Genomic DNA, 57,671 nt, shown 5'->3' with positions numbered 1-57,671 from the left:
TATCATTGTTTTGCATGTAAAGCTGGGGGCAATGTTTTTAAATTTGTAATGGATTATGAGAAATTAAACTTTGTTGAAGCGGTAGAAAAGGTTGCTTCGTGGAGTAATTTTTCACTTACTTACACCTCACAAAAACAGAACAATAAAAAATCTATCACTCACATCTTACCTACTCTTAATGCTTTTTATAAACAAAATTTAACAAAAAACAAAGAAGCTTTAACTTATCTTTATAAAAGAGGTTTAAATGATGAGGATATTAGAACCTTTGAGCTAGGCTTTGCGCCAAGTTCTAATGAAACACTAAGACTTTTACAAAATGAGCAAATCACTCAAGAAGAAGCCTTAGAGGTTGGCGCAATAAAACAAAATGAAAATGGTGCTTATGCAAGTTTTATCAACCGCATTACTTTTAGTATTTATGATCATAAAAATTTACTCATAGGCTTTGGTGGTAGAACTTTAGATGAAGCAAATATGGCAAAATATGTTAATTCACCTCAAAGCAAACTTTTTGATAAATCACGCGTTTTTTATGCACTCAATTTAGCAAAAGATACCATTTACAAACAAAAAGAAATGATAATTTGTGAAGGCTATATGGACGCCATAGCCTTTCATAAGGCAGGATTTAAAAATGCTGTAGCAGTTTTAGGAACAGCTTTAGGTGAAAATCACATACCTTTGATAAAAAGATTAGAGGCAAGAGTGATTTTGTGCTTTGATAATGATAATGCAGGACTTAATGCTGCCGTGCGTTCAGCACATTTACTAAGTTTAGCAAAAATTGATGGAAAAGTAGTTTTAATAGAAGGCGGGAAAGATCCGGCTGAACTAGTGGCCGCTCATCAAGAAAAATTGCTTTTTAATATTTTAGAAAAAGGTATAGAACTTGGAGAATTTTATATAAGAAATTTGATCACAAATTTTGATTTAAGCTCAGCACTTAGTAAGCAAAAGGCTTTAGAAGAGGTACAAAAATACACTTTTAACCTTGAACCTTTAATAGCAAATTCCTACACTACCTTAGTAGCAAATCTTTTGGGTGTAAATGTTAATGATATAAAACTTTCTAAAAATACTAGACAAAATATAAATTTTTTTACTCCTACAAAACAAAATAAAATCAACAACATAAGCGAGTTGGAGCTTTTGAAATTTTTATATGAAAATCAAAAAGCCATAGGACTTTTTAAACTTTTAAGTGCAAAAGAATATTTCTTACATCAAGATATTGCTAAGGCTATTTTAGAACAAAAAGACTTTAATGATCCTAGCATAAGAGAACTTTATGAGATCGAAAATATTAAAATTTTAAACAATTTAGAAGAATTTTTATATGCTATTTGCAAAATTAATTTTGCTCATTTTAACAAATTAAAAAACTTAAATTTAAAACAAGCCTTTAAAAAGCAAATTTATAATTTGCTCAATCAAAATTTAGAAAAAATCAAAAAAAACTATCAAAATGATGAAAATTTTTTTAATCATTTAATGGAAGTTTTAAAAAATGTCCAATTTTTAGATGATGAGGGAAGTTTAGAATTATTTTTAAGTAGATTACAAAAAAATATAAAAGATAAAAAAGCAATTCATTATAACTTTGAAGAAGAAGTTTTTTAAATAAAAACTTACATAAAAATTAAAAAATATTCACTACAATATGCCAAAAATTTCGAAAGGAAAAAATGAAAGCATTAGCACTTTTTAGTGGTGGCCTTGATTCTATGCTTGCTATAAAGCTTATAAGCTCTCAAGGCATAGAGGTAAAAGCTTTAAATATCAATATAGGCTTTGGTGGCACAAGCGATAAAAGCGAACTCATGGCAAAACGCGCTACTATGGCAGGGGCTAGTTTTGAAATGATAGATGTAAGAAATGCTTATTTGCAAGAAGTTTTATTTAATCCTCAATATGGTTATGGAAAACATTTTAACCCTTGTATAGATTGTCATGCTTTTATGTTTAAAACCGCTCTTTCTATGTTAAAAGATGAAAATGCAAGTTTTATCATCACAGGAGAAGTAGTTGGTCAACGCCCTATGAGTCAAAGAAATGATGCTATGGCTAAGGTAAAAAAATTAGCACTTGATGAAGAAGATTTAATCTTGCGTCCAATGTGCGCTAAAAATTTACCTTTAACTAAACCTGAGCGTGAGGGTTGGGTTGATAGAGAAAAGTTAGAAAACATAAGCGGAAGAAGCAGAAAAAGACAACTTGAATTAGCTGCCAAATTTGGTTTTGAAGATTTTGAAAGTCCAGGTGGTGGATGTTTGCTCACACTTGAGAGTTTTTCAAATAAAATCAAAGATTTTATTAAATTTGATAAAAATATGCAAGTTAATGATGCACAACTTTTAAAATATGGACGCCACTTAAGACTTCCAAATGGCTCTAAAATGATAGTAGGTAGAAATGAGCTAGAAAATCAATTTTTAAAAGAATTAAAAACTCAAAAATATGAAGAATTAAAACTCTTTGATTTAATCGGTGCTTATTCTTTGGTAGATGAAAATATCAATCCGCAAGATCTTGAACTTGCTCTAAGCATAGCACTAACTTATGCTAAAACTCAAAATAATACAAAATACAAAATAGGTTTTAAAGATAAAATTTTCCAAAGTATGGCTTTTGAAGATAAAAATAAAATTCAAGAGTATTTTATAAATTAAACTACCCTTAAAAAGGGTAGTTTTTTTAGAATTTCTTTCTTCTAACTTCTGCTACAATATCAGCCGACATAGAATCAACTTCATTTGCTACAGAATTAGTTGCATGTGCAATTTGTGAGTTTTCTTTAGTTAAACCATCTATTACTGAAACAGATTGATTAATTTGTGAAATTCCTAAAGCTTGTTCTTTAATACTCTCACCCATTTCATTAATAGATTGAACTAAGATATTAGTATTAGCTTCAATCTCACCTAAAGACTTTTGAGTTCTTTCTGCTAAGTTTCTAACTTCATCAGCAACAACAGCAAAGCCACGACCATGTTCTCCTGCACGAGCTGCTTCAATAGCAGCATTTAATGCAAGTAGGTTAATTTGATCAGCAATATCTCTAATAACATCAGTTACATCTTTAATATCGCTACTTTGTTTAATAACCTCTTCAGTTCTTGCTGCTACTGCGTTCATAGAAGCACTCATTTCTTCAACAGCAGCTGCGCTTTCTTGTAAAGAATCAGCTTGTTTTTGCGCGCCATCATTAAGCTTTAAAACACTCTCTTTTAAAGCATCAGCTTTAGTTTGAAGCATTTCCCCTTGTTTTAATGAAGCTTGAAGCATTTTTCTTATTTCTTCTCCGACTGCATTAAGCGATTTTTCTATCTCACCATCAGCATACTCAAGTTTATCTGAAAAATCAAGATTTTTAAAACTTTTAAAAACTCTTTCTATTTCATTTAAATCTTTACCAATTTTCATTTGCATATCATCAAGCATTTTATTTAATACTTCTTTTAATTCCGCAAGTTTTGGATTAACAGGATTTGCTTTTATTCTTTGAGTAAAATGTCCTTTTTCTATATCACAAGATACTTCTAAGATATTTTGCACAGTTATGTCATCTTTTTCTAAACAAGTATGTATATATTGAACATTATCATTAATCATTAATGCCATTTTTCCAAGTTCATCATTATATCTAGGAATTAAAACCTCAACGGTTGGAAGCTCATGATTTAAGTATCTAAAAAATTTCATTAAATGATCTTGAAGTCTTTGTACTCTTATAGAAACTATTCTTTTTACTGAAGTACCAATCACAACTACTATAACAATTATCGCTATAATAGAATTAATCAAAATAATATTTCTTAAATCCACAATAGAAGCATATACAGATTCATTTGGGACAATAGCCAACATAGCCCAATAAATTCCCGTATTTGGCCATATTTCAAATACTCTTATAGCACCATGATATTCACTACCATCATCTGCTTTATAATCAATAGCTCCTGCATGGATAGTTTTTTGTGCTTCTATTATATGAGCTGTATTTTTATTAACCTCTGTAATCTTTTTTGTAACAAATTCAGCATTTGGATGCGTAGCTATAACACCATTACTTGCTATTAAAATCCTTCTTGCTCCTTGATAAATAGATCTTGAAGAATCATTTAAAAAATCAGCCGTAGGTTTAAGATCAAAAAGCATACCAACAACACCTATAGCCTTTCCTTTTTTATCTGCAATAGGTGCGGCTACATGAACACCTAGAAATTTATTTCCATGTATGTTATACCATCTTGGTTCTCCAAAATATAACTTACCCCCCCCCATCAAATTTTTTATAGCATTAGTTTTAGCAATCTCTTCACTTGCTGCTAAAGTTTGCATACCGCCAGCATTGTTAATATCTACATCTCTCATTAACACCATAAATTCATTATTATTTGAAAAATATTTTACATCAACACCCAAATTTTTATATGCAGTTCCGTCTTTTAAATAATAATAACCATAAGCTATATCTCCATTTGCATCAATGGCTTCTCCGAGGATATTTTCTATCCTTTTTGGGTTTATAGCACCTTCTGAAATAAGATTGTTTAAAGTTCTTTGTGTACCAATAGTACTGACGAATAAAGACCTAATACTCGCTTCAGCTTGATTTCCATAACGATGCACAGAAGCTGTGAGTGTATTTTCTATTTGTGTATTTAAAATAGCTGTGGATCTGTTTATAATCAAAAAAGATAAAATACTTAAGATTAAAACAACCGTTATAATAGCTATTGCAACTATTTTAGCACCAAGACTCCAATTACGCATTTTTTCTCCTTTAGTTAATAAATTATAAATTTTTATAATTATAAAAACTTTTCATTAAATAAAAATTAAAATTTATTAAAATATTAAATATTTTATAAACAATAAAAATTATCAAGTTAAAGCTAAAGAATTGAGTAGTTTTTACAAAGAAAAGAAGTTGAAGATTTATTTAAATGGATGAATGAAAATACCAAATCACCTCGTTGGCTGAGCGTAAATGGAATAGATTATGATGAAGCTTATGTTAAAATTTTTCACACAAGCAAAAGCATAGATGAGTTTAAAGAAAAATACCTTGAGCTTCAAAATACATACTTTGTTGATTTTAGTAAAAAGATTAATGAACCTCAGGAAACTTTAGAAAAAGACAAAGAAAAATCTTTCAAACCTATACAAGGTGAAAGTAAAAATAAAGAAACCTACAAAGATGATAATGCAAAAAATGAACTTATAAAAAACTTTTAAAAAATAAATTTAGTACAAGAGAAGAATTAGAAATTCTTTTTGGTATGAAATTTAATGACGATGTGGGAGAATTTAATCAATTTCTTTCTCAAAATATCACTCCAAAAATTATAGATATTAAAGTTTAAAAATATTTTTATAATATTAAAATATATTAAATTTTATAAAATCATTAGAACCATTTTCACTAATAACATTAATAACATATTTACCTTTTTTTAAATCTAAAGATAAACTTTCTTCTTTTCCTTCAAAAATCAATTCTTGATTTAAATACCAAAAAAGTTTTTCTTTTTTAGGGTTTATAAGTTTAATTAACAATTTTTGCTTACTTTTTAAATCTTTTGGCAAAATGATATTAAGATTATTTAGTGGATATATGATTTTTAAATTTTGATTAGAGCTTTGTAAATTTTGCTTTTCTTTTGCAAAAAATGCTTGTGCATTGGAAGGTAAATTTAATATAATCTTTTTCTTTGCATGGATGAAATTTTCATCTAAAGAATCAACTTCTTTATTTTTATACATAAAAACTTCTTTTAAAAATGGTGAAGTTCTTAAGACATTTGCACTTTGCGGGTAAAGCACTTCTTTAAAGTCAAATTTATAATCATATCTATATCCTGTTTGATTTTCAATTTTGATAGAAACTAAATCATTAGGTTTTTCAAATTCTAAATTAACTCTCTCAAGTAAGGCTAAAAGTTCAAAAAACAATTCCCCTGCTATGTTTACACCATATAAATTTGCATTTGCCTCGCCATTAAAATTTCCAACCCACACTCCTAAAGTGTATTTTGGAGAAGTTCCTATAGCCCAGGCATCTTTTCTACCATAACTTGTGCCTGTTTTCCAAGAAATAATAGTATTAAAATCATATTGTCTTAAACCTGCTCTATCTAAATCCTTTAAGGTTTGTAAGGTTAAAAAGCTTGCTCCATCACTAATAAGCTTTTTATTTTCTTTAGTAAATGCATTTTCTTCATATAAAAGCTCTTTAAAATTTCCATAATTTCCAAGTCCTAGATAGATTTTTACCATATCTTCTAAACTAAATTCTTTTGTGCCCAAAATCAAAGAAAGTCCGTATTTTTTAAAATTTTCATCTTCAAAATCTAAAATATCTTTGAGCTTATAAAAAAACTTCTCATACCCATATTCTGCAAGTAAGCTTACAAAAGGAACATTAAGTGATTTTTGCAAAGATTCTTTTGCGCTAATAAAACCATGGTATTTTTTATTTGCATTTTGTGGAGCAAAGTTAGAAAAAAATGTAGGTACATCAAGCATTAAAGATTCAGGCACTATAAGTCCCTCATCTATGGCAAAAGCAAAAAGCAAAGGTTTTAAGGTTGAACCCACACTACGCTTTGCTATCACCCCATCAACTTGACCAAAACTTGCAAAATCATAAAAATCATTAGAGCCTACATAAGCTAAAACTTTATTTGTTTTGGTATCTGCTAACAATATAGCTAGATTTTTTATGCCTTTTTGTTGTAGTTTATAAGAATATTCTTTAGCTTTTTCTTCAAATTTAATTTGAATTTTTTTATCTATACTAGAAACGATTTTTTCTTTATCCGCTAAAAGCCTACGCGCTAAATGTGGAGCTAAGTTTTTCCTTGTTTTAAAGCTAGGAAGTTTTTCAGCCTTTGCAAGAGTTAAAATATCTTTAGAAAAATATCCCTTTTCAAAAAGCCTATCAAGCAAAGCATTGCGTTTTTTTAAAAGTCTATCTTTGTTTTTTTCAAGATTAATTAAACCTGGATTATTAGGAAGCACAGCAAGCAAGGCTGCTTCACTCCAAGTAAGATCTTTTAAATCTTTTTCAAAATAAAATAAACCCGCACTTGCAACACCTACTAAATTTCCTCCATAAGGAGCATTATTTAAATAAAGTCTTAAAATTTCTTCCTTATCATAAGCGTTTTCTAAAGCAAAAGCTTTGATGATTTCATTAAATTTATTAAAATATGTGCGTTTGTTTTGCTCTAGAAGTTTGATTGTTTGCATAGAAATTGTACTTGCGCCACTTCTTTTACTTGAAAAAATATTATTTTTAAAAGCCCTTATAATCGCTAAAAAATCTACTCCATAATGAGAATAAAAATTTTTATCTTCATATAAAAGAACTGCACTTTTTAATTTTTGCGGTATAAACCCACTCTCTAAATGCCATTGTTCGTTAGAATCTAAAAATACACTAAGAATTTCTTTATTTTTATCAAACAAAACCTTACTATAAGTGCATTTAAATAAATCCTTACTATCAAAGCTAAAATAAATTAAGCCTATGTAAAAACATAGACTTAAAAAGCATATTGCAAGGCTTATTTTGATTTTCACTGCACTACTTTGACTCTTTTACTCTCACTTAAAGCTCTATAAGCATTATCATACATTGCTTCAGCATAAGCTCCACTCAAAGTATAAACACCTGGAGTAACAGCACTTAATTTCACAAAAAATTCTCTTGACTCATCAGAGTATAAAGGAAAGAAATACATGATTTTATCATCTCTTATATCTACAAAATCATAATAAGAATTTTTCACAAAATCAGGAGTTTCATCATCTAAAAGATCATGCACTATCTCCCATCCACTTGGTAAAATTTGAGTTAAAGCTATATTAGAAGTGCCCGGATAATTTTTATTTGATATTTTTAATTTCATATAAAAAATTTGAGAGCTTTTTATAGCACTTTCATCTATTTCATTTCCATTTTCATCATAAAAACTTCTTTCTATATACATACGCTGCGCAAAAGGTTCGACAATGCCTTTTTTAATTCCCTCTACTCCAAAATGCACATAAGTATCTTCTTTAGCTTCTATCAAAGCGCTGCCTTGATTAAACTCAAATTTAGAAAAACTTGCATTGAGCTTTTTACTCTCACCATTAATTTTTACACTTGCATTGATAGTTTTAGGATTTTCATCACTAAAGCTATTTGCCAAAGCATATAAAGCATAGCCTGTGCTTTGAGTGCTAAGCCAAGCTTGGCTTTCTAAAGTTTTTTTAATATCATCCAATAATTCATCATTATTTTTGCCATAGATTATTTTATACGCATTTGCAATAATAGCTTCATCTCTTAGAAAAGATCCATAAGTATGAGTATAATTAGCTTTTTCATCAGGCTTTGTGCTTAAATTTTTAGCTATATTTAAAGCTACCTCATCAAAACCTGCTAATTTATAAGCTGTACTAAGTTGCCAAAGACTTACATTGTTTAAGCTTTGCAAATAAGTACTATCTTCATAAATAGCATTCATTATGCTTAAATTTGGCTCTTTGGCTAAAGCTAAAAGATATAAAGAATTTATTCTAATTTCTTTATTTGTTTGAGCTTTTAAAACATAGTGTTTTTGATAATCAAGCCATGCTTTAAACATTCCCTCGCTCACATAATAGCCTCTTTCTTTGGCTAAAATCATAAACATACCCGCATAATTACTTCCCCAAGCATCAGAATCTTTAAGTCCTTGCCAATAAGCAAAACCACCATTGGCAGTTTGAAAATTTGCGTATTTGCTTAACAATGCATTGATATTGTTAATATTTTTTTGTTCATTTGCTCCTTGATCAAGTTTTTGCAAAAAGAGTTGCGGTAAAACTGCTGAAGTACTTTGCTCTATACATCCATAAGGATAATTTTGCAAGTATTTTAATCTATGATTTATATTTAAAATAGGCTTAGAACTCACACTTAAAAACGCCACTGGGTTGATATAATCTTGTGTGATTTTAAACTCCATAGAAGTATTTGCAGGAATTTTAAAAGATTTTCCCTCATAAGTAATCGTATTTAGTGCTTTTATGTCAATTTGAGTATTTTGAGTATAGGTGTAATCTTTTGCATTTAAACTTAACTCTATTTCTTCCACCCCAAGCTTGCTTGAATTTACTCTTGTGTTAATATAAATATCTTTTGTTTTTTCATTACCAAAATCAATTAAAATTTCATCTTTTTCAAAATTTATGAGTGAATTTTTTGTTTTTAGTTTAAGTTTTGCATTTTTTACATCATCATCTACTTTAAATACCTGCACCAAAAGCTTAAACTCATCATCAAGTCTTAAAACCCTTGGCAAAGTTTCAAGCATTACAGCAGGTGCGCTAACTTGGATATCTTTAGAAGCACTGCCAAAACCTGCTAAGTTGTTCGCCACTACCATAACTCTAACCGAACCTAGATACGAAGGCATATTAAATTTTAATTTTGCATAACCATTTTCATCACTTTGTACTGGCTCTTGAAACAACACAACAGGTTTAAATCGTCTTGCTTTTTCATCGTTTTTACTTTTATTTGCCCTACTTTCTAAGAAAACATCACCGCCTGTAGTTAATACCTTGGAAGCATTAGAAATATTTTTAGCAATGATTTTATCATAGGTATCATATATGCTCATGTTAAAGCGAATTTTTTGATAAAAATATCCCCAAATATCTGGAGTTTTAAAAGCATTCACATCAAGCAAACCCTCATCTACAATAGCTATGGTATAAGTATAACTTTGCTTGTTTTTACTTTGAATTTCTACTTCAAAATCTTGTTTTGGCATGATTTTATCCGGTACTTTTAAATCAAGCTCGATTTTACTTTGTTCATCTACTACATTCAAAGGCACTACACCAAAAAGTCTTAAGGCTCTATCGTTAGTGTATTGATTATAATCTTGAAGCAAAATCACACTCACATACACATTTGGCTTATATTCTTTAAGAATAGGAATTTCAACCTTTGTAATATCTTCATGCGTATCTATCACAAAGCGTTTTAAAACCTTTACATTATCATTTAAAGTAACGATGGCTTTTGCACCCTTAACACTTTCAAATTCAATAAAAGCTGTTTCGTTTGGTTTGTATTCTTTTTTATCGCTTTTTATTTTTAAAGAACTCACTATATCAGCATTACTTGGCGCACCAAAACTACTAATATAAAAAAACTCTCCTGCGCTTGTTTTACTTTGTGTATCTTCAAGCTCTATAAACATTTCACCATGGTATTCTTTGGGATCAAATTCTATTTTAACCGGTTTATCCTTACTTAAAATAGTTCCTTGGGTAATGATTTGTGTGTTTTTATCTTTTTTGAGTGATTTTAAAAAATCATCATAATTATCATAATCCCACCACCAAGAATAATCATTTGCATAAATAGTATATTTAATCTCCCTATTTGCTATCAAATTCTCATCTAAATCACTCACAATAGCTTCAAAATTAATTGTAGAACCCGAGCTTAAATAGTGATTTTTTAAACGCTTAATACCCACAAAATACTCATGTAATATCACTTGTGAATTCACAAGCGCTTCAACCGATCTTGAACCTTTTTCAAAAACCCTAGCCCTTATGTTAGCTTCAAGATTATATGGAGTATTTTTAAAAAAATCTTTTAAAGCAAATTCTTGCTTTACAAAGCCACTTTCATCTAAAATGCCTTTTAAATTATCTTGATATTTTTGCACTAAAACACTAGGATTTGAAAAAATATATTCTGGATATTTTGAATTTTTATATTCTTTTTTACTTACAAATAAATCAGCTTGATATTGCAAATTACTTGCTGGTGTTCCAAAAAGATATTTTGAGCTAATATTAAAATCTAATTTTTCATTTTCTTTTATACTTTTTGGAGCTTGTATAGATACTTTTATACGATTTGGCACTATATTTTGCACTAAAATTTCTTTATCAAAAATAGCATTTGCAAATTCTACTCTAGCTAAATACACTCCGCTTAAAGCTTGTTGATTAAGTGAAATCTTTTTATAAAAAGTTCCATTACTCAAAGGATCAAGTTTAATTTTATCTAAAAACTTTTTATTGCGTGGATCAAAAAAACTCAAAAATATAGGGTGATTAACAGCTCCTTTATCATTTCTTGCAACCATAGTTAAATGTATATCATCACCTGGTCTATAAACCCCTCTTTCTGTGTAAATAAACACTTTGTTTTGAGAATTTTGCTCTAAACCATCTACATCAAAACCATCATATAATAAAGGCGAACTTAAGCGTAAAATAGAAGCTTGCTTATCTTTTGAAGCAATGATAAATAAAGCTCTTGACTCATCAATATCATCAAAAACAGCCAAACCATTATCATCGCTTGTCTTAGAAGCTAAAATTTGATTGCTTTTGCTAATTATATCAACCCTAACCCCACCTAAAGCCTTTTGCGTGGTAAAATCTCTTACATCGACAAAAAGTTTTTTATTTAAATTTTGAGCAATTAAAGCTATATCTGAAAAAATCAAATTTTTACTAATCTTTGCTTTTTGATCAAAAAATCTTTGCTTTTTCCAACTCTCCATACCCTCATCAAAAACATAATCAATATCTTCTTCTTTAAAATAAAGCTTAACTATAAACACACCACTTAAATCTTTTAAACCATCTAAAGCTATCTCATTTTCTTGCCATTGATTTTTAACATTTTTAATATCAAAGTCTTTTTTTAATACTACTTCACTAGTATAATCACTCTCTGAAAAAATATCACTATCATAATCACTTAAATTTTTAGCACCTTGAAGATTTTTATATCTTAAATATTCACTTAAATTATTTGAAAATACCTGATGAACTTCTAAATGGATCTTTTTAATATTTAAACTTTTAAAAGCTATTTTTTTACTCGCTTTGCTAGATAAAAATACCCCTTGATTTGTAAAACTTATAGCAGGCTCATAGTCTTTTAAACTTACTTGAGTTTTATAGCTTTCTTTTGTACTAATTCCATCAGCGCTTTTAATCCCTTGAGCAAGTTGAATTTCATAAGTTTTATTTGGAGTAAAATTTCCTATGAGCTTGATTTTATTCCCAAATACCAATGCTTTAAAATCTACTTTGGGTGTAATAAAAATCAACTCTTTTAAATTTTGATCTTGCGAAATACTTTGAGAAAAAAGTAATTCTATGTTTTTATTGATTATATTTGCATTTTGAAATACAAATTCGTTCTTTGCAAGTAAAATATATTCTAAATCTATATTTTTCTCTAAACCTAAAATTTCTTTATCAAAAACTACTTTTATATTAGTGTTTGTATTTTTAATTTTTAATGGCTTAGAATACACACTTGCTATATCATCTTGGATGATAATTCTATCTATTTGAATTTCTTTTTCTTGTGCATTAATTTTTACAGCTTTTAACAACTCATCTTTATCAAAAGCATAAAAACTTTGAACATTTAAAATCAACACACTCTCATCATTTGATATATTTTGAAAATATCCTTTGACATCTAGTTTTTCAAAAGGAGTTTTTACTTTTAATTGTACTTTTTCATCAGCTACAATATCATTTAAGTCTATAAAAATATCATAATTTTGATTTGCTTTTAAAGAAGTGTATATGTTTAATCTTGTGGAAGTTTCAAGTTCATACTTTGCTTTTATTTTTTGATTATTAATAACAATTTCTCTTTCTTTTACAACACCTATGTTTTCTGTAATGATATTGGTATTAAATTCTATAAAAATACTATGCGTATTTTCATTAAAACCATAAGATCTTATAATAGAATTCTTATCTTCATTTTTAGAACATGCAAACAACAAGCTTGCAAGCAAAAAAATAAAAAAATAATGTAAAAATCCTTTCATGGGTATCCTCTTTTTGGTAAATTTTTCAAATTATATCTAAATTCACTCTTGCTTCACTCAAAAAATTATATAATTCTTACATAAAAATAAAGGAGAAAAAATGAAAAAGAAAATCGCTGCATTATTAACAACTTTAAGTCTTTCAAGTCTTGCTTATGCAGATGGAATTTATGGTGTTATAGTAGATGTAAATGATGGTGCAAAAACTATTTTAATCGATACCACCTATGGAGAAAAAACGAATATAAAAATTCTACCAAATACAGAAATTGACATGGATGATTGTGGTATTTTTGGTATGGATAAATATGGCACTTTTAGAGATTTAAAAGTAGGAACTTTTATAGAAGCTGAAGTTTTCCATGGCTATACTCAAACAACACCAAATCCACAAACGCCAAATCAAGTTCAAAATATAACCGCTAAAGAAATTAAAATAGAATGCAAAAAAAGAGCTTATTAAGCAAAATAACTCCTAAAAAGGAGTTATTTTGATGCGTTTTTTTCTTGTATTAATTTGCATTAGCACTTTTGCATTTGCTTATAAAATTCAAGGTATTTTAAAAAACACTACTACACATACAATAAGTATTCAAACAAGTTTTGATAATAACTTAATTATTACCATTTTACCCCAAACACATATAGATATTTATAACTGCGGAATTTTTGGTAGCAATAAAAAACAAGCCAATGTGCAAGATCTAAAAAAAGGAAGTCTTGTTAAAGTTAAAGGCAGTAAAAATGGAAGCATTATCATTGCTGAAAAAATTATAGTAGAGTGTGATGATCAAAGAAGAGCTTATTAAGATAATAACTCTTCTTTATCGTCTTTATTGATTTTTTCTATATAAAGACTTTGTGAAGGAAATGCAAAACTTAGTTTATTTCTTTCGACAATCTTCATTAATTCAAGTAAAATACTTTGTCTTGCTTCTCTAAAACCTGCAGCATCAACTGCTTTAGTATAAAAATATACTTCTATATCAATAGAACTTGCGCTAAAGCCACTCACAGCCACATAAGTATTATTTTTATATCCTTCTAAATCATTCACTGAAACTAAATTTTGTCTATATCTAGCGCGGGTTCCACCATGATTTAGCGCACTATCATCAACTTGAGCTATCAAAGGACTAGTAGCTAATAAATATCTTATATCTTCTACACATTGCTCAAGTTGTTCAGGTCTTGCATCATAAGTTACACCTATAAATAATTTTACATGGCGTCCTATTTTTCTTTTACTCCAATTTTTTATATTAGTTCCCATAATAGTTGAATTTGGTAAAAATACCAAAGAATTATCAAAAGTTCTAATAGTAGTTTTTCTAAGCCCAATTTCTACTATAGTTCCTTCTATACCTGAAATTTCAACCCAATCGCCTTGATTAAAGCTGTTATCAAAAAGCAAAAGCACAGAAGCAAAGAAATTTGCAATAATATCCTTAGCTGCCAATGCCACAGCCAAACCACCAATACCTAAAGATGCAATCAATGCTGAAATATTAAATCCTAAATGTGATAAAACAAATAAAACAGCTATTACTATAATAATAAAATATAAAATTTTAATAATTAAATTAACCACTTCGCGTTTGCCACTTTTTTCAGCAAGCTTTGCCACAATTACCATACCATAACTATCAAAAATATTTATCACAAGCCAAGCAGTTAAAATAACATAAACAATTGATAAAATATTACTAATTCTTATATCTACAGGTGCAGGATAGTAAAAAATAGTAAAACAAATTCCAATAGCATAAGCAAACAAAAACCAACCCACTGGTCCTTGGAGCTTTTCTAAAAAGTGAGTTTTTATTTCTACATTTTCTGAATTTTTTCCAAATAAATGTATCAATACAAAATACAAAATTTTTGCAAGATAAAATTTCAAAGAATAAAACAAAACAATGACAATAATAGAAATAACTATTTTTCCAACATTTACACTACTAATAGAGGTTTGTTTATTAATATAATTAATGGCATTTTGCAAGCCCAAGCCCGTAAATAAAAAATTAGTTTCAAGCAAATTTGCATTATTTCTTAGATATACCAAAATTTCATTATATGACTTGATGGTATTTCTTAAATTATTTTCACTAAGCTCTAAAGTTCTAAGTTGAGTAATATCATTAATTTTCTCTTTATCTAAAGCAAAATTAAAAACTATATCTTCTTTTAATGAGTCAATGCTTTCATCAATAATTTTTTTTATTTTTTGACTTTGAGCACCTTCTATAAAAACTTTTTCTAATTCAAATATACAAAGATAAAAATGTTCTGCAGAGGTTAAATTTAAAAGTTTGATTTTATTATCCACATAATCATAATATCTTTTTTTAGCTTGAGCATTTTCAACACTTTTTTGTAAAGCATTCTTAGTTTTTAAAAAATCTTTTGCTTCTTTATCATCAATCTTTTGAGATACCATTTTTAAAGGTAAAGTAGTCAAAAGAGCTGTTTTTTGTTTTTCTATTTCTTTGATATTATCTTGAAATTCGGTGCTATTTGTATCACCGGTTTTAAAACTTTCCAAAAGTAAATTAAGCTCTATATAATCTTGTACCAAAGCAAAAATACTGTTCTTATCTTCTAAAGCATTTTTTTCCTGTGCATTCAAAGTGCTAATAAATAAAAATAATAAAATAATATTAACAATCTTTTTCATACTTTTTTCACCCTCTCTTGTATTAAAACAAAATTTTCAAAATTAAAATCATACTCATAAATTTCACCCGTTTCTATGATGTAATACCAAGCATGAAGTTCTATTTCTTTTTTATTTAAAGCTTCTTCTATACCTGGATAGGTTAATAAATTTTGCAAAGAATTAACCAAGTTCATTTTTTCAGTCATCCAAGATCGCATGGCTAAATCACTGCCTGCAACTTTTAAAACCTTATTTTTAATAGGCTCGAGCAAGGTAAGCCATTTTCTCACATTCGGCATACTCTTTAGCTCATTTTCATTTGCATATAAAGCCGCACAGCCACCACAATTACTATGTCCGCAAACTATGATATTTTTTATATGTAAAGAACTAAAAGCATACTCAATAGCTGAAGTAGTTGCCAAAAAATCATCTCCTACTCTATAAGGTGGAACTATATTGCCTATATTTCTTACAACAAAAAGCTCTCCTGGACCTGTATTAGTAATTAAATTTGGTATAACTCTTGAATCAGCACATCCTATAAAAAGTGTGTGGGGATTTTGTTTATTTTTTAAACTTTCAAAAAGTTCTGCATGCTCTTTAAAATCTTCTTGCATAAATTTTAAAGCACCCTCGATCAAGTCTTTCAAAAAAAGTCCTTTTTTGCATTTTAATAAAGCATTATACTAAATTATTTTTACTTAAAACAAATCTATAAATTTATTTTTTGTTATATTTTTATACAATTTTAATCTTTTATTTATCTTTTTTTTGTAAATTTTAATTTTTAAAAATTATTGGAGGATTTTAATGAGTCTTTATGATAGAGATTATTCTAACTCTAAAACTCAAGAATTTGAAGGTTATGCTAGAAGTGATTTGAGCATTTTTATAAAACAAACTTATCAGCTTTTTGCTGCTTCATTATTAGCTGCAACAGCAGGTGCTTACATAGGAATTTTTGCCTTAGCACATTTATTTGCACAATCTCAAGCAACTTTTTGGATTTTATTTATCGTAGAAATTGGCTTGTTATTTGCATTACAATGGAAAAAAAGAGAAGCTCCGCTTAATTTAGTTTTACTTTTTGCCTTTACTTTTGTTTCAGGACTTACTTTAACACCACTTTTATATTCTGTTTTAGCACTTCCTGCAGGAGCTAGCATTATCGCTCAAGCTTTTGCTTTAACAACAGTGGCTTTTGGTGCTTTAAGCGTTTTTGCTATGAATACAAAAAAAGATTTTACTATGATGGGAAAAATGCTTTTTATAGCTTTAATTGTTATCGTAGTAGCTTCTTTAATTAATATCTTTTTTCAAAGTTCACTTTTAAGCTTAGCAATTTCTGGTATTGGTGCAATTTTATTTTCTTTTTACATTCTTTATGATACTCAAAACATCATTAGAGGAAATTATGAAACACCAATCGAAGGTGCAGTTGCACTTTATCTTGATTTTATCAATCTTTTCATCTCTCTTCTTAATATTTTAAGAAGCTTTAATAGCAGATAAAAATTTGCGAGAAAAATTCTCGCAAATTTTCTTTACCTCTTTCAAGTTTTTATCAAACTTTTTAAGTTAAAATACTCATTTTATTTTCAATAAGGAAAATTCATGACTACTCTTTTAATTATTTTGCAATTTGCAATTGTTGTGATTATTTGTATTGCTGTTTTATTACAAAAAAGCTCAAACATAGGACTTGGAGCATATAGCGGAAGTAATGAAAGCTTGTTTGGAGCAAAGGGTCCTGCAGGGTTTTTAGCTAAATTTACTTTTGTGATGGGTGTTTTACTTATCGCTAATACAATTGCTCTAAGTTATATGTATAATAATGCTAATTCTAACTCACTTGCTGAAAAAGCAGAACAAATTTTACCAAAGGCACCTGAAACAAACACAACTAGCATTCCAGTTGCACCAAGTGCTCCAATTAGCGAAAGTAATACTAGCAAATAAAAAAAGGAAATACCATGCTAAATGAAATTTATACCAAGCAAAAACAACAATCAGACAAAAGCTTAGAGGCCTTAAAAAAAGATTTTACTACCATAAGAACTGGCAAAGTAAATATAAATATACTTGATCATATTCATGTAGATTATTATGGTAGTGCAACTCCATTAAATCAAGTAGCAACAGTTTTAGCAACTGATGCTTCAACTATTAGCATTACTCCTTGGGAAAAATCAATGCTAAAAGCCATAGAAAGTGCCATAGCTGCGGCAAACATTGGAGTAAATCCGAACAATGATGGCGAAAGTGTTAAATTATTTTTTCCTCCTATGACAAGAGAACAAAGAGAAGAAAATGCTAAAAATGCTAAAGCTATGGGTGAAAAGGCTAAAGTTGCTATTAGAAATATTAGAAAAGATGCAAATGATGCGGTAAAAAAACTAGAAAAAGATAAAGCAATCTCAGAAGATGAAGCTAAAAAAGCTTATGATGAAGTACAAAAACAAACCGATAATTATACAGCAAAAGTAGATGAGTTAGTTAAAAACAAAGAAGCGGAACTTTTAAAGGTTTAAAAATGAACTTAGAACAAATTTATAAAGATTGTGGAGCATACCTACAAGGACATTTTTTACTTAGCTCAGGGAAACACTCTGAGTTTTACCTTCAAAGTGCTAAAGTTTTAGAAAATCCAAAACTAGCAGGTGAGCTTTGTGATGAGCTTGCGAAAGTTATTGCCAGTTTTAATATTGAATTTGATAGTATTTGCTCGCCTGCCTTGGGTGGAATTTTAGCAGGTTATGAACTTGCTAGAGCTTGCAACAAACGCTTTATTTTTACTGAACGCGTAGAAGGAGTGATGAGTCTTAGACGCGGTTTTGAAGTAAAAAAAGGTGAAAAATTTATCGTTTGTGAAGATATTATTACAACAGGTGGCTCAGCACTTGAGAGTGCAAAAATCATCGAGAATTTAGGTGGAGAGGTAGTAGGTTTTGCAGCTTTAGCAAATCGTGGTTTTTGTGCTGTAAAAAATTTAAACAATCCAAGAAAAGAAAATGCAAAATTACCACAAAATTTACCACTTTTTGCACTAGGAAATTTTGAATTTGATATTTATGATGCAAATACTTGCCCACTTTGTGAAAAAGGCACTAAAGCTATCAAACCTGGTAGTCGTGGTAACTAATGAAAACTAAAGCAAAAATAGCCACTCGCTTTTTAAGATTTAAAGCCTTTTTGATTGATCTATTTTTGCTTTATGTGCCCATTTTGTATTTGTTTTATTTTACTCTTGGCTCTAAAGAAGCTTTTTTAAACAATCAACTTATAATTTTTTTGTGCCCATTGCTTTTTGGATTTTTACAAGCATTATTTTTAGTAAAAAAAGCTCAAAGTCCTGGACTTAAAGCTTATGATTTATACTTGATTGATATTAAAAATGGACACAAACTTAATTTTTTTAGAATAATCCTACGCTATGTAATTTTCATTATAAGCTTTGGCTTGTTGATTGGCTTTTTGGTAAGCTTTTTAAGAAAGGATACCTTAGCCTTGCATGATATTTTAAGCCAAAGCGCTATTGTAACAAAGGTGGAAAAATGAATAGAAAAAGAATTTATAATCCAAAATCAAATGAAACTTTAAATGATAGAAAAGTATTTAACGGCAACCCACATGGTATTTTAAATTTTACTAAAGCAAAATACACATGGGCTTTAAAACTTTGGGATTTAATGGAAGCAAATACTTGGTTTCCAAAAGAAGTAGATACAACAAAAGATGCACTAGATTATCGTTGCAATCTAACCGTAGCAGAAAAAAGAATGTATGATCTAGTTTGGTCTCAACTTATCTCAATGGATAGTTTTCAAACAAACAATCTTGCTGATAATATCAACCCTTATATCACAGCACCTGAAATCAATGCGGTTTTAGCAAGACAAGCTTATGAAGAAGCAAATCACTCAAAATCTTATGCAGTGATGGTTGAAGCAATCTGTGAAAATACAGACTTAATTTATGAAATGGAAAAACACGATGAGACTTTAAGAGAAAAAAATGATTTCATTTCGAGTATTTATGAAGAATTAGCTGGCGAAGTAGATGATAATAAACTTTTACTTGCAATGGTAGCAAATCAAATTCTAGAAGGAGTGTATTTTTATAGTGGTTTTACTGCTATTTATGCTTTAGCGCGTGCAGGAAAAATGCTAGGTTCAGCACAAATGATACGCTTTATACAAAGAGATGAAATTACTCATTTATTATTATTTCAAAATATGATTAATTCTGTGCGTAAAGAAAGACCTGATTTGTTTAATGATATCAATATAAACAAAATTTATGATATGTTTAAAAAAGCAGGTGAACTTGAGATCAAATGGGGTAAATACATCACTCAAAATCAAATCATGGGTTTTACAGACGATATTATAGAAGAGTACATTCACTATCTTGTTGATCAAAGACTAATAGCTATTAATCTTGATAAAATTTATAATGCAAAACATCCTATTAAATGGGTGGATGATTTTTCTAAATTTAATGATCAAAAAAGCAATTTCTTTGAAAGCAAGGTTACAAACTATTCTAAAGGGAGTTTGAGTTTTGATGACTTTTAAGTCACAAAACTACCCATATTTTACATTTTTTTAAACTAAAATTCTCTTTTTATTTAATATTTTATTTTTATTTATTTCACTATTGTAAAATCCGCCATTTTATTTTATTAATAAAGGGGTAATTATGGAGTTTTTAGAACTTTTGCTAGTCTTTATTGCCATAGTTCTCATGATAATTAAGCCTGAAAAAGAAAAACTAGCTTTTTCTATACTTGTAATTTCATGGGCTATTATGGTATTTGACTATTTAGGTCGCAAATCAGGCGCAATCTTAGGCCTAATGAATCTATAAGGTGGCAAATATGTGTGATATTAACAAAACTAAATTTTTTTATTTTTTAATGTGCTTGGCAGGTTTTTTAATCATTTTAATGCCTGTTGGAATTGCAAATTTGATTTTTGGTTATATGCTAGGTGATAGCCCTTGTACTTCTTGTTGGGGCCAAAGAGAATCAATGATTTTCATTGGTGTTGCAGCTTTATTTATCGTGCGTTATGGTATGAAAGGTAAGTTCTTAGCTTTTCTTTTAATTGCAACTGCATTTGGTTTATGGCAATCATTTAATCATATAAGCGGACATGCGCATCGTGATCTTGATCAAGGTTTTGGTTTGCCTATTTTTGGTTTGCATACTTATTTTTGGGCTGAAGTAGTATTTTGGGCTGTAGTTTTATTACTTGGTGTAATTTTTGCTTTTGCTCCAAAATTTGGCTCCTTTGAAAAAGAAATGGAAGGAGTTAGTTTTAGAAAATTAACTAAATTTAACCTAGCTGCTATGGTTATTGTTGCTTTTATCGTAGCTTCAAATGTCTTCCAAGCTTTCGTAAGCACTGGTCCTATCCCATATAGCGGACAAGGTGATCCAGTTCGTTTTAGTTTAAATCCAAAATATATTATTTGGGATGATTCAGGCTGGAATAAAAGTTGGAAAAGCATTTCTTTCTTAGGAAAACGCGATGTTAAAGAACCTGATTTTGCTTTTGCTCCTGCTAATGAAAAACTAGGTATTGAATTTGATAATAATATCAGTAATGCTCCATTTACAAATATCGATGATAATCTAAAAATCGCAAATGAAACAAAAATTGATTTTCCTAAAGCTATCAATACACTTGATTATATCAATGGAGAATATGTCGCAAGTTCAAAATGGGAAGTATTTTTCCTAGATGATAATTTTAGCACTAAAACAGATTTTCTATTAGATCCATATTTTTCAGCTACAATCAACCCTATCGTAGGAATTATCCCTTATTTAGATAACAAATACATCTTAATGGGTTCTAATAAATCTTTCTTAAGATTTGCTCAAAATCCTAATGCAGATGAAGCTTTACAATATGCTGATTTTATTAGAGGGGCAAATAATTTTGAGGGACAAGGTGAAAACCTTGGTCGTGGTAGAATTGACACAGTTAGAGCTAAATTCCATCATGTTTTAAGCACAACTACTGATGGAAAATACATGTATCTTGCTACCGTTCCAAACAATAAGGATGCTAAAACTTTTGTAATTTCTAAAATTTCTTTAGCAGATAGAGTTCTTTCAGCTGAATTTACTCCTAAAGCTGAGTTAAAAGAAGGAAAAACTTTGGGCGATCTTTATATAACTTCAATGGCTTTTAAAAATGGTAAAATTTATGCATTAAGTAAAAAGCATAATGTTATTGCTGTAATTGATCTAGACAAAGAAGAAGTTGTAAAAACTATTTCGTATCCAGAAAATATAACTAACGCAAGAAGCTTATTCTTCAAAGATGGTAAAATGCACATCTTATCTTATCAAGATGGATCAAATATCCTTTATACACTTGATTAATCTTAAGGCGTTTTTACGCCTTAAGGATTTTAAAGCTAGATAAATAAAATTTAAGATAAAATAACACTTTTTATCAAGGAGTGCTTATTGATTCATATATTTGAACAAAAACAATGTCAAACTATGGCAGAAGAAATTCGCAAAAACACTTTCATTAATGAAGAATTATTTGAAGCTTTTTGTTCTACTCCAAGAGAAATTTTTTCACCTTTAAAAATGCATGCTTATAGACTTGATGCACTTCCTTTAATGGGTAATCAATGGATAAGCTCACCTTTAACTGTGGCCAAAATGACTATGGCGCTTGATTTTAAAGAAGCTGATAGTGTTTTAGAAATAGGTTGTGGTAGCGGGTATCAAGCTGCGATTTTAAGTAAGCTTATTAGAAGAGTTTTTACCATAGAACGCATCGAAAAACTTGCAATTAGTGCTATAGAAAAATTTAAAAAACTAAACTATGCTAATATTCATGTAAAATTTGATGATGGACAAAATGGTTGGAAAAATTATGCACCTTATGATAGAATTTTACTCTCAGCTTATATAGAGCATATTCCAAATGTATTATTTGATCAACTTGAAAACAATGGAATTTTAGTAGCTCCTTTACTCATAGGAAATCAACAATTCATCACTAAATTTACCAAAAAAGATGGTGAGATTAGCAAAGAAGTTTTAGATGAATGCCTTTTTGTACCTATCAAAGATGGCAAAGAATAGTTAAAATTTCATTTTTAAAACAATAAAACCATATTCATCTTTATATTCACTCTCTTGTAAAAAACCATTTTTCTGATAAAATTTATATGCCTTATAATTATCTTTATTTACTTCAACATATTTCAAATGATAATCATTTATGGCTTTAGATATTAAAGTAGTGTCTATACCTTTGTTAAAATATTTTGAACTTAAAAACAACATTTCAATTTTATCATCCACAAATGCTAAAAATCCAATCATTTTGTCTTTATCATAACAAATCAAATAATTTAAACTAAAGAATACTTGAGAATTTAAAAGATCATTTTTAATCTTTTCTCTATCAAAATCAGATAAAAAATCATGGGAATGTTTCACACTATCCTCCCATATATCGATCAATTTATCCTTAATATTATCTGTAATTTCTTTAAAATATTTAATTTTAATATAATTATTTTTAAACATAAGCTTCTTGTAGGATTTATTTTTTTATAATTATGCTAAAAAAGGAATATTATGAGTTTTAAAAAAATACTTTTTGGCTTATTTACTACTAGCATGCTTTTTGCCTATGAGCAAATGCCTCAAAATGCCTCACATGGAAATTTCATAGACAAAGACAAATGGAAAAATTTAGATAAAAACTGGATTTACTGTGAAAGTGGATTAAATCAAGATTTTATCAATATAAACAGTAAAAAGGTTACAAATAAAAATCACTCTTTAGAATTTAACTACTCAAATGATTCTTTTGGCTTAATAAATGATGGTTATACTATAAAAATGCATTTTGCAAGCAATGGAAGCCATATCGTGCTAGATAATACAGCTTATAATTTATCGCATTTTCACTTTCATAGCCCATCAAAAATTTCTATTGATAAAAAATCTTATCCTTTAGAAATTCATTTTAGTCATGTAAGGCAAAAAGGCGATATAGTAGTGGTTGTGCTGTTTTTACAAGAAGGCGCGGAAAATCCTTTTATTAAAAAAACCATCCGTGCTTTTCCTAAAAAAGAAGGCGATAAGCTTTATGTTCAAAGCTTAAGCGCTAATGAGTTATTACCAAATAATCTTCAATCTTTTTACATCTTTAAAAACAAACTCAACAAGCCTTGTAGTCAAAAAATCACTTGGATAGTTTTAAAAGATATGAGCTATGCCTCTAAAGAGCAAATTCAAATCATACAAAATTTAATGGGAAAAAATGAGAATTTGAAAATACAAGAAATTAATAATTTAGAACAAAATGATTAAGCATAGCTTGCTTAATCATGTATAAAAGTTTGAATTTTTTCTAAATTAGCTCTAAAAAGTTTAAAATTTAACTCACTTGAAATTTTTAAATCAGCAAAAAAAGGATTTTTCAAACTTGCTATGAGTAAATAATCATCTTTTTTCAAAACTCTTTGTGTAGAAAATTCTTTATCCTTTACTTTTTCAAAAATACTTTCACTTGAGCTAATATCTTCTTTTAATTTCTTACTATAAAGCAAAATTCCACAAAAGAAATTCCCAAATTCATCTTTAAATTTCACATCATAAAGAATAAAATCATCAAAAATAAAAGAATTTTGGGAATGATAAGTTTTTAAAGAAAAGTCAAAAGCAATTTTTTCAAAATCTTTCTGATAAAAGCCTTGTTTATCAAATTTAGCATTATTTTGTTTTAAAAATTCCTCACACATTTTAAATACAAGCTCATTGCGTCCCCACATAAGCTTTCTTCCTAAAATTCTAAAAAACAAAACTCCTGCTAAAACAGCAAAAAACAAAGCTATAATCACATCTTTGCTAAATTGAAAAGTAAGAAAAAATATAACCAAAGCTTCAACAAATGCTAAAATTTGTAAAGCTTTGAGTCTTTTATTTAAAGCTTGTCTTATGGCTTCAAAATCCATTAAGACTTAGCCTTTTCCATTCTTTTTCTTTGAGTAGGATCAAGATATCTTTTTCTAACTCTAATATTTTGTGGAGTAACCTCTACAAGCTCATCTTCTTCTATCCACTCTAATGCTCTTTCAAGGCTTAATTTTCTAGGTGGTACAAGCTTAATCGCATCATCACTGCCACTTGCTCTAACATTAGTTAAATTTTTACCTTTAATAGGATTAACATCTAAATCATTTGGGCGTGAATGCTCACCTATAATCATACCTGTATATACTTTTGTTTGAGGATCAATGAACAATATCCCTCTATCTTGTAAGTTAAATAAAGAATATCCTAGTGCAACACCATTTTCCATAGAAATTAACGCACCATTATTTCTTTTTTCAACTGCCCCGCTAAATGGACGAAACTCTAAAAAGCTATGGTTCATAACACCCTCGCCTTTAGTATCTGTTAAAAATTGTGATCTAAATCCTATAAGCCCACGCGCAGGAATTTCAAACTCAAGTCTTGTTTGACCATCTCCAGTTGGTGTCATAGTTTTCATTTCAGCTTTTCTTTTACCTAGTTTTTCAATCACTACTCCTGTAAAATCATCAGGCACATCAATTACTAAATGCTCAAATGGCTCTGTTTTTACCCCATCTTCTACCTTAACGATAACTTCAGGTCTACCCATACAAAACTCAAAACCTTCTCTACGCATGTTTTCGGCTAAAATAGTTATTTGAAGTTCACCTCTTCCACTTACTTTAAATTTACCCTCGCCTGTGCTTTCATATTTCATAGCAATATTAGTTTTCATTTCAGCTTCTAAGCGTTCTGCGATTTTATTTGAAGTTACATGCTTACCTTCAGTACCCGCTAAAGGACCATCATTTACTGAAAATACTATACTTAAAGTTGGCTCTTCTATATGTAAAGGATCAAGCGGCATAGGGTTATTTGGATCTACCACACTATCTCCTACATCTAAAGCTTCAAAACCTGCAATCGCTACAATATCGCCTGTCCCTGCTTCTTCAATGTCCATTTTTTCTAGACCCATAAAACCAATAAGCTTTGAAATTCTTCCATTGATTTTAGAGCCATCTGCTTTAGCAAGCATAACATTTTGATTTTTCTTTACTTTACCATTAAAAATTCTTGCAATCCCTATCTTACCAACGAAATTATCATAACCTAGAGTAAAAACTTGAAGCTGTAAAGGATTTTCATCACTACCACTTGGAGCAGGCACACGCTCAAGTATAGTCTTAAACAATGGTTCCATGTTAGTGCTTTCATCTTCAAGTGCAAGTTTTGCATAACCATTTTTAGCAGCTGCATAAACCACTGCAAAATCAAGTTGTTCATCATTTGCCTCTAAAGCCACAAAAAGATCAAAAATTTCATTGATTACTCTTTCAGGATCAGCAGCTGGCTTGTCGATTTTATTAATAACAACAATAGGTTTAAGCCCTAAAGATAAAGCCTTTTTTACCACAAATTTAGTTTGAGGCATAACCCCTTCTTGTGCATCAACTAAAAGCAAAACCCCATCAACCATTTTTAACACACGCTCAACTTCACCACCAAAATCAGCATGGCCTGGAGTGTCTATGATATTTATTTTTGTGCCTTTATAATTAATAGCGGTATTTTTAGAAAGTATAGTAATACCTCTTTCTTTTTCTATATCATTACTATCCATTACACGCTCTGCTATTTGTTCACGCTCATTAAAAGTTCCTGATTGTTTTAAAAGCTCATCTACCATTGTTGTTTTACCATGATCAACATGAGCTATAACAGCTATATTTCTAATATTATCCAAGTTTTTCTCCAAAGTCTTAAATTTAAAATCTAATATTATATAAAAAAAATGCTTAAAAATTAAGATTTAAAAATTGGAACACTTGTTGCTTTTGTCTTGAGTAAGAATTATTTTTAAGGAGAAAAATATGTCAAACCTAAATACTCAAATCTTTAACGCTAACTTAGAAAAACAAGGAACTTCAGTTTTAAATAGTAAGCATTTTATGGAACTTTTAAATTATTTAGAAGTTATAAATTCAAATAAAGAAAAAGAATTAAATTATGCAAAACTTTCAAGTAAAGTAAGTGAAATTTTAGATGATGCTCAAAATGAAAATGCGGTTTTAAATGCTAAAAACATAGAAGAATTATTAGTGATATTTAAAAATTTTAATCTTACTCATGAAAATTTAAAACTTGATTGTGCAGCACAATTACAAAATTTATTTCCAAATTTAGCAAAAAATAATTTTTTAGTAGGTTAATTAATGTCTAATATCCAAGCTAGTGATGCTTTAAACTTACTAAGCATCACTCCACAGAATGAAAACCCAAGTAAAGAAAACACTAGCTCACAAAGTGATGGCGAGGAATTTTTAAATTCCTTATTGCAAGCAATAAATGAAAAAGATGGAAGTTTACCAAAAGATTTCAAGACTCCACAAAAAGATGATAAAGTTAATGATAAAATTTTAAAAGATGATGTCAAAGATAAAATACCGCTGGATGAAAAAGATGCCTTGAAGCTTTTTGAGGGTGCAAATTTTATGCAAATTCTTTCTTTATTGGAGGTTTTACAAAGCGATAGCAAGGATATAAAACTAAACAAACTTGTCCAGGATAATACTGCTATTTTAGCTCTTGAAAAAAATCTACACAAGCTAAAAAATATAAAAAATATTAATGAGCTTTTTAATGTGGCAAAAGAGCTTGGATTAAACATCAAAAATATAAAATTTGAACAAATTAAAGATTTAAAAGAAGCCTTTCCAAATCTTGATAAAAAAGGTTTTTTTGAAATACCAAAACAAAATAATAATACTAATGTTTTTCAAGATTTAATCAATCAAAAAATTACCAAGCTTTTAAAAGAAGAACCAAATACAAGCAAAAATATAAAAAGCAAAGAAAACGAAGGTGTGTCTTTGCTTTCTTCTGCTTTAAAAAATATAGAACTTCCAAAAAAAGATATAAAAATACAAGCAAAAGAAAACATTCAAAACATAGATTTTAAAGAAAAACTAGTAGAAAAAATTCAAATTCAAGATGAAAAAGAAATAAAAAACGCAAAAAATATCCAAAATACAACAACAAAATTCAATGAAAAACTAAGTGATATTGAGTTAATTAATCTTACTCAAAACACAAACCTAAAAAAAGATATTAAAGAAAAAGAAAAGCTAGATTTTAAAGAAATATTAAAGAATGAAAAACTAACTACTAGCGAAGATAGCTTTAGTAAAAAAATAAGTTCTGTTTTAGAAAATTCAAAAGATTTAAAAACTGAATTAACAAATATAAAAAATACTCAAAATATACAAAATCAAAATCAAGATTTAAAAATTAACTTAGAAAATCTATTAGCCCCTCAAGATAAACATTTAAAAATAGATAAAAATAATCAAAATATAGATAATTTTAGTGATATTTTTAAACACACAAAAGAGTTTTCAAAAGATGAAAATGATCATAGTGAAGAAAATTTAAATTCTTATGTAAGGGAAATGAATAGGGTTTCTAATAATTTTATAAAAAATCAAAATATTCCTATGAAAGAAACTTTTAATGATTTTGCCCAAGAATTTAAAGAAAAACTAGAAAGCTACAAAGCACCTATAACTCGCTTTAGTATAACTCTTAATCCACATAATCTTGGAGAAGTAGAAGTAACTTTAGTCCAAAGGGGTTCAAATTTAAATATTAGCTTTAACTCTAATCAAAATACCCTAAATCTTTTTATACAACATCAAGCTGAATTTAAAAATGCTCTTGTAAATATGGGATTTACAAATTTAGAAATGAATTTTAGTAATCAAGAAAGAAAAGAACAAAGCAATCCGCAAAGACAAAAAAACAACAATAGTAAAGAAGATAAGGTGAATTTTGAAAAAGAAATTCAAGAAAAACCGAGCTTAGAAATGGTTTTAGCAAAATATTTTTAAATGGAATATTTTTTGCTTTGAGCTTTAAAAATATATAAAAAAGGATTTTTATGTCAAATATAAACACACAAACCCTTCAAGGTCCTTTAGCAACGCTTAATACTAAAGATATGCCAAATGCCAAAGGAAGTACTAGAGCCGGTGAAGGTGATAGCGGGTTGATTTACAACCCTGGGGCAGAACTTGACAAGGATGCGTTTTTAAAGCTTCTTTTAATAGAACTCCAACATCAAGATCCAACAGATCCTATGGATACTGAAAAAATGCTTACCCAAACAGCACAACTTTCAGCACTTGAAATGCAAGATAATACTAATAAAACCATGACTCAACTTGTAACTGCGATGACAAAACTACAAAATTCTATTGCAGCAAGCACAGGTATGAGCGCACTAGCTGCAGTTGGAAAGCTTGCAACAGTTAAAGATAATTACCTTGTAGTGGCAGATGATGATATACAATTTCAAATTAATATGTATTTACCACAAGAACCACAAAAAGGTAAAAAGACTGATATTGATATTGAAGGTTTTGAACTTAAGAAAAATGGCGAAGATAAACTAGATATAACAGGTAAAGTTGATAAAGAAATAGCTGAACCTGGAGAAACTATACATATAAAATTAAAAGATGACAAAGGTCAAGAAGAAACTGTTCAAGCAGTAGTTGGAGAAGATCAAACATTTAAAATAGTAGGACATACCCCAAGTGTTGATATCAAAACAGCAAAGATTGATTCAGCTTATAAATCAGACAGCACACCTGTAACATTTACTATTTATAATGAAGCAGGAGATCCTGTAAGAACAATGAGTGTTAAAGATATGAGTGCTGGTATGAAACAAATCGTTTGGGATAGAACAGATGATAGTGGAAGTCCTGTACCATCTGGAAAATACTATGTAAGAGCAAGCTATATAGGTGAAGATGGCACAACCGTTAATTCAACTTATGGTGCTTATCCTATCACTGGAGTTAAATTTGAAGAAGGTGAAGCTCTAGTTGGTATGGGCGGTAGCTGGGTTAAATGGGAAGATATTAAAGAGATTACAGGATAAAATCATGTTTACAGCATTTTACAATGGAGTAAATGGAGTAAAATCCCAAAGTTATGGTATAGACAATACCGCTCATAATATAAGCAATGTCAATACAGTCGGTTTTAAATACTCTGATGTGGCATTTAAAGATGTATTTTATAGCACCATAACAACACAATCATATAACAAAGGTCAAACTGGTTATGGTAGTGTAGCAGGAGCTACTAATGATATTTTTGAACAAGGTCCGTTAGTTTCTACTGATAATGAATTTGATGTAGCAATTGCTGGAAAAGGCTTTTTTGGTGTAAGTAATGCCAATGGGGTTTATTATACTAGAAATGGTGCTTTTAAACCTGATGCAAATGGATTTTTAGTAGATTCAAATGGAAATTATGTACTTGGAACTATGAATCCATCATTACAAGAAATTCAACTAAGCGATAGAGTTTCTAATATGTTTGGTCAGATTATGGGACAAAAAGTCACTACAGCTTGGAGTGGAACACCTGGACAGAATTTACAAATGGGCGGAGTTAATACTCAAGGACCTATTTCTGTACCTAAAAATCTTTACTTACCACCTCAACCAACGCAAAATATAACTTGGAGTGGAAATTTAGACACAAGCACCAAAACAGAAGCAGTAAATGTAGATGTAGATGCTTCTAAATTTGAATTTAGTAAAAATGAAGATGGTAGTGTAAAAATTTCAGGTAGTGTAAAAGATGAACAAATTTATGGTATAAAACCTGGCGATACTATATATTTTAAAATCACTGATGAAAAGGGTGCTAGTCAAACATTACAAGCTACTTTAGATGAAAATTTAGCTTTTAGTATCGACAATCAAAAACTAGATAAAGTCGATTTAGAAACAGCCAAATTAGAATCATCTCACTTAAGCGTTGAAAAAGAAGTAGCTGATAGCACAGAACTTTCTGCAAAATTAATAAATCCTGATGGATCTATTAGTTGGGTAAAAGTTAAATTAGATAGAGTTTTACCGCAAAATGGTACAGATTTAGAATACAAAGCCGTTGCACAAGTGTATGATAATGATGGCAATAAAATAGGTGGAACAACTGAAGGTTTAATCACTTTTAACGAATCTGGAGCTTTAGTATCTAACACCTTAAATTCGGTAGATAATAATGGCACAAGGGTTAATATAAATCTTGGTTCTTATTATGATCCAAATATACCAAATTCAGGCTATGATGGGCTTCATGCTTTACAAAACAAACAACCTTCAGTGCATACACAAACAGATGGTAAGGGCGAGGGGTTTTTAAATAATTATTCTATTAACACAGATGGTACTATCATCGCCACTTTTACCAATGGAGATCAAATAGCTATGGCAAAACTTGCTTTGTTTAATTTTACAAACGAACAAGGTTTAGAAAAGCTAGGGGAAAATCTTTATGGGCAAACAGGAAATAGCGGTAATCCAACTTTTTTACTTGATGCTAATGGAAATTTCAGCACAGCAACTTTTAAAGGTTCTTATTTAGAGCAATCTAATGTAGATTTATCGGTAGCTTTTACTAACTTAATCACTCTACAAAAAGCTTATGATTCAAGTAGTAAAAGTATCACAACAGCCGATCAAATGATACAAAAAGCAATCAACATGAAACGCTAATTTTAGCTTTTCATGTTTTATTTATATTTTTTTGCTCTAAGATATATTTTACCTCTTGCTCAAAAAATTCATACACCCTAAGCTGAACCAAAGATTCTTCTTCATTTTTATCTATTAAACGCTCAAGTTTATCAAATTTTATCTTTTGTATATATCTTGGATTTTTTTTCAAAAGCAAAGCAATATTTTTAAGTAAAGTATCCAAACTAAGCTCACTTTTTAAAACTCTATCTACATATTCTTTAGAAGTTTGCACCAAAATTGCTTGCCTGCTTTTATCTTTTGGATAAATTTCACTAGCAATATCAGCTAAAACTTGCCAAATTTCTGCTTTTATATTTTTATTTGCCACAATAATAGCCGCAAAAGATTTTGCTCTAAATTCTAAAGACAGATGACTAGGAACAAAAAATTCTCTAAATTTAGATAAAAAATTTGCAAATATACTCAACATACTTCACCTCAATGTTTTTTAAGATATTTTAAGATATTATTTCAACTGCCTTCTCTTAGACCTGTGCAATGCTATTTTTAAGCACCGCTTCAGGGTGGGAACACAGCAGAGCACTTAGACTTAGTGTGTGCCGCAGTCATCTGGGGGAGGGTTTTAAAGTTTAAAATACCCTTTAATATCCTCACAAATTCTAAAGAAATTTACCCCATTAATAGTCGGATTTGTTTTAAAATATTCATACATTCCCACAAAACCGCTTTCAAGCTCTTTAGACTTTACTCCATAGCTAATCGATAAAGCCGCTTCTATAAAAGCTGCTAGCTTATCACAATACTTCAAAGCCTTTCCATCAATAGCCTTAAAACGATCCTCATTGACCGCATCCAAACTACCGCTATAAACACTTGGCTTGTTATTAAAAATACGATTTTCAAATTCATTTTTTACAAAGGCACTTTCTTCATTTTGTCCTTCTCTAATACCAAGTATATAACTAAATTCTTCCCTGAAAGATAGTGGTATAAAAGGTAAAATTTTCTCATTAATAAGTTTCATTTCATACTCATTGATGATTTCATTTAAACCATCTATGCCATATTTTACCGGAGAGATAATATCTCTAGTTAAACTTTCGGGTAAATCATGAAACAAGGCACAATAAAAATTGCTTTCTATCCTACCATCGCATGCTTTTACTTCTAAAGAATAAAAATAAGACAAAATAGCTACCACAAGCATATGTCCTAAAACCGCAGTTTCTGGAATCCTTGGAGTTTGTGCCCATCTTTTTTGAAAACGCAAGCGTCCGCTTAGATCGATTATTTTAGAAATTTTTCGATTAAGGGCTATTTTTCTTGCGCCAATTAACTCATAATAATCTTCTAATTCTTCTTCAACCTTAGCCTTAATCTCATCAATATCACTTAAAAATGAACTAGTTTGATAAACTATATTAAACTCCCACCTTGTCGCAAAATACGAAGCAGCTTTTAAAACAAGCCTTTCTTTTGCACAATCTTTACCTTGCAAAAAAAGCTCATAGCGTTTTAAAAACTCACCATTTTCTATATCTTGAATCATTGGTGCGATTTTACTTAACACCCAAGCACTTACTTGCTCATTTTTTGCGCGCGTTATCTCATGATACACATCAGGGCGTATATCAGTCACTACCACCCTACTTAAAAACTCAAAAATTCCTGCTTCTATGATAAAACGCATATTGACATCTTTTTCCATTTTAGCAATGAAATAAGCAATGATAAATTTATGTGCTTGTTTATCAAGCTCAACTAAATTTGTCATTCTAGGATAATCATTCCACCTTGATATAGAAGCAGCTTTAAAAATATGCTCTATCAATTCTACACTAATCATTTATTTCCTTTTTTTGCTGTGATTTTACTTTATTTTATAATCTTTAGCAAATTTTAGATATATTTGAAAATGAATTAGAGTAATTAAAAGCTTTCTATATCACTTAACTTAAGATAAACCTCATCATTTTTACTAAGCTCTTTATGATGATAAATGCTAAAAATATGTCCTTCCAAACTCACGCCTAGCTCATAAAAATCCCCATAAAACACACATTCTAAAACGCTAGCCTTTAAAGGAGTTTGTGAGGTTGAAATTTGTATATCATTAGGGCGTAAAATGCCATTTTTACTTTGTAAATATGCTTTAAAATTCTCATCTAAAATTGTATTTGGATCTATAAAAAATGCTTCGCCCAAAAAACAAGCACTATCTATATTTTTAGGCTTATAAAAAAGCTCTTTAGCACTTCCATAGTCTAAAATTTTTCCATCCTTAATCAAAGCGATATTGTCTGATAAATAAAAAGCATCGTCTTTATCATGCGTAACAAAAATAGCACTAAGCTTATGCTCTTTTAAAATATTTTTGATTTCTTTGCGCATTTTAACGCTTAAAGTGTGATTTAAATTTGAAAAAGGTTCATCAAAAAGTATGATTTTTGGTCTTGCGACTATGGTTCTTGCTAGTGCTACTCTTTGAGCTTGCCCACCGCTTAGCTCATTTGGATAGCGTTTTAAAAGTGTATTTAAATTTAAAATTTCCAAAACCTCATCAAGCCTTTGTTTTTGCTCGTTTTTACCTAAAGAGCTTATACCAAAGCATATATTTTCTTCTACATTTAAGTGCGGAAACAAAGCATAATCTTGAAACAAAACCCCCACATCACGCTCTTGTGGGGCTAAATACATACTCTTAGAAGCAACTAGTTTATCCCCTATATAAATACTACCATCATTGATTTCAAAAAAACCCGCTATACAACCAAGCAAAGAACTCTTACCACAGCCACTTTCTCCCAAAATACTGACAATCTCGCCTTCTTTTAAGCTCAAAGAAATTCCCTTTAAGACCTCTATTTTTCCAAAAGATTTGTAAAGATTGTCAATTTTTAAGATTTCCATTATTGTCCTTTTTGGTTGTTTTTATTTTGCAAATAATGCATTAAAAATGTAGGGATAATCCCAAATAACACTATAATCAAAGATGGCAAAGAAACATTATAAATTAACTCATTTTCACTATAAGCAAATACAAGCGATGAAAGCGTTTGAAAACCTGAAGGTGAAAGTATAGTTGAAATAGGCAATTCTTTTAAAATATCCACACAAATAATCACCACAGCCAAAGCTAAATAATGCTTCATCAAAGGAAAATGAATTTGAGTGAAAATTTTAAGTGGTTTTGATTTTAAGGTTAAATTTGCATAGTCTATATTTTTAGAAATTCTCTCATAGCCTGATTGGGTTGCAAAAATTCCAGAAGCTAAAAATCTCACAAAGTATCCAAAAAACAGCACTAAAAATCCACCACCTATGGCATACTCAAAAGATAAAAGATCAAAAATATAATTTAACACACCCAAAATCACTAAAATTCCCACAGCTACCACAGCTCCAGGTAAAGAATACCCCAAAGTCGTAAGCCAAAGGATGATTTTAGAAGCTTTTGTATCATTTAAACGCACTATAAAACATAAATAAAATGCCACCCCTACAATAGCAAAAGAACTCACCAAAGCCACACTAAGACTATAAAATGCAGGTGTTAAGACATTGCTTAAATTTTGCATAAAATCAAACCCGGCCCAATAAACAAGCCACATAATAGGCACGACAAAGGCTAAAAATGCCACTAAAAAGCACCATAAAAAGGCTAAAAATGCCCTAAAGCCTTTTAACTCATCTTTTGGGGTAGGTAAAAACACATTTTGATTAAAGCATTTTTTACCTCTTTGAATTTTTTCTAAAAGCATTAAAAATGCGATAAATACAAGTAAAGCCACGCTTAAAGCCACAGCACTGACTTCATCGCCACCACTTCCCCATGTTCTAAAAATTCCTGCACTAAAAGTATCCACGCCAAAATACGCCACCAAACCATAATCACTCAAAACCTCCATAGCCACCAACAGCAAAGCACCCACTATACCCACACGGCAAAATGGCAAAATCACTTTAAAAAATGTTTTTAAATTAGAAGCCTTAAGTGTTTTGGCACTTAAAATGATATTTCCAAGTCCATAAGCAAAGGTATTTTTAGCAAAAAAATACACATAAGGATAAAGAGCAAAAGATAAAATCACAATCACGCCATATGCATTCATGATATCTATACGCCTATCAACACCTAAAAGCGTGGGAATTAAGCCTTGAAATTCAAACAAATCAATCCAAACAAAACCCATTACATAAGAAGGTATAGCCAAAGGTAAAATCAAAAACCATTCAAAAAATTTCGAGCCAAAAAATTTATAAAAAGCTATCAAATAAGCACTAATTAATCCTATAATCAAACACAACACTAAAGTCCCAAACAATATAAAAGCACTACCAAAAATATACCTTGGTAAGACATTTTTACTCAAATGTTTTAAGGTATTAATATCTATAAAAGGAAGGTGTAAGATAATAGCAAGTATAGGCAGTATGATTAAACTACAGAAAAAAAAGGTGGCAAAAGACCACCTTAAACTTAAAAATTTCAAATTTTATTTTTCCTTAAAATTATTTCCATTGAACTTCATCAAAAATCATTAAAGCTTCTTTAGCATTACCCCAATAAGCTTCGAAATTTGGCTTTTCTACTTTAAACTCGCCCCAAGATTGTAAAATTTTAGCAGGTTTTACTTCTTTATTTACTGGATACTCATAGTTTTGGTTTGTTAAAATTTCTTGTGCTTCTTTTGAAAGCATAAACTCGATAAATTTAACCGCAGCTTCTTTATTTTTAGAAGTTTTTAAAACACCTATACCACTTACATTGATATGTGTTCCTCTATCATCTTGGTTTGGAAAAATCACTTTTACTGAATTTGCAGCTTCAACATCTTTAGGATTTTTTGAATTTGCTAAATGTCCTAGATAATAACTATTTGATATAGCCACATCGCCTTCTTTTGCATAGATTGCACGAATTTGATCACGATCCCCACCTTTTGGAGTGCGTGCAAGATTATTTGCTATGCCTTGTGCCCATTCTTTTGCTTTTTCTTTGCCCAAAGTATCTATCATAGCACTTAACAAAGAAATATTATAAACATTATTTGAACTTCTTACTAAAACCTTACCTTTAAATTTAGGATCAGTTAAATCTTCATAAGTTTTAATCTCTCCATCTTTAATTCTATCTTTAGAAGCGATGATGATTCTTGCTCTTGTTGTAAAAGCATACCATTCGTTATTTTTGCCTCTTAGCTCTTTTGGAGAAAGTTTTTCTAGCTCAGGCGAGCTAACTGAAACAAAAAGATTATTTGTGCGAACTTGTTCTAAATTTCCCGCATCAGCAGTCATAAATAAATCTGCTTTTGAATTTTTACCTTCAACTTCTAATCTTTTAGCAAGCTCATTAGCCTTAGCTTGCACCACATTTACACTAATGCCTGTTTTTTCTTGAAATAATTTGAAAATTCCTTTATCAGAATCATAATGACGATGAGAATAAATCGTAAGCTCTTGAGCACTTAAGCTCATAGCAGCTAGTAAAGATAGTAAAACTACTTTTGCTTTCATTTTATAAATTTCCTTAATTTTAAATTTTGAAATTGATAAGGATTATTATATTAATAATTCACTTTATATTTACTTAAATTGATATACATAATCAATTTAAAATAAAATAATACAAAATTAACATAAATCAAGATATTTTTTCTCTTATTTTTATATAATCATCAAAAATACAATATACAAAGGAGATAAAATGACACAAGAGCAAATTCAAATCATCAAAGATTGTGTACCAATTTTACAAAAAAATGGTGAAGTTTTGACAAAAGAATTTTATAAAATCATGTTTGAAGAATATCCTGAAGTAAAACCTATGTTTAATATGGAAAAACAAGCTTCAGGCGAGCAACCAAAAGCTTTAGCGATGGCTATTTTAATGGCAGCAAAAAATGTAGAAAATTTAGAAAATATGAGAAGCTTTGTTGATAAAGTAGCTATCACTCATACAAAATTAAATGTCAAAGAAGAGCATTACCCTATAGTAGGTGCTTGTCTTTTAAAGGCTATCAAAGTAGTATTAAATGCAGATGAAACTATACTAAAAGCTTGGGAAGAAGCTTACAAAGCTATCGCACAATTTTACATAAACATTGAAAAAGAAATTTATGCAAAAGCTAAGTGACAATAGGCTTTGATTTTTCAAAGCCTATTTTAAAAACGCTATCCCCGCTTTTGCTATTTTTACATCCTCATCTAAGTGTGCTCCACCCACACCTATACCACCAACAACAACTCCATCTATAAAAATCGGTACCCCACCAGGCATAATAGAAAACTTATCATCTAAATAACGAATATCTTCAGGTATTTTACCCTCTTTTACACCTTTAAAAATAACTGCTGTTTCTCTTTTTTGCGAAGTGGCTGTGTAGGCTTTTTTATAACTAGCATTAATCGTATGCACACCTGCTTTATCATCTCTTAAAACTGCTAAAATTTGACCAGATTTATCTACTATGGTAATACTTACATGAAAGCCATTTTTTCTTGCTTCTTTCTTTGCAAGATCCAAAATCCCTTCAACCATTTGCGAAGTTAGAACAGGCTCTTTTACAAGCTCAAAAGATTTTGCCATCAAACTTACTCCTAAAAATAAACATAAAATAAATAATTTTTTCATTTTTATCCTTTAAAATTTTTCTACTGCATTTTTTGCTAGTTCTTTAATATCGCCTTTTAATTCACAAATTTGACCATTTTGTGCGAGTAAAATTCTATCAGCCATGTCAAAATATACTTCATCATGTGTTATAGCAAATATTGTAATGCCTTTTTGCTTTAAAAGTGGCAAAAGCTTAGTGTAAAAAAACTTTCTAAACATAGGATCTTGATCAGCTGCCCACTCATCTAATATTAAAATATCTCTTTTTTCAAGTAAAGCATTAAGCATAGCAAGGCGCTTTTTTTGTCCAGCCGAGAGCTTTATAGTGCTAAAATTATTTTCCACAAGCTCTACTTTTTCATTTAGTTCTAAAATTTCAAGCCAGTATACCAAGTCTTCTTTGTTAAATTTCTCATCTTCTAAAACATGCTCAAATAAATGAAAATCACTAAAAATCGCACTAATTAAACTTCTATATTCATAAATATTTTCTGAAGTTATTTTTTCATCATCTAAAAAAATATCCCCTTTAAAGTCTATAAAAAGTCCTGCTAAAATCATAGAAAAAGTAGATTTACCACTACCATTTTTACCTATTAAAAATACGCATTCACCCTTTTTAAGCTCAAAATTTACAGGTTTTAGTGCAAAATTTTCATTATAAGAAAAAGATACATCTTTAAAACAAAGTTTTTGCCAAGTTTTTTTATTTTGACTAATTTTAAACTCATGAGAATAATTTTCTAAATTTAAATTTGAAATTTTATCTAAAGCGATTTTTGCCATCATAAGCGTAGGAAAACTTCCTATCATAGCTCCAAGTGGTGATCTTAAAAAAAGCACACTTAAAGCAATAGTAGTAGCACTTTGCAAACTAGCAAGTTCATAGCTTAAAGCTATATAAAACTCCACTCCTACTAAAGCTAGCATGGCACTATTGCTCCAATTATTAGATAAGATATGTAAAATATTTCCTATAGTGGAGCTTTTTTTCTTTTTTAGAGCATTTTTTTCAAACTCGTTTTCATAATAATACTTTGCCCTTAAAGGATTTAAGGTTAATTCTTTATGCCCTTGTAAAATATTTTGATAGTTTTTTTGCAAAGCATCATCATTTTCCCTAGCATTTTTAAAATAAAAATACACCTTACTCATTAAAAAATTATCCACCAAAAAAACGCACACTATCCACACAAAACACAAAAAGAAAATTTCTAAAGAAAGATAAGCTATATAAGCACTTACACAAATAATCAAAACACTTGATTGTATGAATTCAGGAAGTCTTAAAAGTCCAAAAGAAATACTACGCACATCATTATTTAAAGAAGCCAAAATCTTTGCTTTAGTAGTATTTAAAATACTCAAAACACTTGTATCTAAAATTTGCTTTACAACCCTTCTTTGCATTTTAAAAATAAAACTTTGTCCAAACGAGCTTAAAGCAATTTCTACAAAAGAAGAACTCGCAAAAAATACAAGCAACAAAAGCACAAAATACACAATGATACTTGAGTTTTCAAGACTGGTTTTTAATAAAAACTCATTGATAAAAACTAAAGTCAATACACCTAATATACTCGTAAAAATACTAAAAAGCAAAAAAAGAATGATTTTTAATTTGCTTTCTTTAAATAAAAAAACTAAAAATTTCATTTAATCTAAACCTTAACTCTAAAAGCAAATTATATAACAAAAATATGCATAATAAATTATTTATATTGTTTATGTTTATTTATTTTTATTTAACTATAAATAAATTTTGTTATAATATATTTAAAAATTACATATTGATATTAATAATTATTTAAGGATAGCTGATGTCTAGTTTTTCTAACCATATTCTTTTATCTGGTATTGTTATTTCTATCTTATTTGATCAAAGTCTAGCGCTACCTAGTGGTGGTAAATTTACACATGGAACTAGTGGTTCTATTAGCATAAATGATAATCATATGAATATCCACGGAAATGGGCAAAATTCTGTAATACAATGGGGTGGTGGCTTTAGCATAGGCAAAGGTGAAAGTGTAAATTTTAATGGAAACAATAAAAACTACCTAAACATTGCTCATGGTACAAGTAAATCCACCATAGAAGGTTTATTAAATGCAAGTGGCAATAATGTCTTTTTAATCAATCCTAATGGAGTAATCATAACTAAAACAGGAACTATCAATGCCAATCGCTTTGTGGCTTCAACCTCATCAATAAGTTCTGATGAAATGCAAAAATTTGCAAATGGAAAAATAAACACCATACAATCACCCATTATAAAATTAGATAAAAACAATGGCAATGTAGTTAATATGGGAAATATTAACGCTGAAGAAGTTGTCTTTATAGGAAATAAAATTTTATTAAATTCAAATATTAAAAATTCAAATGATTTATTAACTAAAATCAACTCAAAAAACATCAAACTTATAGGAAACGAAATAGACATTGATACATCAAATATAAACGCAAATTCTTTATCAAAATTAGAAGTAAGCGCTAAAGAAAGAGGTTCTATATATTTAAATGCTAGTGGATATTACTACGATCCTAATTCTTTTGCAGTTTTTGATAAACTTAAACAAGCTGATTTTCAAAATATAAAACATAATAATAACTCTTTTAACATATATGATTTTGTAGGAATATCTTCAGATGTTGATTGGTGGCATTTTGCCAAAGGTTGGAATGAAAATAAAAAAGATTTTAGAAATACAGCTACCGAATACAGACTAACAAATGATATAGATTTTAAAGGAAAAAACTATGCAAATTACTGTATAGAAGGATATGGTTGCACCAATATGATAGTAGGATATAAAGATCCTATTTACAATGATAATTGGGAAATTATAGAAGATAATAGCTTTTATAATAAAATTTTTGACGGACAAAATTTTGCTTTAAAAAATATATTCATAGATACAAATGTATTATCAGATTCTTTAAGATATGTTGGTATATTTGGAAATGCTAATGGTTCTGAATTTAAAAATATAATAATTGATTATAACGATAATTCTATTCTATCAAACTCAATGTATACTGGAGGTTTTGTAGGACATGCAAGTGGTGGTAGTAAATTTGAAAATATAGAGTTAAAAAATATCTCTAAAATCTCTACACAAAATAAAAACAACCTCTACGCAGGAGGTTTTATAGGATATGTTAATGGTGCTAACTTTAACAAGATTGATATAAAATCAATAGGAGAAATCAGCGGTATTAGCCTTGAAAATAGATCACATATTGGAGGTTTTGTAGGTGGAATTAACAATGGAAAATTTGAAAATATAAACATATCACAAATAAATAAAATTATTAATGATAAAACAACAAAAGCAACATATACGGGTGGTTTTGCCGGAGAAGTATGGGGAGGAAAATTTAGCAATATCGATATAAGACAAATTGATGAAATTAATGGAGGCTTTGTTACAGGTGGTTTTTCAGGTAATATAGGCTATGCTGATCTTGAAAATATAAATTTAGATATAAACAACATAACCTCCACTTTTACTACTTTACGCCATACTTATGCTGGCGGGTTTGTAGGAAGTATTGATTCTGGTGATACTTATTTTAAAAACATCAATGTGCGTGTTAAAAATGTAAAAAGCATTAGTCAAGATAACAAAGATGGCTCATTGGAAGAAGATTTTTTTGATACAGGAAATGCTTATGCTGGCGGGTTTGTAGGTTTTGCTAATGGAGGTGTTTTTGATAATATTAGCATAGAAGCTGAAAAAATAGAAAGCATTAATAACAACTCCATGGAAGGCACTCGTGCTGCAAGTGGTGGCTTTGCAGGAAAAATAGAAGGATATAGAAGTGATAATTTATCTCTTTCAAATATCACAATAAAAAATATTGACACTATTTCAGGCAAGATTGAAAAAGACAAAAGCGGAATGGTAAATGTTGGAGGTTTTGCAGGATGGATTCAAAAAGAAGGTAAAGGAAGTTTTTCTAACATAAGCATATATGATATAAAAAATATACAAGCTTATGGACAAAAAGACTTTGCCAATGCTGCTGGGTTTATCGGATATATTGAAGGGCGTTCAATGTTTCAAAAATTTAATTTAGATTTTAAAAATATATATTTATTTTTTGAAAATGACTCCCAAATACAATCTTTTGCAAGTGATGGTAAAAATTTAAGTGGAAAATTTATTAGTGCCTATAACGATAAAAATGTAAATTTAGCTTTTAAGAATATACATATTTATCATCATGAAAATGATTTTAATGATGTTTTTAGCGACTTAAAATTATGGAAAGATATGAAAATTAATATTCATACCTATAATGATGATAATAAAAATTTAAAATTTGAAGATTTTTTAAGTAAAGATAATACAATAGCAAGACCTATTATAGAACTACCAAAAAAACCAGATTTTTCAAATAAAATAGAAATTAATTACCCAAATATAGACAATATCATACAAGAAGAAGCCATCCTCAGTAAAGATGATTTATATGAAGATGTCATCAAAAATGAAATTCTAGCAGATCTTATCAATCAGCATTATAAAATATATATTGATGTTTTATTGGATATGTTAGCAGAAAAAGATTATAATCTAATGACAGAAGATGAAAAAGTAGATTTTGTGGCAAAATACTTCATCAAAGATACAGCAAATAATAAATCACAAGCCTTGAAGATAGTTCAAAGTTTAGATTTTATAATGGCTTATCAAAACAACGGATTAAATAATGCAAATAATGATAAATTTGAAGAAGGTGTAAAAGATTTTTATCAAAACAATATAAAATCAAATATAGACAAAACAATTGAGAAAAAAATAAGTATATTAGAAATTCTAAAAGGAGAGTTAAAAGATATAGTTTTAAATTCACAACAACTTCTAAAAGAATTGGAAAATATAAAATTACAACTTCAAATAGCAGAAAAATCTTATAATGACTATATAAAAAACAATTCTTCACTAGATCCTAATAAGCTAGCTCAATTACTTAAAAATATCAATATGCTAGAAAAACAACAAGAAACAATAGCTTCCAAATTAGGATTAGCAGAAATTAAAAATAAAATAGAATATCAACACAATAAAGGTAGTTTTTTAATAATGGGAGATTATCAATATGACTTATATAAACCTATTTTAGAAAGCATTGATCTAACACCTAGTATTCCTGTTGAACCTGATTTACCTTGGACTGATCTAACACCTAGTATTCCTAGCATTCCTACACTAGAAAACAATCAAGCAAAATCAAGTCTAAACAATAGTCAAAACTATCCTGCAATGATTAATGACAATATTGCTAATTTATTTTTATTTAATTCTTTAGGAGATGATTTAGTTAAAGATGAAATAATAATCAAAGAAATTGGGGAACTTGATATAGAAGCTCGTAAAAAAACTTGTATTGTAAGTGATGGGTTTAAAGCTATGAACCCTTGTGCTAACTAAAGAAAGTTAAATGCATAAGATTATTGTTTGCACCTTAATCTTAGCATGTGCTTTACGAGCTACAAATGACAATATAAAAATAATAGAATTATCCCCCGATAGAAATATACCACAAAACAAAGCTTTAAAAGAAAATTTAAAAACCGAACAAAATTATGAAAAATTTCAAGATGCTAGAGAAATCATAAATACACACCAAGAACATTATGAAAAAGAAATACTTACTCACTATAATTTTCACATCACAAACAAAGGAATTGATTTTGAAAATTTAGGAATTGAAGAAGAGGAATTACATAATCTCATATTAAATTATGAACAGAAAAAATTTAATATCCAAGATTTGCAAGATGTATCAAATATTGTTGCTTATTATTTCCAAGTTAATGGCTATCCTGCTGCAACAGTGTTTATTCCAAAACAAAATTTTGAAGATGGCAATATAGAACTAAACATTGCTTTAGGAATATTTGGAAAACACATAATAGAAAACAAAACCTCGATCAAAGATCATTTCATAAAAGATAAATTAGATAAAAAACTTAAAGGTAGAATTATCTCCACTAAATTAATAGAAGATAGCGCATATAAAGTCAATGAAATGTATGGAGTACAAACCCTAGCAGGCTTACAAGCAGGAGAGAATGCAGGAGAAACTGATGTAGTTATAGAAGTAGTTCCTGATACTAAGGCTAATGTATTATTATATGCTGATAATTATGGTATTGAAAGTTCTGGTAAATATAGAATAGGCATCAGCATGGGATTTAATTCTATATTTAATATGGGAGATTATTATAATTTTTACTTACAATCAAGCAATGAAAAACAAATCAACTATGGAGCAAGTTATACTTTCTTTTTAGGAAATTTAAAAATTACTCCAAGTGTATCAAAAGGAAATTATTCCTTGGGAGAAGATTATGAAAATGCTGGATTTTATGGTGCTTCTAGAAATTTTGGTATAGACTTTTCTTATCCTGTATGGATTAATACTAATTCATCATTTTATTTTACTTCAAGTATTTATCATAAAATACTTAGTGATACAAGTGCAGGATTTTTAACTTTTAATAAGCATTCTAATGTAGGTAGTATAGGTTTAGAAGGTTTATTTAGAAATTTTCATAACACTTTTATTTATAGTACCAAAATTAACCTAGGCAAGGTCTATGACGATGGGGTTAATTTTTTAGGCACTAATTATAAAAATAATAGTAATGGCTTTGGTTGGTTTAGAAAACTCAATGCTAGTTTGAATAATTATTATAGTATTAATGAGTATATTACTCATACTTTAAATATAAACTATCAAAAGGTATTAGGAAATTTTGAATTAGATTCTTCTGAAAGTTCATCTTTAGGTGGAGCTTATGGGGTAAGAGCTTATGATAATGGAGAAGGAGATGGAGATAATACCATAGTAGCTAACTTTGGTATAAGAATAAATATACCAAATACTAATTTTTATTTTACTCCCTTTTATGATGTAGGTTATGCTTGGTATGAAAAAGCTTCAGGGGATAGATTAGCAGATGAGCATTTTTTAGATGCTGTAGGCTTACAAATACTTTATAATAAAGCTAATGAGTATTATATAAAGCTTGATGCAGCAAGAGCAGTTCATCAGTATAAATATGATGATGAACATAGAATGAAATTGTATTTAAGTGGAGGGGTGTATTTTTAACTACCGCTTAGAAAATACACTCTAGTAGCTAAATCTTTAAAAGCTTTAGAGTGGATTAGACCTTGACAAGCTTTGGATTTTGAAGTACTTGCAAATTCACTTTGGCTAAAAGCATTTAAAGCCTCATCTAATTGAGTTTTTATGCTTTGATTTTTAGGATCTTTCAAAGCTTGATTTTTTAAATCTGCTATATTTTGGGCTTTGCTTTTTTGAGCATTATCTACCATAAGTGCTAAAAGCAAAACACTTTCTTTATCTACAAAAAGCACTTTAAAACATTGCTCATCATTTCCTACACTAAAATCAAGTTCTTTGGTGGAATTTTGCAAATTTGACAAGTCTTCATTTTTTATATTTGTTACATTGCTCATTAAAGCTATATTTGAAAGACTTTCATTTTTTAATATATAAGCACTTATATCATTGATAAAAATTTTTAAATTTCCCAAAGCTTGAACTACACTTGCCTCATCTTTACTTGTACTAAATTTTGGCAGAGCAACCGCAGCTAAAACTCCAAGTATAATTACTACAAACACAAGCTCTATAATAGTAAAAGCTTTTTTCATAATATGCCTTGTAAGTTTTTTACCTTAGGCTTTATAAGATCATCTTCTATATTTACAAATTCTTTACGCTCATAAGCCTCACAAGCTGCCCTTGCTATCATCAAAGCATTATCCGAACAATACTCAAGCGGAGCTAGCAAAAGCTCACATTGATAACTTTGACATAAATGTTCTATTTGACTTCTTAAGCTTAAATTTGCACTAGCTCCGCCTACTATACCAAAGCGTTTAAATTTATACTCTTTAAAAATTTTTTCTAACTTGTTTAAAATATGAGCTATGGCTGCTTTTTGAAATGCAAAGGCAATTTTACTTTTACGCTCCAAACTTAATTCTTCTTTTAAAATTTCCAAACGCACTTGGTTTTTAAGTCCTGAAAAACTATAAGCTAAATCTTTAGAATGAAGCAAGGGTATGCTAAATTCTAAATCATTTTCTTTTACATTTTTAGCTAAATTTTCTATGATAGCTCCGCCAGGATAACCAAGATCCATCATTTTTGCTACTTTATCAAAGCTTTCTCCAAAGCTATCGTCGGTTGTTCTTGCTAATTCTGTGATTTTACCTTGCTCATTAATAAAAAGCACCATAGTATGCCCACCACTTACAAGCAATACACCCATATCAAAATTAGCTTTTTCATCTAAAAACATAGAATAAATATGCCCTTTTAGATGATTAATCGCAATGAGCGGTAAATTTAAACCAATAGCAAGCATTTTAGCCATAGCTACTCCACCTATCAAACTCACACTAAGGCCAGGTTCATTTGTAACCGCTATGGCGCAAAGTTTGTCAAAGTATTTTTGGCATTTTTTTAAAATCTTAGGTAAAGCTTCACTATGTAATCTTGCGGCAAGCTCGGGCACCACCCCTCCATAAGCACTATGGGCATTTTCTTGAGAAATTTTTGTATGAAAGATACACTCAAAGTTATTTTTATTAATGATAGCAATAGAACTATCATCACAAGAACTTTCTATGGCAAGAATCAAATCTCTCATTGAAATTCCACTAAAATCATACCGATAAATTTATCTTTTTGTTCTGCTTTTTCTATGGCTTTTGCAGGTATATTTGCTTTTTTGATTTCTTTAAAATTAGTCTTTCTTTCTAAAACTTGATCGGCTAAATTTGCATTTTTTAGCTCATAAAATTCTACTCTGTAAATTTTTCTTTTTTTATCCAAAGAATAACGGCTTTGCATTTGGTTTTTGCTTATAACAATATCACTTTCATCAACACCTCTATCAAAACCTATAACATTAACTCTTACACCTGCTATAGAAGGTATTTTAAAATTATCTTTTACCATAATTTTTTGAGCAAAATTTGTTTGTATATTTTTTCCATCTACTATCACTTCAACACTATCTAGAGCATTTGAAAATTCAAAATATTCAGGATACAATCTTGTTTGCAAGCGATTGCCATAATTGATTGAATATGAGTTAGCATTGGAAATTACTGCAGTAATCTCATTACTTGCTTCATAATTTAAAGCTTGATTAATAGGAAAAGGTAAAAAATTTATAGCACTAGCAGGTTTATCAAGATAAAGTAAAATTTTATCATTAAAAAGTTTTACCTCTAAAGGCTTTTCAATAGCTCTATAAACTCCATTTGGAGTTAAATCGAAAGTTCTTTGAAATTCTATATTTGCCTTTTTTAGATAATACTCCACCGCCAAAAGATGATAATATACTCTTAAATGCGTTGGTAAATTTTTGCTCGCTTCATTAGCAAAGGCTGCTTTGTGATTTGACACCACAAAATAAGTTAAAGCCTTTAGCATATCTTTATCATTGCTTTCTTGGGTTTTGGTATTTTTTAAATGATATTGATGTTCTTCTTTAACCAAAGCTTTATTGATATTTTCCACTGCCTCTTTAGCAATATTTTCCAAATCTGCATATTTAGTAGAATTTACCTCACTTTGATCAATAATACTAGTATTGCCCCAGCGATTTGGATTTTTATCTTTGCTTTCATATTGAGGTCTATAAAATCCACTTCCATCGTGCAAATTTATAACCATATTTACCTCAGGTTCCAAAATAAGCTTTTTTATGCGCTCTATAGTGTGAAAATCAGGATCGTTTTCATCTATATGGGCAAATTTTCTATTTAAATCTCCAAAATTTCCTCTATTTCTAGCAATAATACTTTCAAAAGCTAAATTTGGTGCGACAATAATTTTACCTTTAGTGATATTATAATCACTCAAAAGCAAACTAGCAGCATGAAACCCACCTGGCTCGTCTCCTTGTATACCTCCAAGGATTAAAACCGTATTATTATCATCTAAACTTTTTCCATTTTCTTTAACGCTAAACTCTAAAGCAAAAACCACATTTATAAAAATCAAAATACTTAAAAAATATCTCACTTCATTTCCTTATCTAAATAAAGCCTAACTTGCTTATCATACTCAAAAACATCTTCAATTTGGTTAATCTTTGGCACACCAAAATAATCCAATGCTTTAAAAATACCCTTGGCTATGTCTAAAAACTGCGCTTTTTGGGCTAAAAATTGATACACCATATATTCATTTGCACTATTTATAATCACACCCAAGTCAGGCTTTTTCAAAAGCTCATCTTTAAGTGAAAATATAGGATATTTTTTTAAACTAATTTTTTCAAATTTTAAACTTGGCATAGCTAACAAATCCAAATTTTCTATAAAGCTTTGTTCATGCTCATCTAAAATAGCTTGAGCTATAGACAAACGCATATTTGCATGAGAAAAATATGCACTCATACCACCATCTTTAAATTCACATAAAGCATGCACTAAAGACTTTCTTTCTATCAAAGCATCTATTTGTTTAATACCATAAAGATGATAAGCTTCGATGATTTCAAAAAGTTTATTACACATGCTAGCACTATCTATGGTGATCTTAGCTCCCATGCTCCAGTTAGGATGCTTAAGAGCTTCTTTTACGCTAACATTTTTTAAATCTTTGATTTTATAATTATAAAAGGCCCCGCCACTTGCTGTGATAAAAAGTTTTTTAATATCTTTTCTTTTATCTATCAAGCACTTTAGTGCTGCATGTTCGCTATCTATGGCCTTAATCTTAGAAGTGTCAAAAAATTTCCCTGCTACTACTAAGCTTTCTTTGTTTGCCAAGGCTAAAATTTTACCAAGCTTTTGCACCATAAGACTTGAACTTAAGCCTGCAAAACCTACTATAGCATTTACCACTAAAGAACTTTTGCACTCAGCTATCATCGCTTTTAAACCCTCTTGGCCACAAAAAATCCTATCATGATCAACTAAGGTTTTATCTTTTTCATCTTGTATACATACAAATTTAGGCTTAAAAAGAGCTATTTGCTCATTTAAAAGCTTGATATTTTTACCGCAAGATAAGGCTTCTATGTTTATGTTTTTCTCTTTAGCAATAAAAAGAGTATTAACTCCTATACTTCCCGTGCTTCCAAGTACGATCATACTAAAGTTGCCATTGCAAATGCTGCAATGATAACAGCATCAATTCTATCTAAAACTCCCCCATGCCCTGGGATTAAATTACCACTATCTTTAATACCTGCTTGTCTTTTAAAATAACTCTCAAGCAAATCCCCTATCACAGCAAAAATAGCTACGATTAAAGATATATAAATACTTTTTATCAAGCTAAATTCAAAAGAGCCTATGATGGTTCCTAAAATCCCCGCACAAACAATGCCACCTACAACACCTTCTAAGGTTTTATTTGGACTTGTTAGAGAAAAAGCTCTCTCGCCAATTAGTTTTCCTATAAAATACGCCCCACTATCGCAAGCAACGACAATCACTATAAGCCAAAATAATACAAACATACCCTCATAACTTAATACTTGATAAAGCATTAAAATAGGCAAAGTAGGATATATATAAGGCATAAGTTCATTTAAATTTTCACTTTTTTTATAAACTAAATATCCTAAAATCAAAATCAAAGCCAAGAGGCCTATAAAGAAAGGTTTATCTAAAAATGCTCCTATTGCAAAAACACACAAAGCCACAAAAACACTTGCATGTTTGCTTTTAAACATAGTTTTTGCTTCATTAAATGCCAAAAACAATAAAACACCAAAAATCGCAAAATTAATCAAAAAATTATCCACCAAAGCAACAACAGCTATCACAGCTATCATCACAATAGCACTAAGAATTCTTGTCTTTGAAAACATTTTTATCCTTTCTATATACTTAAATCAAGCAAATGAGAACTTTTTTTAACTACTTCTTGCCCCTCTTGTTCATCTTCATCTTCTTGCTCTTGTTCTTGATGATGTTTAGAATGCTTTTTTTCTTCCTCTTGCCTTTCTTTTACCTCATCGCTTACTTCATGAGTTTGATTAACTTTTTCAAGTTTTTCAACCGCCTTTTCTTTTGCTTGAAATTCACTCATATTTACCAAAGTTGCAAAAGAATCTTTTGCCAATTCATTACTAGCTTGTGCTGAATGTACTGGTGCATTTTGGTTAGCAAAATGAATACCACCTATGGGACTTATAGGCATACTTACTCCTTTAAAACGCTTAAAGTCTTATAATTTGTATAATTTACAAAAGCCTTTTCTTTTATTTTTACAAAATTCTTACTAGTATAATCGACCAAATAAACTCCAGAACTTAGCTTGGAAAATTCCACACAAAGCTTTGCTGCAAATTCTAGCACTAATTGACTTATTTTTAATTTATTTGAAGTAATGATCACATGTGCACTAGGATAATCTTTCACATGCAGCCAAATATCATCTTTTTTAGCTATTTTTAATAAATACTCATTAGCTTTTTCATTGCGTCCTACGCTGATTTTAAACTCATCAAAATAAAAGCTACTAACCCCTGCATTTAACTCTTCTTTTTTTGTTTTTTTTGTTTTTTTAGGCATTAAAACTTCTAATTCTCTCAAAGAAGTGCTTTTAGCAATTAAGTCTTTTAAATTTATTAAAAAATCAAGTTTTTCACTTAAAATTTCTCTTTCTATATTGATATTTTTAGCCTTTTGTTTTAGCTTTTTAGCCATTTTATAAAATTCATTCGCACTATTTTTAGGTGTATCTTCGAGCTTAAAAGCAAGCTCATTTGCATTAAAATCTTGCAAAATAAATTCTCTTTGATAATCTTTTAAAGAATTTAAATTAGCAAATAAAACATCTGCTTTTTGGCTTAATTCTTGAGCTTTTTTTAATAAATTACTTTCTTGCTCTAAATTTTCTATACTCTCTTTAAGAGTAAAGATTTTTTTATCTATATTTAAAAGTTTATTTTCTTTAATATCTTTTATGCGCTCTTGCTGTAACTTTTTAGCACTTTCTTTAAAATACACATTAAAATCATCAATCTTTACAAATTCTTCTTTTATCTCATAAGCTTTTAAAGCTTGGAGTTTTTCGCCTATTTTTACAACGCGGTAGCTTTTATCTATATGACGCAAAGCTTCTATAATAATATCATCAGCGTCTGTGATGATTACATTAGTGTTTTTTCCTGTAAATTCAAAATAAATCTTAGCCCCATAAGCTTTATAAGATTTTTCCGATAAAACTTCAAAAGATAAAATTCTATTATTTTCTAATACTTCTAAATTTAAAATCTTTGCGTTAGAGAAGTATTTTTTTAGCATAAAATCAAAAGGTGCATTATAGACTTTTGCTTGGAGTTTATCTTGGTAAATTCCACTTTTTCCACGCGTTAAGTCTAGTATAAAAGCTTGATGGTCTAAGCTAAGCTCTAAGATATTATCATCAAGGCGTTTGAGATAATTTAGTCTTTGAAATTGTTTAAAATAATCTTTTATTTGTATTAAATCTGTATATTTCATAAATGTATTATAAAATATTTTGATGAATTTATGAGGTTTTTATGAGTGAAAAAATTCCCTATCCTTGTGTGATTTTATGTGGTGGAAAATCTTCGCGTATGGGAGAAGATAAAAGCTTATTACAAGTAGATAATAAAAACTTAACTCTTTATCAATATGAAAAAATGTCAAGGATTTTTAATCAAGTTTTTATTAGCAGCAAAAAAGATAAATTTCATCAAAAAAACTTAGCACTTATTTTAGATGAGGATTTAAACAACTACTCTCCACTCATTGCCTTAAATTCCATACTTAAACATTTTAAAAATACCTATGTATTTATCCTTAGCGTGGATACTCCAAACATAAACAAAGAAAGTTTTTACAAGCTTTTTGATCATCTAAAATCACAAAATATACTCTTAGCAAGCACAAAAAAACACAAGCATTATTTATGTGGATTTTACCATAGTAGGAATTTTGAAAAAACTTTGCAATTTTTACAAGAAAACAATCACAAATTAGCCCTTTTTTGTGATACAATGAAAGCAGAATTTATAGAATTTGAAGATGATAATGAGTTTATAAATTTAAATTATTTTAAAGAATATAAAAAGTGGCTTCATGAAAAAGACAATTCTACCCATAGTATGTGCTTTTAGTGCTTTAGCAAATGAGGATTTATTCAATCAAGCCTTAGAATATGAAAATCAAGGTAAGTACAAAAAAGCTATGCAAATTTATAAAAGCTTAGCTTTAAAAGAAAAACAAAAAGAAGCAAGTTTAGAAAAGTCTTTTAATTTTGAGCAAAATACATCCAAAGAGAAAAAATTAGATGATATTAATCCAAAAAATGAAGCTTTAGCAAACTACCTTGGCACAGAAAAATCATACAATCCTTTTGGTATTAGCACGCATAATCTTAGCTATTTTATGCCTGTTTCTTATAGTTTTAGCAAGAGAGATTATAAAAGCACTGAAACTAAATTTCAAGTAAGCCTTAAAAAAACTCTTTTTGAAAATCTTTTGGGTTTAAATGAAAGTTATAACATAGGCTATACACAAATTTCATGGTGGCAACTTTATAAACATTCTGCTCCTTTTAGAGAAACAAACTATTTACCTGAATTTTTTATCAACTTTCCTATAAGCGGATATGGTGCTTTTGAGAATTTAAAAGATATACGCATAGGCTTATTACATGAATCTAACGGGCAAAATGATCCAAAATCAAGATCATGGAATAGAATTTATCTAAGTAATGCATGGTTTTTTGGCGATTTTATGTTCATACCTAGAGTTTGGCTAAGAATTCCTGAAAAAAGTTCAGAAGATGATAATCCTGATATAGAAAAATATTTAGGTAATTTTGATATTAATCTTGCTTATACCCAAGATGATTATTTTATCAATATATTGTGGCGTAATAATTTAAATTTTGCTAATAACCGCGGTGCAGTAGAAATAAGCGGAGCTTATAAAATTTCTAACAATGGCTTATATATTTACACTCAGTATTTTAACGGATACGGTGAGAGTCTTATTGAGTATAATAAATCTTCAAGCAGACTTTCAAGTGGAATATTGTTAATGTATTAAAATGGAAAAATTTTGCTTTATTAAGTTTATCATTAATAATGAAAAGTCTTTTAAAAGATTGTGCGATTTGTTTAATTATATCAAAATCTTAAAAGATGAGAATTTACAAATAGAAGATTTATACACAGATAAAAGTATATATAATTTTTACAGCAAAAAAGAATTAGAATATTTCTCAAGCAAAGATTGTTGGGAGTTTGATGATATTTTTGACTGCATAGGAAATGGAGAATACTATTTTCACTCCATAGAAAAAATAGAGGAAAATATCGCCAAATTGTATTTTTACCCCATTTCTTTTCCTTATGGTGGAGTTGAACCTATAATCGAGTTTATAAAATCATTTCAAATGAAAATTCTTACAATTGATTGTGGTTATATGGAAGAATTTGAATATTAAAAGCCTTTTTAGACTTTTAATATTTTAAATTAAGAAAAATGCTATAACACTACCCAAGATAAGCAAAGAGCCATTAAAGCATAAAAAGGTTGGTATACAAGTATCTTTTATATGATCACCTTGCTTATCTGCATTAAGCCCTACACTCACTCCCAAAGTCGTTTCACTAGCAGGTGATCCTGCATCTCCCAAAGCTCCAGCAACACCAATGATAAAAATAATCGCAGCAGGTGAAAAACCAAGTTCTATACATATAGGACAAAATAAGGCAGCGATGATAGGAATAGTACCAAAAGAACTGCCTATACCTATAGTGATTAAAAGACCTATAGCTAGCATAATAAAAATAGCTAAAAAGTGACTTTGCTCCATAAAAGGCACGCTTGTTTTTACAAGCTCAGCTATACCTCCACTTTGTTTTAAAACCTCTCCATATCCTGAAGCAACAAGCATTACAAAAGCTATATAACCCATGATTTTAAGCCCATCATCAAAAACTAAATTAACTTTGTTATACTCTACTCCACCCAAAATCACCATCAAAACAAAACCTAAAAGCCCTGATAAAGGTAAATTGTGCGTTAAAATTTGTAAAATCAAAGTCAGTCCAAGGCCAGCTAAAACTCCCCATTCTTTTTTACTCATTTTTAGATTTTCAAAATCCATTTTGGCAATTTGTTCTTCTTGATATTCTCTTGGCTTAGCATAAAATACAAATACAGCCAAAAATAAACCAACTAACATACAAATAGCCGCAAAAACCATAGTTTGAGAAACTTCTCCTAGACTAATTTGCACCCCATTTGAATTTAAATTATCCACAAGCAAAGTTTGAAAAATAAGCCCAAAACCTAAAGGCACAACCATATAAGGAGTTGTAAGTCCAAATGTTAGCGCACAAGCTATGGCCCTACGATCTATTTTTAATTTATTAAAAAGTTTCAACAAAGGTGGAATTAATAAAGGTACAAAAGCTACATGGATAGGGATTAAATTTTGCGAAAAACAAGCAATAAGTGCCAAAGAAAGTATAAGTAAGTATTTTTTATGTGAAATATAATGCGAAACTATTTTAATCAAATATGCCGTTAGATTAGTTTTTGATATAGCAGCGGCCACCGCTCCAAGCAAAATATAACTTAGTGCTGTTTGCAAATTCCCTTGCATACCATCGATTAAAACTTTCATAGAATCCATCATTGCTTGCGGAAGTTGGGTAAAAAAATCCACCAAACTTAAATGCTCCATATGCATAAATTTAGACCAAATGCCTACAAAAAGCCCAGAAAGCAAAACACTAAGCAAAACATTAAACCTAAAAAAACACAAAAGCGTCATTAACAAAACGCCTATAAATACCGGATTAGTTAAAAGCATTACATTCCTTAAATCAAAATAATTGCACATTTTAAATAATTTTCTTTAAAATACTATTTAAGTTTAAAAAATTTAAGCAAAAATTGCAAAATAAAAGCATAAAATGATAGTTTTTACTTTAAAAAAGGATACAAATGAGAAGTGACGCAATCAAAAAAGGACACTTAAAAGCACCAAATCGCTCTTTACTTAGAGCATGTGGCTTAAATGATGAAGATTTTAATAAGCCTTTTATAGGTGTAGCAAATAGCTATATAGATATCATCCCAGGACATTTTTTCTTAAATGAATATGCAAAAATCATTAAAGATGAAATTCGCAAAAATGGTTGTATTCCTTTTGAATTTAACACCATAGGTGTTGATGATGGTATAGCTATGGGGCATGATGGTATGCTTTATTCTTTACCAAGTCGTGAAATCATCGCAAACTCTATTGAAACAGTGATGAATGCACACCAACTTGATGCACTAATTTGTATCCCAAATTGTGATAAAATTACTCCAGGTATGCTCATGGGGGCTTTAAGAGTTAATGTACCGACTATTTTCGTTAGTGGTGGACCTATGAAAGCAGGAGTAAATAAACATGGAGAAAAAATCAGTCTAAGTTCTGTTTTTGAAGCAGTGGGAGCTTATGAGGCTAAAAAAATCAATGAAGACGATTTAAAAGATATAGAATGCAAAGCTTGTCCTAGCGGTGGATCTTGCTCGGGTATGTTTACTGCAAATTCTATGAATACTTTATGCGAGGCTATGGGTATAGCACTAGAAGGAAATGGAACTATTTTAGCACTTAGCAAAGAAAGAGAAGAGCTTTTAAGAAAAGCTGCGCGTAGAATTTGTGAAATTGCACTAGATGAGCGTTTTAAAATTCGCAATATCATTACTAAAAAGTCCATTAACAATGCTTTAGTTGTTGATATGGCTATGGGTGGAAGTTCAAATACTATCTTACATATGCTTGCTATTGCTTATGAAGCAGGTGTAAATTTGGATATAAAAGAGCTCAATCACATCAGCGCTAATGTGGCCCATATAGCCAAAATCGCTCCATCTTTAAACACAATATATATGGAAGATATACACAAAGCAGGTGGAGTAAGTGCAGTAATAGCTGAAATAGCCAAAAAACCAGGCCATATTTTAGAACTTGACACTCTAGATATTAGTGGAAAAACTTTAAAAGATCGCATTGAGAATGCTGATATTAAAGATGAAAACATTATAAGAAAAATAGACAATGCCTATTCAAATGTAGGTGGGCTTGCTATACTTTTTGGGAATTTGGCTGAGCAAGGCTGTGTGATAAAAACTGCAGGTATTATGGGCGAGCGTAAATTCAAAGGAAAAGCAGTTTGTTTTAACTCTCAAGAAGAAGCCATTAAAGGCATTATAAAAGGTAAAGTTAAAGAAGGCGATGTGTGCGTGATACGCTATGAAGGGCCAAAAGGTGGACCTGGTATGCAAGAAATGCTTAGTCCGACTTCATTGCTCACAGGCATGGGGCTTGGTGCTAAAGTTGCACTTATAACAGATGGTCGTTTTAGCGGAGCTACAAGAGGACTTAGCATAGGCCATATTTCTCCTGAGGCTGCAGAAGGTGGACTTATAGCGCTTTTAAAAGATGGTGATGAGATAGAAATTGATGTAGATACTTACAGCATTAATGCAAATTTAGCCCAAGATGAAATTGCTAAACGCAAAGCAAATTTTAAAATACCTTATAAGCAAATAAATTCAAGATGGCTTAAAATGTATCAAAAGCTTGTTAGTAATGCTAGCAAAGGCGGGGTTTTAGACTTAGAATAATTTTCTTAATTTCTTAAAGAAATTAAGAAATATCTTTTTAAATGTAAAACAAAATATGAAAAATTATGTTAAAGTGGCCGGGAGAAAGGGATTCGAACCCCTGGAGGTGTGACCCTCAACGGTTTTCAAGACCGCCGCTTTCGACCACTCAGCCATCTCCCGTAAAAGAATAAAAATATCAAGTATTAACATCGCATTGGAGGCGACATCCGGATTCGAACCGGAGATCAAGGCTTTGCAGGCCCATGCCTTACCGCTTGGCTATGTCGCCTTGAGTTACCAAAAAGTGGTGCCCGAGGCCGGACTTGAACCGGCACGGAAGAAAAATTCCGAGGGATTTTAAGTCCCTTGTGTCTACCAATTCCACCACCCGGGCGGGTGATAATGGAGCGGGAAACGAGATTCGAACTCGCGACCCCAACCTTGGCAAGGTTGTGCTCTACCCCTGAGCTATTCCCGCATTAAAGTTGAAATTATACTTATTAAAACTTAAATGCACATAAAAAATATAAAAACTACATATGTTTTCAAAAAGATAAAAAATTTTTATTTTTTTCTAATTATTTTATAAGTAAAATACCCGGCCAAAAAATAACTAAAAAGGAACAAGTATGTTTAAATTTAACAGTTTATCTAATAAATTGACAACAATAGCCTGTTTTTTAATAGCTATTATACTAATAGTTGTTAATATGATTAGCTATTATCAATCTAAAGAAAGCACTAGTTATTATCTAGAAGAAATTCAGAAAAAAACTATGTTTGATGTTAATTCAGCATACAATATATATTCTGGAGCAAAAAGAGATGCCATTGCTTCTATTGTTAAATTTGTAGAAAAAAATCCAAGGGTTAATTCTGGCGAACTATTTGATATATTAGAAACAGTAAAAGAAGCAGCTGGCTTTAATGTAGTATATATTGGATTTAATGACGATGGAAAATTATATCAATCTAACAGAATTATTAGAAGTCCTGAAGAAACCGGATTTGACGCAAGAACAAGGTCATGGTATCAAGAGGCCAAAAGCGTGGGAAAACTTGTAGTATCAGATCCTTATAAAAGCATAGAAGATGACTCTATAACAGTTTCTTATACAGCTCCAATATATTCCAATGGAAAACTTTTGGCAGTAGTTGGAGGTGATTACAACCTGCATACTTTTGCAAAAGATGTGTTAATAATGGGTCGC

48 protein-coding genes, 4 tRNA genes, 1 other RNA gene and 3 pseudogenes (1 of these 56 running past the window's edge) are annotated in these 57,671 nt (G+C 29.6%); 28 read left to right on the top strand and 28 right to left on the bottom strand.

Annotated elements, in window-relative coordinates; genetic code table 11:
- Together dnaG and L8Y18_RS05795 are read left to right on the top strand one after the other, a co-directional pair.
- On the top strand, positions 1-1,623 hold the 3' portion of the coding sequence (dnaG, locus tag L8Y18_RS05800) for a DNA primase (protein WP_263664905.1). The gene continues 165 nt to the left of window position 1, outside the view; 1,623 of the gene's 1,788 nt are visible here — the last part of the coding sequence; its start codon lies off the left edge, out of view; the stop codon is at positions 1,621-1,623.
- A gap of 65 nt (positions 1,624-1,688) precedes the next feature.
- Positions 1,689-2,672: an argininosuccinate synthase gene (locus L8Y18_RS05795; RefSeq protein ID WP_263676446.1), complete on the top strand. Its 984-nt coding sequence runs from the start codon at positions 1,689-1,691 to the stop codon at positions 2,670-2,672.
- A 25-nt stretch (positions 2,673-2,697) separates the two neighbouring features.
- On the opposite strand, the pseudogene L8Y18_RS08760 reads toward L8Y18_RS05795, so the two are convergent.
- Positions 2,698-3,078: pseudogene (locus L8Y18_RS08760) on the bottom strand (methyl-accepting chemotaxis protein); the annotation flags it as partial.
- A 1,077-nt stretch (positions 3,079-4,155) separates the two neighbouring features.
- Positions 4,156-4,779 (bottom strand): annotated as a pseudogene (locus tag L8Y18_RS08755) (hypothetical protein); the annotation flags it as partial.
- A gap of 372 nt (positions 4,780-5,151) precedes the next feature.
- On the opposite strand from L8Y18_RS08755, the pseudogene L8Y18_RS08750 reads away from it, so the two are divergent.
- Positions 5,152-5,372 (top strand): annotated as a pseudogene (locus L8Y18_RS08750) (hypothetical protein); the annotation flags it as partial.
- Between the two features lie 16 nt (positions 5,373-5,388).
- Here L8Y18_RS08750 and pbpC read toward each other — a convergent pair.
- Complete coding sequence (gene pbpC, locus L8Y18_RS05780) at positions 5,389-7,593, bottom strand: penicillin-binding protein 1C (protein WP_263676443.1); 2,205 nt, start codon at positions 7,591-7,593, stop codon at positions 5,389-5,391.
- The gene (locus tag L8Y18_RS05775) at positions 7,590-12,875 is read right to left on the bottom strand and encodes an alpha-2-macroglobulin family protein (protein WP_263676442.1); all 5,286 of its coding nucleotides are present in this window, start codon (positions 12,873-12,875) and stop codon (positions 7,590-7,592) included. The genes pbpC and L8Y18_RS05775 overlap by 4 nt, the downstream gene beginning before the upstream one ends.
- A 100-nt stretch (positions 12,876-12,975) precedes the next feature.
- On the opposite strand from L8Y18_RS05775, the gene L8Y18_RS05770 reads away from it, so the two are divergent.
- Together L8Y18_RS05770 and L8Y18_RS05765 are read left to right on the top strand one after the other, a co-directional pair.
- The gene (locus tag L8Y18_RS05770; RefSeq protein WP_263676440.1) at positions 12,976-13,338 is read left to right on the top strand and encodes a hypothetical protein; all 363 of its coding nucleotides are present in this window, start codon (positions 12,976-12,978) and stop codon (positions 13,336-13,338) included.
- Positions 13,339-13,369: 31 nt separating this feature from the next.
- The gene (locus L8Y18_RS05765) at positions 13,370-13,684 is read left to right on the top strand and encodes a hypothetical protein (protein WP_220567077.1); all 315 of its coding nucleotides are present in this window, start codon (positions 13,370-13,372) and stop codon (positions 13,682-13,684) included.
- Here the strand turns inward: L8Y18_RS05765 and L8Y18_RS05760 are convergent.
- Both L8Y18_RS05760 and L8Y18_RS05755 read right to left on the bottom strand, forming a co-directional pair.
- Positions 13,681-15,552, bottom strand: coding sequence for a mechanosensitive ion channel family protein (locus tag L8Y18_RS05760; RefSeq protein WP_133319016.1), 1,872 nt, complete (start codon positions 15,550-15,552; stop codon positions 13,681-13,683). The two genes, L8Y18_RS05765 and L8Y18_RS05760, sit on opposite strands and share 4 nt — an antisense overlap.
- Positions 15,549-16,187, bottom strand: a complete 639-nt coding sequence (locus tag L8Y18_RS05755; RefSeq protein ID WP_133319017.1) for a carbonic anhydrase — start codon at positions 16,185-16,187, stop codon at positions 15,549-15,551. The genes L8Y18_RS05760 and L8Y18_RS05755 overlap by 4 nt, the downstream gene beginning before the upstream one ends.
- Positions 16,188-16,347: 160 nt before the next feature.
- Here L8Y18_RS05755 and L8Y18_RS05750 point away from each other — a divergent pair, with 160 nt between their 5' ends.
- The 9 genes from L8Y18_RS05750 (at position 16,348) to L8Y18_RS05710 (ending at position 22,654) form a co-directional block, all read left to right on the top strand.
- Positions 16,348-17,049 carry a Bax inhibitor-1/YccA family protein gene (locus tag L8Y18_RS05750; RefSeq protein ID WP_133319018.1) on the top strand — a complete coding sequence of 234 codons (702 nt, stop codon included), beginning with the start codon at positions 16,348-16,350 and terminating at the stop codon, positions 17,047-17,049.
- 102 nt (positions 17,050-17,151) lie between these two features.
- On the top strand, positions 17,152-17,496 hold the full coding sequence (gene secG / locus L8Y18_RS05745) for a preprotein translocase subunit SecG (protein WP_263676439.1): 345 nt from the start codon (positions 17,152-17,154) through the stop codon (positions 17,494-17,496).
- 14 nt (positions 17,497-17,510) lie between these two features.
- Positions 17,511-18,068, top strand: coding sequence for a ribosome recycling factor (gene frr, locus L8Y18_RS05740; protein WP_039668941.1), 558 nt, complete (start codon positions 17,511-17,513; stop codon positions 18,066-18,068).
- A gap of 2 nt (positions 18,069-18,070) precedes the next feature.
- Positions 18,071-18,679, top strand: a complete 609-nt coding sequence (gene pyrE / locus L8Y18_RS05735; RefSeq protein WP_133319020.1) for an orotate phosphoribosyltransferase — start codon at positions 18,071-18,073, stop codon at positions 18,677-18,679.
- The gene (locus L8Y18_RS05730) at positions 18,679-19,095 is read left to right on the top strand and encodes an RDD family protein (protein ID WP_133319021.1); all 417 of its coding nucleotides are present in this window, start codon (positions 18,679-18,681) and stop codon (positions 19,093-19,095) included. The genes pyrE and L8Y18_RS05730 overlap by 1 nt, the downstream gene beginning before the upstream one ends.
- The gene (locus L8Y18_RS05725; protein WP_133319022.1) at positions 19,092-20,114 is read left to right on the top strand and encodes a ribonucleotide-diphosphate reductase subunit beta; all 1,023 of its coding nucleotides are present in this window, start codon (positions 19,092-19,094) and stop codon (positions 20,112-20,114) included. The genes L8Y18_RS05730 and L8Y18_RS05725 overlap by 4 nt, the downstream gene beginning before the upstream one ends.
- 124 nt (positions 20,115-20,238) lie before the next feature.
- Positions 20,239-20,406, top strand: coding sequence for a dihydroneopterin aldolase (locus L8Y18_RS05720; RefSeq protein ID WP_133319023.1), 168 nt, complete (start codon positions 20,239-20,241; stop codon positions 20,404-20,406).
- Positions 20,407-20,416: 10 nt separating this feature from the next.
- Positions 20,417-21,934 carry a disulfide bond formation protein B gene (locus L8Y18_RS05715; RefSeq protein WP_263664900.1) on the top strand — a complete coding sequence of 506 codons (1,518 nt, stop codon included), beginning with the start codon at positions 20,417-20,419 and terminating at the stop codon, positions 21,932-21,934.
- 90 nt (positions 21,935-22,024) lie between these two features.
- On the top strand, positions 22,025-22,654 hold the full coding sequence (locus L8Y18_RS05710; protein WP_133319188.1) for a protein-L-isoaspartate(D-aspartate) O-methyltransferase: 630 nt from the start codon (positions 22,025-22,027) through the stop codon (positions 22,652-22,654).
- Here the strand turns inward: L8Y18_RS05710 and L8Y18_RS05705 are convergent, their stop codons facing one another.
- A complete protein-coding gene (locus L8Y18_RS05705; protein ID WP_263676437.1) occupies positions 22,655-23,038 on the bottom strand; it encodes a GNAT family N-acetyltransferase in 384 nt (127 codons plus the stop codon).
- Positions 23,039-23,155: 117 nt separating this feature from the next.
- Between L8Y18_RS05705 and L8Y18_RS05700 the strand changes: the two genes are divergently transcribed.
- Entirely contained in the window at positions 23,156-23,896 is a 741-nt protein-coding gene (locus tag L8Y18_RS05700) for a carbonic anhydrase family protein (RefSeq protein WP_263676435.1), read from the top strand.
- A gap of 11 nt (positions 23,897-23,907) precedes the next feature.
- Here the strand turns inward: L8Y18_RS05700 and L8Y18_RS05695 are convergent, their stop codons facing one another.
- The gene (locus L8Y18_RS05695) at positions 23,908-24,540 is read right to left on the bottom strand and encodes a poly(A) polymerase (RefSeq protein WP_263676434.1); all 633 of its coding nucleotides are present in this window, start codon (positions 24,538-24,540) and stop codon (positions 23,908-23,910) included.
- Positions 24,540-26,348, bottom strand: a complete 1,809-nt coding sequence (gene typA / locus L8Y18_RS05690) for a translational GTPase TypA (protein WP_263676433.1) — start codon at positions 26,346-26,348, stop codon at positions 24,540-24,542. Before typA ends, L8Y18_RS05695 begins: the two co-directional genes overlap by 1 nt.
- A 127-nt stretch (positions 26,349-26,475) precedes the next feature.
- On the opposite strand from typA, the gene L8Y18_RS05685 reads away from it, so the two are divergent.
- From L8Y18_RS05685 to L8Y18_RS05670, 4 genes are read left to right on the top strand one after another with little or no spacing between them, the layout of a single operon-like run.
- Positions 26,476-26,814: a hypothetical protein gene (locus L8Y18_RS05685; protein WP_263676432.1), complete on the top strand. Its 339-nt coding sequence runs from the start codon at positions 26,476-26,478 to the stop codon at positions 26,812-26,814.
- Between the two features lie 3 nt (positions 26,815-26,817).
- Complete coding sequence (locus L8Y18_RS05680) at positions 26,818-28,491, top strand: flagellar hook-length control protein FliK (RefSeq protein ID WP_263676431.1); 1,674 nt, start codon at positions 26,818-26,820, stop codon at positions 28,489-28,491.
- Between the two features lie 50 nt (positions 28,492-28,541).
- Positions 28,542-29,549 carry a flagellar hook capping FlgD N-terminal domain-containing protein gene (locus L8Y18_RS08745; RefSeq protein ID WP_220567070.1) on the top strand — a complete coding sequence of 336 codons (1,008 nt, stop codon included), beginning with the start codon at positions 28,542-28,544 and terminating at the stop codon, positions 29,547-29,549.
- 4 nt (positions 29,550-29,553) lie between these two features.
- Positions 29,554-31,179, top strand: coding sequence for a flagellar hook protein FlgE (locus L8Y18_RS05670; protein WP_133319032.1), 1,626 nt, complete (start codon positions 29,554-29,556; stop codon positions 31,177-31,179).
- 10 nt (positions 31,180-31,189) lie between these two features.
- On the opposite strand, the gene L8Y18_RS05665 is transcribed toward L8Y18_RS05670, so the two are convergent.
- Entirely contained in the window at positions 31,190-31,633 is a 444-nt protein-coding gene (locus L8Y18_RS05665; RefSeq protein ID WP_133319033.1) for a hypothetical protein, read from the bottom strand.
- Between the two features lie 52 nt (positions 31,634-31,685).
- Between L8Y18_RS05665 and ffs the strand changes: the two genes are divergently transcribed.
- An RNA gene (ffs, locus tag L8Y18_RS05660) (signal recognition particle sRNA small type) lies at positions 31,686-31,783 on the top strand.
- 3 nt (positions 31,784-31,786) lie between these two features.
- Here the strand turns inward: ffs and L8Y18_RS05655 are convergent.
- The 4 genes from L8Y18_RS05655 to L8Y18_RS05640 form a co-directional block, all read right to left on the bottom strand.
- Positions 31,787-33,010 carry an HD domain-containing protein gene (locus L8Y18_RS05655; RefSeq protein ID WP_133319034.1) on the bottom strand — a complete coding sequence of 408 codons (1,224 nt, stop codon included), beginning with the start codon at positions 33,008-33,010 and terminating at the stop codon, positions 31,787-31,789.
- An 83-nt stretch (positions 33,011-33,093) separates the two neighbouring features.
- On the bottom strand, positions 33,094-34,074 hold the full coding sequence (locus L8Y18_RS05650; protein WP_133319035.1) for an ABC transporter ATP-binding protein: 981 nt from the start codon (positions 34,072-34,074) through the stop codon (positions 33,094-33,096).
- The gene (locus L8Y18_RS05645) at positions 34,074-35,657 is read right to left on the bottom strand and encodes an ABC transporter permease (RefSeq protein WP_263671526.1); all 1,584 of its coding nucleotides are present in this window, start codon (positions 35,655-35,657) and stop codon (positions 34,074-34,076) included. Before L8Y18_RS05645 ends, L8Y18_RS05650 begins: the two co-directional genes overlap by 1 nt.
- A 19-nt stretch (positions 35,658-35,676) precedes the next feature.
- Positions 35,677-36,681, bottom strand: coding sequence for an extracellular solute-binding protein (locus L8Y18_RS05640; RefSeq protein WP_133319037.1), 1,005 nt, complete (start codon positions 36,679-36,681; stop codon positions 35,677-35,679).
- Between the two features lie 190 nt (positions 36,682-36,871).
- On the opposite strand from L8Y18_RS05640, the gene cgb reads away from it, so the two are divergent.
- Positions 36,872-37,300 (top strand): single-domain globin Cgb, encoded by a 429-nt coding sequence (cgb, locus tag L8Y18_RS05635; protein ID WP_263666654.1) that lies wholly within the window; start codon positions 36,872-36,874, stop codon positions 37,298-37,300.
- A gap of 24 nt (positions 37,301-37,324) precedes the next feature.
- On the opposite strand, the gene L8Y18_RS05630 is transcribed toward cgb, so the two are convergent.
- Positions 37,325-37,798 carry a GlcG/HbpS family heme-binding protein gene (locus L8Y18_RS05630; protein ID WP_133319039.1) on the bottom strand — a complete coding sequence of 158 codons (474 nt, stop codon included), beginning with the start codon at positions 37,796-37,798 and terminating at the stop codon, positions 37,325-37,327.
- Between the two features lie 9 nt (positions 37,799-37,807).
- Positions 37,808-39,436, bottom strand: a complete 1,629-nt coding sequence (locus L8Y18_RS05625) for a multidrug ABC transporter permease/ATP-binding protein (protein ID WP_263676430.1) — start codon at positions 39,434-39,436, stop codon at positions 37,808-37,810.
- A 164-nt stretch (positions 39,437-39,600) separates the two neighbouring features.
- Between L8Y18_RS05625 and L8Y18_RS05620 the strand changes: the two genes are divergently transcribed.
- Positions 39,601-43,224 (top strand): filamentous hemagglutinin N-terminal domain-containing protein, encoded by a 3,624-nt coding sequence (locus tag L8Y18_RS05620; protein WP_263676428.1) that lies wholly within the window; start codon positions 39,601-39,603, stop codon positions 43,222-43,224.
- Between the two features lie 10 nt (positions 43,225-43,234).
- On the top strand, positions 43,235-44,914 hold the full coding sequence (locus L8Y18_RS05615) for a ShlB/FhaC/HecB family hemolysin secretion/activation protein (protein WP_263676427.1): 1,680 nt from the start codon (positions 43,235-43,237) through the stop codon (positions 44,912-44,914).
- Here L8Y18_RS05615 and L8Y18_RS05610 read toward each other — a convergent pair.
- The 7 genes from L8Y18_RS05610 to L8Y18_RS05580 are packed head-to-tail and all read right to left on the bottom strand — an operon-like array spanning position 44,911 to position 51,312.
- A complete protein-coding gene (locus L8Y18_RS05610) occupies positions 44,911-45,483 on the bottom strand; it encodes a type II secretion system protein (RefSeq protein WP_318529825.1) in 573 nt (190 codons plus the stop codon). The genes L8Y18_RS05615 and L8Y18_RS05610 overlap by 4 nt on opposite strands.
- A complete protein-coding gene (gene tsaD, locus L8Y18_RS05605) occupies positions 45,480-46,487 on the bottom strand; it encodes a tRNA (adenosine(37)-N6)-threonylcarbamoyltransferase complex transferase subunit TsaD (RefSeq protein ID WP_263665112.1) in 1,008 nt (335 codons plus the stop codon). Before tsaD ends, L8Y18_RS05610 begins: the two co-directional genes overlap by 4 nt.
- Positions 46,484-47,872, bottom strand: a complete 1,389-nt coding sequence (locus L8Y18_RS05600; RefSeq protein WP_220566709.1) for a M99 family carboxypeptidase catalytic domain-containing protein — start codon at positions 47,870-47,872, stop codon at positions 46,484-46,486. Before L8Y18_RS05600 ends, tsaD begins: the two co-directional genes overlap by 4 nt.
- Positions 47,869-48,948 (bottom strand): 1-deoxy-D-xylulose-5-phosphate reductoisomerase, encoded by a 1,080-nt coding sequence (dxr, locus tag L8Y18_RS05595; RefSeq protein WP_133319046.1) that lies wholly within the window; start codon positions 48,946-48,948, stop codon positions 47,869-47,871. Before dxr ends, L8Y18_RS05600 begins: the two co-directional genes overlap by 4 nt.
- Positions 48,945-49,673 carry a phosphatidate cytidylyltransferase gene (locus tag L8Y18_RS05590; protein ID WP_263665114.1) on the bottom strand — a complete coding sequence of 243 codons (729 nt, stop codon included), beginning with the start codon at positions 49,671-49,673 and terminating at the stop codon, positions 48,945-48,947. Before L8Y18_RS05590 ends, dxr begins: the two co-directional genes overlap by 4 nt.
- 11 nt (positions 49,674-49,684) lie before the next feature.
- Complete coding sequence (locus L8Y18_RS05585; RefSeq protein ID WP_133319048.1) at positions 49,685-50,005, bottom strand: hypothetical protein; 321 nt, start codon at positions 50,003-50,005, stop codon at positions 49,685-49,687.
- A gap of 2 nt (positions 50,006-50,007) precedes the next feature.
- Entirely contained in the window at positions 50,008-51,312 is a 1,305-nt protein-coding gene (locus L8Y18_RS05580; protein ID WP_263665115.1) for an NFACT RNA binding domain-containing protein, read from the bottom strand.
- A 41-nt stretch (positions 51,313-51,353) separates the two neighbouring features.
- Here L8Y18_RS05580 and L8Y18_RS05575 point away from each other — a divergent pair, with 41 nt between their 5' ends.
- Genes L8Y18_RS05575 through L8Y18_RS05565 form a run of 3 tightly spaced genes read left to right on the top strand, consistent with a single transcriptional unit; the run spans position 51,354 to position 53,290 of the window.
- Complete coding sequence (locus tag L8Y18_RS05575; protein ID WP_263659548.1) at positions 51,354-51,953, top strand: molybdenum cofactor guanylyltransferase; 600 nt, start codon at positions 51,354-51,356, stop codon at positions 51,951-51,953.
- The gene (locus L8Y18_RS05570) at positions 51,916-52,890 is read left to right on the top strand and encodes a phospholipase A (protein ID WP_133319051.1); all 975 of its coding nucleotides are present in this window, start codon (positions 51,916-51,918) and stop codon (positions 52,888-52,890) included. The genes L8Y18_RS05575 and L8Y18_RS05570 overlap by 38 nt, the downstream gene beginning before the upstream one ends.
- 1 nt (position 52,891) lies before the next feature.
- The gene (locus L8Y18_RS05565; protein WP_039629213.1) at positions 52,892-53,290 is read left to right on the top strand and encodes a hypothetical protein; all 399 of its coding nucleotides are present in this window, start codon (positions 52,892-52,894) and stop codon (positions 53,288-53,290) included.
- Between the two features lie 24 nt (positions 53,291-53,314).
- Here the strand turns inward: L8Y18_RS05565 and L8Y18_RS05560 are convergent, their stop codons facing one another.
- Positions 53,315-54,667, bottom strand: a complete 1,353-nt coding sequence (locus L8Y18_RS05560; RefSeq protein ID WP_412175794.1) for a Na+/H+ antiporter NhaC family protein — start codon at positions 54,665-54,667, stop codon at positions 53,315-53,317.
- Positions 54,668-54,801: 134 nt separating this feature from the next.
- Here L8Y18_RS05560 and ilvD point away from each other — a divergent pair, with 134 nt between their 5' ends.
- Positions 54,802-56,478: a dihydroxy-acid dehydratase gene (gene ilvD, locus L8Y18_RS05555; protein ID WP_263676423.1), complete on the top strand. Its 1,677-nt coding sequence runs from the start codon at positions 54,802-54,804 to the stop codon at positions 56,476-56,478.
- A 74-nt stretch (positions 56,479-56,552) separates the two neighbouring features.
- On the opposite strand, the gene L8Y18_RS05550 is transcribed toward ilvD, so the two are convergent.
- The 4 genes from L8Y18_RS05550 to L8Y18_RS05535 form a co-directional block, all read right to left on the bottom strand.
- Positions 56,553-56,640, bottom strand: a tRNA-Ser gene (locus L8Y18_RS05550).
- A gap of 35 nt (positions 56,641-56,675) precedes the next feature.
- Positions 56,676-56,749, bottom strand: a tRNA-Cys gene (locus tag L8Y18_RS05545).
- Positions 56,750-56,765: 16 nt separating this feature from the next.
- Positions 56,766-56,854 (bottom strand) — tRNA-Leu (locus tag L8Y18_RS05540).
- Positions 56,855-56,863: 9 nt separating this feature from the next.
- Positions 56,864-56,938: transfer RNA gene (locus L8Y18_RS05535), tRNA-Gly, on the bottom strand.
- A gap of 151 nt (positions 56,939-57,089) precedes the next feature.
- Between L8Y18_RS05535 and L8Y18_RS05530 the strand changes: the two genes are divergently transcribed.
- A partial coding sequence (locus tag L8Y18_RS05530; protein ID WP_263661590.1) for a cache domain-containing protein occupies positions 57,090-57,671 on the top strand: 582 nt, incomplete at its 3' end.

Source organism: Campylobacter sp. CNRCH_2007_0968H, assembly GCF_025773245.1.
Taxonomy (GTDB): Bacteria; Campylobacterota; Campylobacteria; order Campylobacterales; family Campylobacteraceae; genus Campylobacter_D; species Campylobacter_D lari_D.
The sequence above is the reverse complement of the archived record's forward strand: the minus strand, read 5'-3'. Positions and strand labels throughout refer to the sequence as shown.

Coding starts and splice junctions, on each gene's coding strand:
- L8Y18_RS05570 (WP_133319051.1), top strand. CDS start 51,916: ATGAAAAAGACAATTCTACCCATAGTATGTGCTTTTAGTGCTTTAGCA.
- frr (WP_039668941.1), top strand. CDS start 17,511: ATGCTAAATGAAATTTATACCAAGCAAAAACAACAATCAGACAAAAGC.
- L8Y18_RS05720 (WP_133319023.1), top strand. CDS start 20,239: ATGGAGTTTTTAGAACTTTTGCTAGTCTTTATTGCCATAGTTCTCATG.
- tsaD (WP_263665112.1), bottom strand. CDS start 46,487: ATGAGAGATTTGATTCTTGCCATAGAAAGTTCTTGTGATGATAGTTCT.
- L8Y18_RS05610 (WP_318529825.1), bottom strand. CDS start 45,483: ATGAAAAAAGCTTTTACTATTATAGAGCTTGTGTTTGTAGTAATTATA.
- cgb (WP_263666654.1), top strand. CDS start 36,872: ATGACACAAGAGCAAATTCAAATCATCAAAGATTGTGTACCAATTTTA.
- L8Y18_RS05680 (WP_263676431.1), top strand. CDS start 26,818: ATGTCTAATATCCAAGCTAGTGATGCTTTAAACTTACTAAGCATCACT.
- L8Y18_RS05655 (WP_133319034.1), bottom strand. CDS start 33,010: ATGATTAGTGTAGAATTGATAGAGCATATTTTTAAAGCTGCTTCTATA.
- L8Y18_RS05795 (WP_263676446.1), top strand. CDS start 1,689: ATGAAAGCATTAGCACTTTTTAGTGGTGGCCTTGATTCTATGCTTGCT.
- L8Y18_RS05760 (WP_133319016.1), bottom strand. CDS start 15,552: ATGAAAAAGATTGTTAATATTATTTTATTATTTTTATTTATTAGCACT.
- L8Y18_RS05565 (WP_039629213.1), top strand. CDS start 52,892: ATGGAAAAATTTTGCTTTATTAAGTTTATCATTAATAATGAAAAGTCT.
- L8Y18_RS05725 (WP_133319022.1), top strand. CDS start 19,092: ATGAATAGAAAAAGAATTTATAATCCAAAATCAAATGAAACTTTAAAT.
- L8Y18_RS05575 (WP_263659548.1), top strand. CDS start 51,354: ATGAGTGAAAAAATTCCCTATCCTTGTGTGATTTTATGTGGTGGAAAA.
- L8Y18_RS05560 (WP_412175794.1), bottom strand. CDS start 54,667: ATGCTTTTAACTAATCCGGTATTTATAGGCGTTTTGTTAATGACGCTT.
- L8Y18_RS05730 (WP_133319021.1), top strand. CDS start 18,679: ATGAAAACTAAAGCAAAAATAGCCACTCGCTTTTTAAGATTTAAAGCC.
- L8Y18_RS05625 (WP_263676430.1), bottom strand. CDS start 39,436: ATGAAATTTTTAGTTTTTTTATTTAAAGAAAGCAAATTAAAAATCATT.
- L8Y18_RS05665 (WP_133319033.1), bottom strand. CDS start 31,633: ATGTTGAGTATATTTGCAAATTTTTTATCTAAATTTAGAGAATTTTTT.
- pyrE (WP_133319020.1), top strand. CDS start 18,071: ATGAACTTAGAACAAATTTATAAAGATTGTGGAGCATACCTACAAGGA.
- L8Y18_RS05685 (WP_263676432.1), top strand. CDS start 26,476: ATGTCAAACCTAAATACTCAAATCTTTAACGCTAACTTAGAAAAACAA.
- L8Y18_RS05630 (WP_133319039.1), bottom strand. CDS start 37,798: ATGAAAAAATTATTTATTTTATGTTTATTTTTAGGAGTAAGTTTGATG.
- L8Y18_RS05695 (WP_263676434.1), bottom strand. CDS start 24,540: ATGGATTTTGAAGCCATAAGACAAGCTTTAAATAAAAGACTCAAAGCT.
- L8Y18_RS05750 (WP_133319018.1), top strand. CDS start 16,348: ATGAGTCTTTATGATAGAGATTATTCTAACTCTAAAACTCAAGAATTT.
- L8Y18_RS05650 (WP_133319035.1), bottom strand. CDS start 34,074: ATGGAAATCTTAAAAATTGACAATCTTTACAAATCTTTTGGAAAAATA.
- L8Y18_RS05620 (WP_263676428.1), top strand. CDS start 39,601: ATGTCTAGTTTTTCTAACCATATTCTTTTATCTGGTATTGTTATTTCT.
- L8Y18_RS05700 (WP_263676435.1), top strand. CDS start 23,156: ATGAGTTTTAAAAAAATACTTTTTGGCTTATTTACTACTAGCATGCTT.
- L8Y18_RS05590 (WP_263665114.1), bottom strand. CDS start 49,673: ATGTTTTCAAAGACAAGAATTCTTAGTGCTATTGTGATGATAGCTGTG.
- L8Y18_RS05765 (WP_220567077.1), top strand. CDS start 13,370: ATGCGTTTTTTTCTTGTATTAATTTGCATTAGCACTTTTGCATTTGCT.
- ilvD (WP_263676423.1), top strand. CDS start 54,802: ATGAGAAGTGACGCAATCAAAAAAGGACACTTAAAAGCACCAAATCGC.
- L8Y18_RS05775 (WP_263676442.1), bottom strand. CDS start 12,875: ATGAAAGGATTTTTACATTATTTTTTTATTTTTTTGCTTGCAAGCTTG.
- L8Y18_RS05585 (WP_133319048.1), bottom strand. CDS start 50,005: ATGCCTATAAGTCCCATAGGTGGTATTCATTTTGCTAACCAAAATGCA.
- secG (WP_263676439.1), top strand. CDS start 17,152: ATGACTACTCTTTTAATTATTTTGCAATTTGCAATTGTTGTGATTATT.
- L8Y18_RS05715 (WP_263664900.1), top strand. CDS start 20,417: ATGTGTGATATTAACAAAACTAAATTTTTTTATTTTTTAATGTGCTTG.
- dxr (WP_133319046.1), bottom strand. CDS start 48,948: ATGATCGTACTTGGAAGCACGGGAAGTATAGGAGTTAATACTCTTTTT.
- L8Y18_RS05580 (WP_263665115.1), bottom strand. CDS start 51,312: ATGAAATATACAGATTTAATACAAATAAAAGATTATTTTAAACAATTT.
- L8Y18_RS08745 (WP_220567070.1), top strand. CDS start 28,542: ATGTCAAATATAAACACACAAACCCTTCAAGGTCCTTTAGCAACGCTT.
- L8Y18_RS05670 (WP_133319032.1), top strand. CDS start 29,554: ATGTTTACAGCATTTTACAATGGAGTAAATGGAGTAAAATCCCAAAGT.
- L8Y18_RS05615 (WP_263676427.1), top strand. CDS start 43,235: ATGCATAAGATTATTGTTTGCACCTTAATCTTAGCATGTGCTTTACGA.
- L8Y18_RS05640 (WP_133319037.1), bottom strand. CDS start 36,681: ATGAAAGCAAAAGTAGTTTTACTATCTTTACTAGCTGCTATGAGCTTA.
- L8Y18_RS05770 (WP_263676440.1), top strand. CDS start 12,976: ATGAAAAAGAAAATCGCTGCATTATTAACAACTTTAAGTCTTTCAAGT.